The organism is Paenibacillus sp. S29 (assembly GCF_049319765.1).
GTDB classification, from domain to species: Bacteria; Bacillota; Bacilli; order Paenibacillales; family Paenibacillaceae; genus Paenibacillus; species Paenibacillus polymyxa_B.
This window is the reverse complement of record NZ_JBMOUI010000022.1, coordinates 1-53314: the sequence shown is the minus strand read 5'-3', so window position 1 is coordinate 53314 and position 53314 is coordinate 1. Positions and strand designations below refer to the sequence as shown.

The 53314-nt window shown below is 42.5% G+C and carries 79 protein-coding genes and 2 pseudogenes; 73 read left to right on the top strand and 8 right to left on the bottom strand.

Annotated features, from left to right (window positions below; translation table 11 throughout):
• The first annotated feature begins 19 nt into the window (after positions 1–19).
• The 26 genes from ACL9RM_RS24770 to ACL9RM_RS24645 all read left to right on the top strand — a co-directional run bounded on the left by ACL9RM_RS24770 (position 20) and on the right by ACL9RM_RS24645 (position 11653).
• A complete protein-coding gene (locus ACL9RM_RS24770; RefSeq protein ID WP_250268578.1) occupies positions 20–832 on the top strand; it encodes a RecT family recombinase in 813 nt (270 codons plus the stop codon).
• Positions 813–1625: a PD-(D/E)XK nuclease-like domain-containing protein gene (locus tag ACL9RM_RS24765; RefSeq protein WP_250268577.1), complete on the top strand. Its 813-nt coding sequence runs from the start codon at positions 813–815 to the stop codon at positions 1623–1625. The genes ACL9RM_RS24770 and ACL9RM_RS24765 overlap by 20 nt, the downstream gene beginning before the upstream one ends.
• A 16-nt stretch (positions 1626–1641) precedes the next feature.
• Positions 1642–2067, top strand: a complete 426-nt coding sequence (ssb, locus tag ACL9RM_RS24760) for a single-stranded DNA-binding protein (protein WP_250268576.1) — start codon at positions 1642–1644, stop codon at positions 2065–2067.
• Positions 2068–2085: 18 nt separating this feature from the next.
• Entirely contained in the window at positions 2086–2424 is a 339-nt protein-coding gene (locus ACL9RM_RS24755; protein WP_250268575.1) for a hypothetical protein, read from the top strand.
• Positions 2414–2947, top strand: coding sequence for a hypothetical protein (locus ACL9RM_RS24750; protein ID WP_250268574.1), 534 nt, complete (start codon positions 2414–2416; stop codon positions 2945–2947). Before ACL9RM_RS24755 ends, ACL9RM_RS24750 begins: the two co-directional genes overlap by 11 nt.
• A gap of 8 nt (positions 2948–2955) precedes the next feature.
• Positions 2956–3927, top strand: coding sequence for a DUF4373 domain-containing protein (locus ACL9RM_RS24745; RefSeq protein ID WP_250268573.1), 972 nt, complete (start codon positions 2956–2958; stop codon positions 3925–3927).
• Positions 3928–4233: 306 nt separating this feature from the next.
• Entirely contained in the window at positions 4234–4710 is a 477-nt protein-coding gene (locus tag ACL9RM_RS24740) for an ATP-binding protein (RefSeq protein ID WP_414126593.1), read from the top strand.
• A 27-nt stretch (positions 4711–4737) separates the two neighbouring features.
• Positions 4738–5139 (top strand): BC1872 family protein, encoded by a 402-nt coding sequence (locus tag ACL9RM_RS24735; RefSeq protein ID WP_414126592.1) that lies wholly within the window; start codon positions 4738–4740, stop codon positions 5137–5139.
• A complete protein-coding gene (locus ACL9RM_RS24730) occupies positions 5136–5294 on the top strand; it encodes a hypothetical protein (protein ID WP_250268570.1) in 159 nt (52 codons plus the stop codon). Before ACL9RM_RS24735 ends, ACL9RM_RS24730 begins: the two co-directional genes overlap by 4 nt.
• Positions 5295–5327: 33 nt before the next feature.
• Entirely contained in the window at positions 5328–5450 is a 123-nt protein-coding gene (locus tag ACL9RM_RS24725; RefSeq protein ID WP_323873165.1) for a hypothetical protein, read from the top strand.
• A 107-nt stretch (positions 5451–5557) separates the two neighbouring features.
• The gene (locus ACL9RM_RS24720) at positions 5558–5812 is read left to right on the top strand and encodes a hypothetical protein (protein WP_023987503.1); all 255 of its coding nucleotides are present in this window, start codon (positions 5558–5560) and stop codon (positions 5810–5812) included.
• A gap of 41 nt (positions 5813–5853) precedes the next feature.
• Entirely contained in the window at positions 5854–6231 is a 378-nt protein-coding gene (locus ACL9RM_RS24715; RefSeq protein WP_250268569.1) for a RusA family crossover junction endodeoxyribonuclease, read from the top strand.
• A gap of 36 nt (positions 6232–6267) precedes the next feature.
• Positions 6268–6483: a hypothetical protein gene (locus ACL9RM_RS24710; protein WP_250268568.1), complete on the top strand. Its 216-nt coding sequence runs from the start codon at positions 6268–6270 to the stop codon at positions 6481–6483.
• Positions 6484–6543: 60 nt separating this feature from the next.
• Positions 6544–7113, top strand: a complete 570-nt coding sequence (locus ACL9RM_RS24705) for a hypothetical protein (protein ID WP_250268567.1) — start codon at positions 6544–6546, stop codon at positions 7111–7113.
• 191 nt (positions 7114–7304) lie between these two features.
• Complete coding sequence (locus ACL9RM_RS24700) at positions 7305–7439, top strand: hypothetical protein (protein WP_323873164.1); 135 nt, start codon at positions 7305–7307, stop codon at positions 7437–7439.
• A 42-nt stretch (positions 7440–7481) separates the two neighbouring features.
• Positions 7482–7865, top strand: coding sequence for a TFIIB-type zinc ribbon-containing protein (locus tag ACL9RM_RS24695; protein WP_250268566.1), 384 nt, complete (start codon positions 7482–7484; stop codon positions 7863–7865).
• Between the two features lie 59 nt (positions 7866–7924).
• Complete coding sequence (locus ACL9RM_RS24690; RefSeq protein WP_250268565.1) at positions 7925–8110, top strand: hypothetical protein; 186 nt, start codon at positions 7925–7927, stop codon at positions 8108–8110.
• Positions 8103–8465 (top strand): hypothetical protein, encoded by a 363-nt coding sequence (locus ACL9RM_RS24685; RefSeq protein WP_250268564.1) that lies wholly within the window; start codon positions 8103–8105, stop codon positions 8463–8465. The genes ACL9RM_RS24690 and ACL9RM_RS24685 overlap by 8 nt, the downstream gene beginning before the upstream one ends.
• 47 nt (positions 8466–8512) lie before the next feature.
• On the top strand, positions 8513–8800 hold the full coding sequence (locus ACL9RM_RS24680) for a hypothetical protein (RefSeq protein WP_250268563.1): 288 nt from the start codon (positions 8513–8515) through the stop codon (positions 8798–8800).
• Positions 8801–8847: 47 nt separating this feature from the next.
• Positions 8848–9384, top strand: a complete 537-nt coding sequence (locus tag ACL9RM_RS24675) for a hypothetical protein (RefSeq protein WP_250268562.1) — start codon at positions 8848–8850, stop codon at positions 9382–9384.
• Complete coding sequence (locus tag ACL9RM_RS24670; protein WP_414126590.1) at positions 9381–9770, top strand: hypothetical protein; 390 nt, start codon at positions 9381–9383, stop codon at positions 9768–9770. The genes ACL9RM_RS24675 and ACL9RM_RS24670 overlap by 4 nt, the downstream gene beginning before the upstream one ends.
• Positions 9771–9849: 79 nt before the next feature.
• Positions 9850–9984 carry a hypothetical protein gene (locus ACL9RM_RS24665; protein ID WP_323873163.1) on the top strand — a complete coding sequence of 45 codons (135 nt, stop codon included), beginning with the start codon at positions 9850–9852 and terminating at the stop codon, positions 9982–9984.
• Complete coding sequence (locus ACL9RM_RS24660) at positions 9974–10186, top strand: hypothetical protein (RefSeq protein WP_250268560.1); 213 nt, start codon at positions 9974–9976, stop codon at positions 10184–10186. Before ACL9RM_RS24665 ends, ACL9RM_RS24660 begins: the two co-directional genes overlap by 11 nt.
• A 111-nt stretch (positions 10187–10297) precedes the next feature.
• Entirely contained in the window at positions 10298–10582 is a 285-nt protein-coding gene (locus ACL9RM_RS24655; RefSeq protein WP_422759411.1) for a hypothetical protein, read from the top strand.
• A gap of 100 nt (positions 10583–10682) precedes the next feature.
• Positions 10683–10964 carry a hypothetical protein gene (locus ACL9RM_RS24650; protein WP_250268559.1) on the top strand — a complete coding sequence of 94 codons (282 nt, stop codon included), beginning with the start codon at positions 10683–10685 and terminating at the stop codon, positions 10962–10964.
• A 404-nt stretch (positions 10965–11368) separates the two neighbouring features.
• Entirely contained in the window at positions 11369–11653 is a 285-nt protein-coding gene (locus tag ACL9RM_RS24645; RefSeq protein ID WP_250268558.1) for a hypothetical protein, read from the top strand.
• A 78-nt stretch (positions 11654–11731) separates the two neighbouring features.
• Here ACL9RM_RS24645 and ACL9RM_RS24640 read toward each other — a convergent pair whose 3' ends face one another.
• Positions 11732–11884: a hypothetical protein gene (locus ACL9RM_RS24640; RefSeq protein ID WP_250268557.1), complete on the bottom strand. Its 153-nt coding sequence runs from the start codon at positions 11882–11884 to the stop codon at positions 11732–11734.
• A gap of 93 nt (positions 11885–11977) precedes the next feature.
• On the opposite strand from ACL9RM_RS24640, the gene ACL9RM_RS24635 reads away from it, so the two are divergent.
• Complete coding sequence (locus ACL9RM_RS24635; protein ID WP_250268556.1) at positions 11978–12271, top strand: hypothetical protein; 294 nt, start codon at positions 11978–11980, stop codon at positions 12269–12271.
• Positions 12272–12433: 162 nt separating this feature from the next.
• Positions 12434–13294 carry a S1 family peptidase gene (locus ACL9RM_RS24630; protein WP_250268555.1) on the top strand — a complete coding sequence of 287 codons (861 nt, stop codon included), beginning with the start codon at positions 12434–12436 and terminating at the stop codon, positions 13292–13294.
• Positions 13295–13411: 117 nt separating this feature from the next.
• Here ACL9RM_RS24630 and ACL9RM_RS24625 read toward each other — a convergent pair whose 3' ends face one another.
• Complete coding sequence (locus ACL9RM_RS24625) at positions 13412–13945, bottom strand: hypothetical protein (protein WP_250268554.1); 534 nt, start codon at positions 13943–13945, stop codon at positions 13412–13414.
• A 113-nt stretch (positions 13946–14058) separates the two neighbouring features.
• Here ACL9RM_RS24625 and terS point away from each other — a divergent pair, with 113 nt between their 5' ends.
• The 37 genes and pseudogenes from terS to ACL9RM_RS24440 all read left to right on the top strand — a co-directional run bounded on the left by terS (position 14059) and on the right by ACL9RM_RS24440 (position 43597).
• Complete coding sequence (terS, locus tag ACL9RM_RS24620; protein ID WP_250268553.1) at positions 14059–14808, top strand: phage terminase small subunit; 750 nt, start codon at positions 14059–14061, stop codon at positions 14806–14808.
• Positions 14805–16040, top strand: coding sequence for a PBSX family phage terminase large subunit (locus ACL9RM_RS24615; protein ID WP_250268552.1), 1236 nt, complete (start codon positions 14805–14807; stop codon positions 16038–16040). Before terS ends, ACL9RM_RS24615 begins: the two co-directional genes overlap by 4 nt.
• A gap of 15 nt (positions 16041–16055) precedes the next feature.
• Positions 16056–17520, top strand: a pseudogene (locus ACL9RM_RS24610) (phage portal protein).
• Positions 17517–19214: a minor capsid protein gene (locus tag ACL9RM_RS24605; RefSeq protein WP_250268550.1), complete on the top strand. Its 1698-nt coding sequence runs from the start codon at positions 17517–17519 to the stop codon at positions 19212–19214. The pseudogene ACL9RM_RS24610 and the gene ACL9RM_RS24605 overlap by 4 nt, the downstream one beginning before the upstream one ends.
• Positions 19168–19317, top strand: coding sequence for a hypothetical protein (locus ACL9RM_RS24600; protein WP_250268549.1), 150 nt, complete (start codon positions 19168–19170; stop codon positions 19315–19317). The genes ACL9RM_RS24605 and ACL9RM_RS24600 overlap by 47 nt, the downstream gene beginning before the upstream one ends.
• A gap of 156 nt (positions 19318–19473) precedes the next feature.
• Positions 19474–20109 (top strand): phage scaffolding protein, encoded by a 636-nt coding sequence (locus ACL9RM_RS24595; protein WP_250268548.1) that lies wholly within the window; start codon positions 19474–19476, stop codon positions 20107–20109.
• Positions 20110–20124: 15 nt separating this feature from the next.
• Positions 20125–20496 (top strand): hypothetical protein, encoded by a 372-nt coding sequence (locus tag ACL9RM_RS24590; RefSeq protein ID WP_250268547.1) that lies wholly within the window; start codon positions 20125–20127, stop codon positions 20494–20496.
• Between the two features lie 18 nt (positions 20497–20514).
• Positions 20515–21558 carry a major capsid protein gene (locus tag ACL9RM_RS24585; RefSeq protein ID WP_250268546.1) on the top strand — a complete coding sequence of 348 codons (1044 nt, stop codon included), beginning with the start codon at positions 20515–20517 and terminating at the stop codon, positions 21556–21558.
• Positions 21559–21595: 37 nt separating this feature from the next.
• The gene (locus tag ACL9RM_RS24580) at positions 21596–21919 is read left to right on the top strand and encodes a Rho termination factor N-terminal domain-containing protein (protein ID WP_422759409.1); all 324 of its coding nucleotides are present in this window, start codon (positions 21596–21598) and stop codon (positions 21917–21919) included.
• The gene (locus ACL9RM_RS24575) at positions 21879–22253 is read left to right on the top strand and encodes a phage head-tail connector protein (protein ID WP_250268544.1); all 375 of its coding nucleotides are present in this window, start codon (positions 21879–21881) and stop codon (positions 22251–22253) included. Before ACL9RM_RS24580 ends, ACL9RM_RS24575 begins: the two co-directional genes overlap by 41 nt.
• Position 22254: 1 nt before the next feature.
• On the top strand, positions 22255–22626 hold the full coding sequence (locus ACL9RM_RS24570; protein ID WP_250268543.1) for an ABC transporter ATP-binding protein: 372 nt from the start codon (positions 22255–22257) through the stop codon (positions 22624–22626).
• Positions 22623–23021, top strand: coding sequence for an HK97 gp10 family phage protein (locus tag ACL9RM_RS24565; protein WP_250268542.1), 399 nt, complete (start codon positions 22623–22625; stop codon positions 23019–23021). The genes ACL9RM_RS24570 and ACL9RM_RS24565 overlap by 4 nt, the downstream gene beginning before the upstream one ends.
• A gap of 4 nt (positions 23022–23025) precedes the next feature.
• Complete coding sequence (locus tag ACL9RM_RS24560) at positions 23026–23451, top strand: phage tail terminator family protein (protein ID WP_250268541.1); 426 nt, start codon at positions 23026–23028, stop codon at positions 23449–23451.
• Entirely contained in the window at positions 23444–23686 is a 243-nt protein-coding gene (locus ACL9RM_RS24555; protein ID WP_250268540.1) for a hypothetical protein, read from the top strand. Before ACL9RM_RS24560 ends, ACL9RM_RS24555 begins: the two co-directional genes overlap by 8 nt.
• The gene (locus tag ACL9RM_RS24550) at positions 23686–25008 is read left to right on the top strand and encodes a phage tail sheath subtilisin-like domain-containing protein (protein ID WP_323873162.1); all 1323 of its coding nucleotides are present in this window, start codon (positions 23686–23688) and stop codon (positions 25006–25008) included. The genes ACL9RM_RS24555 and ACL9RM_RS24550 overlap by 1 nt, the downstream gene beginning before the upstream one ends.
• A 1-nt stretch (position 25009) precedes the next feature.
• Positions 25010–25477 (top strand): phage tail tube protein, encoded by a 468-nt coding sequence (locus ACL9RM_RS24545; protein ID WP_414126589.1) that lies wholly within the window; start codon positions 25010–25012, stop codon positions 25475–25477.
• Positions 25478–25503: 26 nt separating this feature from the next.
• Positions 25504–25926 carry a phage tail assembly chaperone gene (locus ACL9RM_RS24540; RefSeq protein WP_250268538.1) on the top strand — a complete coding sequence of 141 codons (423 nt, stop codon included), beginning with the start codon at positions 25504–25506 and terminating at the stop codon, positions 25924–25926.
• 237 nt (positions 25927–26163) lie between these two features.
• Positions 26164–26517 carry a hypothetical protein gene (locus ACL9RM_RS24535; protein ID WP_250268537.1) on the top strand — a complete coding sequence of 118 codons (354 nt, stop codon included), beginning with the start codon at positions 26164–26166 and terminating at the stop codon, positions 26515–26517.
• Positions 26518–26573: 56 nt separating this feature from the next.
• Positions 26574–29054 (top strand): hypothetical protein, encoded by a 2481-nt coding sequence (locus ACL9RM_RS24530; RefSeq protein ID WP_422759408.1) that lies wholly within the window; start codon positions 26574–26576, stop codon positions 29052–29054.
• On the top strand, positions 29054–29764 hold the full coding sequence (locus ACL9RM_RS24525; RefSeq protein WP_250268535.1) for a LysM peptidoglycan-binding domain-containing protein: 711 nt from the start codon (positions 29054–29056) through the stop codon (positions 29762–29764). Before ACL9RM_RS24530 ends, ACL9RM_RS24525 begins: the two co-directional genes overlap by 1 nt.
• Positions 29765–29768: 4 nt before the next feature.
• Positions 29769–30767, top strand: coding sequence for an XkdQ/YqbQ family protein (locus ACL9RM_RS24520; RefSeq protein WP_250268534.1), 999 nt, complete (start codon positions 29769–29771; stop codon positions 30765–30767).
• Positions 30767–31117: a DUF2577 domain-containing protein gene (locus tag ACL9RM_RS24515; protein WP_250268533.1), complete on the top strand. Its 351-nt coding sequence runs from the start codon at positions 30767–30769 to the stop codon at positions 31115–31117. Before ACL9RM_RS24520 ends, ACL9RM_RS24515 begins: the two co-directional genes overlap by 1 nt.
• The gene (locus ACL9RM_RS24510; protein ID WP_250268532.1) at positions 31114–31521 is read left to right on the top strand and encodes a DUF2634 domain-containing protein; all 408 of its coding nucleotides are present in this window, start codon (positions 31114–31116) and stop codon (positions 31519–31521) included. The genes ACL9RM_RS24515 and ACL9RM_RS24510 overlap by 4 nt, the downstream gene beginning before the upstream one ends.
• A complete protein-coding gene (locus ACL9RM_RS24505; protein WP_250268531.1) occupies positions 31493–32581 on the top strand; it encodes a baseplate J/gp47 family protein in 1089 nt (362 codons plus the stop codon). The genes ACL9RM_RS24510 and ACL9RM_RS24505 overlap by 29 nt, the downstream gene beginning before the upstream one ends.
• The gene (locus ACL9RM_RS24500) at positions 32574–33122 is read left to right on the top strand and encodes a YmfQ family protein (RefSeq protein ID WP_323873161.1); all 549 of its coding nucleotides are present in this window, start codon (positions 32574–32576) and stop codon (positions 33120–33122) included. The genes ACL9RM_RS24505 and ACL9RM_RS24500 overlap by 8 nt, the downstream gene beginning before the upstream one ends.
• Complete coding sequence (locus ACL9RM_RS24495; RefSeq protein ID WP_250268529.1) at positions 33115–35115, top strand: hypothetical protein; 2001 nt, start codon at positions 33115–33117, stop codon at positions 35113–35115. Before ACL9RM_RS24500 ends, ACL9RM_RS24495 begins: the two co-directional genes overlap by 8 nt.
• A 77-nt stretch (positions 35116–35192) precedes the next feature.
• Positions 35193–36338, top strand: a complete 1146-nt coding sequence (locus ACL9RM_RS24490; protein WP_250268528.1) for a hypothetical protein — start codon at positions 35193–35195, stop codon at positions 36336–36338.
• 20 nt (positions 36339–36358) lie between these two features.
• Positions 36359–37345: an acetylxylan esterase gene (locus tag ACL9RM_RS24485; RefSeq protein WP_250268527.1), complete on the top strand. Its 987-nt coding sequence runs from the start codon at positions 36359–36361 to the stop codon at positions 37343–37345.
• An 86-nt stretch (positions 37346–37431) separates the two neighbouring features.
• Entirely contained in the window at positions 37432–37833 is a 402-nt protein-coding gene (locus ACL9RM_RS24480; RefSeq protein ID WP_153794689.1) for a hypothetical protein, read from the top strand.
• A gap of 3 nt (positions 37834–37836) precedes the next feature.
• Positions 37837–38757, top strand: coding sequence for a peptidoglycan recognition protein family protein (locus tag ACL9RM_RS24475; protein ID WP_250268526.1), 921 nt, complete (start codon positions 37837–37839; stop codon positions 38755–38757).
• A gap of 14 nt (positions 38758–38771) precedes the next feature.
• The gene (locus tag ACL9RM_RS24470; protein WP_250268525.1) at positions 38772–39326 is read left to right on the top strand and encodes a phage holin, LLH family; all 555 of its coding nucleotides are present in this window, start codon (positions 38772–38774) and stop codon (positions 39324–39326) included.
• A gap of 132 nt (positions 39327–39458) precedes the next feature.
• Positions 39459–40238 carry a hypothetical protein gene (locus tag ACL9RM_RS24465; protein ID WP_250268524.1) on the top strand — a complete coding sequence of 260 codons (780 nt, stop codon included), beginning with the start codon at positions 39459–39461 and terminating at the stop codon, positions 40236–40238.
• A gap of 2 nt (positions 40239–40240) precedes the next feature.
• Positions 40241–40936, top strand: a complete 696-nt coding sequence (locus ACL9RM_RS24460) for a hypothetical protein (protein WP_250268523.1) — start codon at positions 40241–40243, stop codon at positions 40934–40936.
• A 166-nt stretch (positions 40937–41102) separates the two neighbouring features.
• Positions 41103–41441 (top strand): hypothetical protein, encoded by a 339-nt coding sequence (locus ACL9RM_RS24455; protein WP_250268522.1) that lies wholly within the window; start codon positions 41103–41105, stop codon positions 41439–41441.
• Between the two features lie 438 nt (positions 41442–41879).
• A complete protein-coding gene (locus tag ACL9RM_RS24450; RefSeq protein WP_250268521.1) occupies positions 41880–42431 on the top strand; it encodes a hypothetical protein in 552 nt (183 codons plus the stop codon).
• Between the two features lie 163 nt (positions 42432–42594).
• A complete protein-coding gene (locus tag ACL9RM_RS24445; RefSeq protein WP_250268932.1) occupies positions 42595–42828 on the top strand; it encodes a hypothetical protein in 234 nt (77 codons plus the stop codon).
• Positions 42829–43078: 250 nt separating this feature from the next.
• Positions 43079–43597, top strand: a complete 519-nt coding sequence (locus tag ACL9RM_RS24440) for a hypothetical protein (protein ID WP_250268520.1) — start codon at positions 43079–43081, stop codon at positions 43595–43597.
• A 371-nt stretch (positions 43598–43968) separates the two neighbouring features.
• On the opposite strand, the gene ACL9RM_RS24435 is transcribed toward ACL9RM_RS24440, so the two are convergent.
• Positions 43969–44493 carry a hypothetical protein gene (locus tag ACL9RM_RS24435; RefSeq protein WP_250268519.1) on the bottom strand — a complete coding sequence of 175 codons (525 nt, stop codon included), beginning with the start codon at positions 44491–44493 and terminating at the stop codon, positions 43969–43971.
• A 161-nt stretch (positions 44494–44654) separates the two neighbouring features.
• Here ACL9RM_RS24435 and ACL9RM_RS24430 point away from each other — a divergent pair.
• Positions 44655–44985: pseudogene (locus ACL9RM_RS24430) on the top strand (YolD-like family protein).
• 33 nt (positions 44986–45018) lie between these two features.
• On the opposite strand, the gene ACL9RM_RS24425 reads toward ACL9RM_RS24430, so the two are convergent.
• Positions 45019–45489, bottom strand: a complete 471-nt coding sequence (locus ACL9RM_RS24425) for a hypothetical protein (protein WP_250268518.1) — start codon at positions 45487–45489, stop codon at positions 45019–45021.
• Between the two features lie 223 nt (positions 45490–45712).
• Here ACL9RM_RS24425 and ACL9RM_RS24420 point away from each other — a divergent pair, with 223 nt between their 5' ends.
• The 3 genes from ACL9RM_RS24420 to tet all read left to right on the top strand — a co-directional run bounded on the left by ACL9RM_RS24420 (position 45713) and on the right by tet (position 48022).
• Complete coding sequence (locus tag ACL9RM_RS24420; RefSeq protein ID WP_250268517.1) at positions 45713–46072, top strand: helix-turn-helix domain-containing protein; 360 nt, start codon at positions 45713–45715, stop codon at positions 46070–46072.
• A 72-nt stretch (positions 46073–46144) separates the two neighbouring features.
• Positions 46145–46420: a hypothetical protein gene (locus ACL9RM_RS24415; protein WP_250268516.1), complete on the top strand. Its 276-nt coding sequence runs from the start codon at positions 46145–46147 to the stop codon at positions 46418–46420.
• Between the two features lie 225 nt (positions 46421–46645).
• On the top strand, positions 46646–48022 hold the full coding sequence (gene tet / locus ACL9RM_RS24410) for a Tet(L)/Tet(K)/Tet(45) family tetracycline efflux MFS transporter (RefSeq protein ID WP_250268515.1): 1377 nt from the start codon (positions 46646–46648) through the stop codon (positions 48020–48022).
• A 138-nt stretch (positions 48023–48160) separates the two neighbouring features.
• Here the strand turns inward: tet and ACL9RM_RS24405 are convergent, their stop codons facing one another.
• The 4 genes from ACL9RM_RS24405 to lexA all read right to left on the bottom strand — a co-directional run bounded on the left by ACL9RM_RS24405 (position 48161) and on the right by lexA (position 50729).
• Positions 48161–48700 (bottom strand): GNAT family N-acetyltransferase, encoded by a 540-nt coding sequence (locus ACL9RM_RS24405; RefSeq protein ID WP_069289681.1) that lies wholly within the window; start codon positions 48698–48700, stop codon positions 48161–48163.
• 421 nt (positions 48701–49121) lie between these two features.
• The gene (locus ACL9RM_RS24400; protein WP_165177052.1) at positions 49122–49262 is read right to left on the bottom strand and encodes a hypothetical protein; all 141 of its coding nucleotides are present in this window, start codon (positions 49260–49262) and stop codon (positions 49122–49124) included.
• A 41-nt stretch (positions 49263–49303) separates the two neighbouring features.
• Complete coding sequence (locus ACL9RM_RS24395; protein ID WP_016821950.1) at positions 49304–49468, bottom strand: hypothetical protein; 165 nt, start codon at positions 49466–49468, stop codon at positions 49304–49306.
• 634 nt (positions 49469–50102) lie between these two features.
• Positions 50103–50729, bottom strand: coding sequence for a transcriptional repressor LexA (gene lexA, locus ACL9RM_RS24390; RefSeq protein WP_013310545.1), 627 nt, complete (start codon positions 50727–50729; stop codon positions 50103–50105).
• Between the two features lie 188 nt (positions 50730–50917).
• On the opposite strand from lexA, the gene ACL9RM_RS24385 reads away from it, so the two are divergent.
• The 4 genes from ACL9RM_RS24385 (at position 50918) to ACL9RM_RS24370 (ending at position 53181) form a co-directional block, all read left to right on the top strand.
• On the top strand, positions 50918–51286 hold the full coding sequence (locus ACL9RM_RS24385; RefSeq protein ID WP_250268931.1) for a LysM peptidoglycan-binding domain-containing protein: 369 nt from the start codon (positions 50918–50920) through the stop codon (positions 51284–51286).
• A gap of 108 nt (positions 51287–51394) precedes the next feature.
• On the top strand, positions 51395–51601 hold the full coding sequence (locus ACL9RM_RS24380) for a DUF896 domain-containing protein (protein ID WP_013310543.1): 207 nt from the start codon (positions 51395–51397) through the stop codon (positions 51599–51601).
• Between the two features lie 120 nt (positions 51602–51721).
• On the top strand, positions 51722–52231 hold the full coding sequence (locus tag ACL9RM_RS24375) for a hypothetical protein (RefSeq protein WP_061831521.1): 510 nt from the start codon (positions 51722–51724) through the stop codon (positions 52229–52231).
• A 155-nt stretch (positions 52232–52386) separates the two neighbouring features.
• Positions 52387–53181, top strand: a complete 795-nt coding sequence (locus tag ACL9RM_RS24370; RefSeq protein ID WP_250268930.1) for an HAD family hydrolase — start codon at positions 52387–52389, stop codon at positions 53179–53181.
• Positions 53182–53314: the final 133 nt, after the last annotated feature.

The window sequence follows — 53314 nt, the reverse complement described above, 5'->3', positions numbered from 1 at the left end:
ATTTTAGGAGGCTGTAAAGATGTCAGACAAATTATTAGTCATTCACGACAACCTAAACAAAATGTTGGATGAAAAAAGCGAAGCAATGCCTACTAGCTTTAACAAGACAAGGTTTTTGCAAAACTGCATGGCTGTTTTACAAGATACCAAAGATATCGAACAATGTGACGCTAAAAGTGTAGCTAGAACGATGCTCAAGGGTGCGTTCTTGGGATTAGATTTCTTCAACAAGGAATGCTATGCGATCCCTTATAACGAGAATTTAGGTACTAAAGACAAGCCTAGATGGATTAAAAGTCTACAATTCCAAACGGATTATAAAGGCGAAAAGAAGCTTGCTAAGAAATACAGCACACGCAAAGTCAAGGATATTTACGCAAAGTTGGTGCGTGAAGGTGATGCTTTCAGCGAGGAAATCGAAGGCGGACAACCAACGATTAATTTTAAACCACTGCCATTTAACGATGGAGTTATTAGAGGTGCGTTTGCTGTTGCGCTCTTTGAAGATGGTGGAATGATTTATGAAACCATGTCATTAAAAGAAATCGAGAAAACAAGGGACGATTACTCTAAACAGTCAACTGGTAAGGCTTGGACAAAAAGCCCCGGGGAAATGTACAAAAAGACTGTTTTACGCAGGCTATGCAAGAATATCGAACTTGATTTTGACACCATCGAACAGGCGCAGGCTTTTGAGGATTCAAGCGATTTTGATATGAACAAGGAACCAAAGCCGCAGCAACAAAGTCCATTGAATCCTAACGCAACTATTATTGATGCGGAGTATGAGGAAATCAAAGAGGTACCAGCCGATGGACCTGAACAAGAGTAATTATTTCAGCCCAGAAGCGGACCGGCATTATATGTCTGTCAGCCAGTTCAAAAGCTTTCTACCAGCTTATGGAGGGTGTGAGGCGGCAGCTATGGCTAAGATCAGTGGGGAGTATGTACCCACGCCATTAATAGCCTTTATGGAAGGACATTATGTGCATGCTTGGAATGAGGGGGCTCTTGAACAATTCAAAGAGGATAACCCTCAAATGTATAGCAGCCAAGGTAAGACCAAAGGTGAATTGAAATCTAATTTCCGTCATTGCGACAAGCTGATTGAAGTTCTTCAGAACGATCCGCTAGTCATGAAGGCTTTGGCTGGACGGAAAGAAGTTATTATGACTGCTGAGATGTTTGGGATTCCATGGAAGGTGATGCTGGACAGCTATCAGCCTGTTACGGGGATATTCGCCGACTTAAAAGTGCTGGCAGATATCGACGGCAAGTGGTGGAACAAGGACGCAGGGGTATATGAGAACTTCCTACAACATTACGGATATACCATTCAAATGTCTGTATACGCTGAGGTTGAAAAGCGTTTTACAGGCCGGAAAGATTGGCTACTACCGCATATGGTGGTCGTGACCAAGCAGAATCCGCCGGACCATGAAATCATCTACTTTGACTATGACATTATCGAGCAGAGTCTTTCTATAGTGAAAAACAACATTGAGCGCGTGAAGGAAGTCAAGTCAGGTCAGACTGAGCCTGTTCGATGTGAGCGGTGCGAATACTGCCGTAAGACCAAGAAAATCGACCGGATTAAGCATTTTTCAGAATTGAACCTATATTAAGAAAAGAGGAACCACATTGTTAAACCGAGTGATTTTGATCGGCCGTTTGACTAAAGAACCTGAATTGCGATATACGCCGAGCGGGGTAGCGACATGCTCCTTCACTCTTGCTGTAGACCGTCCATTTACGAGTCAAGGCGGCGAAAGAGAAGCGGATTTCTTGCCGATCGTAACTTGGCGGCAGCTTGCCGAGACGTGCGCTAATTATCTGAAAAAAGGGCGCCTAACCGCTGTAGAAGGTCGGGTTCAAGTAAGGAACTATGAAAACAACGAGGGAAAACGTGTTTACGTCACTGAAATTGTGGCTGATAACGTCCGGTTCCTTGAATCAAGCAAGAATGATAGTGGAGACAGACAGCAGCCTTCAACCAGAAACAACAATGATCCTTTTTCTGACGATGGCAAACCGATTTATATAGCAGACGAAGATCTTCCTTTTTAGAGATTGGAGGCATGCAGCATGATACAGTACGGATTTCATCCAGCGCCTAAACCAGCCAAGAGCAAACGTGTGAAGCTCACTCAGCGTCAAAAGGGAGATATCAGCCAACAGGTAGATAAGCAGCTTAAAGCGCGGTCACATGGCCTCTGTGAGCTTTGTGACAACGCACTGGCTACTGAACGGGCTCACTTGATCGGACGTAAGCACATTAACCATAAAACGAGAGTAACGGACTTATTACATTTATGTACGGCATGCCACGACTGGCTTGATGAAACTCCAGAGGGGATACGGGCGCGGAGAGCGATGGCGATGCTGGCTAAATCTAGCGAGAGGGGAAACGAAAATGAAGAATAACGGGATTAACATCAAAGGTCTGTGCAAGCAGATCAAGGACGATAAAAAGAAAATTATCTGGTCACTGAAAGACGGTGTCCATTCAATTACGAATCGAAACTGGATGATCAGTTTTGAAGAAGTTCCTAGAGAAGTGCGATTGGTTTTATTGTCGATATTCGGAGGATTTCCAGAGGAGGGATACCTCCTACAAAAGACTCCATTTAGCGATGAACCACAAAGGAGTGTCGCGGTAGAACCAATATCATTGAACAGAGAAATGGCGAAGCAGGCTATTAGAACGGATTTTCTTCATACAAGTAGTGGACTTGACAATCTGCGAGTTTTCAAAGCTGGTGAGGGTTTTGTCTATATCAAAGAGCGGTTTTTGCAAGCGATTGACCCCAACTTCGGTTTCACAAACATGAACTCATTTGGCGAAATGGCCCCTATGGTTTTCGAAGATTTGAATTATATTGTGCTCCCTGTTCGGATTGGTAAAGAAAAGGATTTATTGACCCTCAAGGAACTAACTAACGAGTAGGTGGTGAAATGAAAGAGGCATATTACTTCTCTCATGACAGTAACGCCCGTCACGATCCTAAGATTACCGCCATGCGCGGTGTCTATGGATCGGAAGGGTACGGGTGGTACTGGATTCTAGTAGAAATGATGAGGGAATCAGACGGATACAAATTGGATATGCGTTCGAAATACGCTTACTATGCGTTCGCATCACAAATGCAATGCGATTCTGATACGGCGCATAAATTCATACAAGATTGCATCACTGAATTTGACCTTTTTGCAGCAGATGAAACGCACTTTTGGAGTGCATCATTGCTTCGAAGGATGGAGAAAAAAGAAGAAAAATCTGAAAAAGCCAGAAAAGCAGCCGAGGCACGATGGGGCAAAAAAACCGCGTCAGATAAGGGTTCTTCGGAAGATGTCGGAAATGATGAATGCGATTTGGATGCGAACGCATATGCGGACGAATCAAAAAACGATGCCTTAAAGGAAAGTAAAGGAAAGGAAAGTAAAAGAAATAAAAATGATTTAAAAGATATGTTCTCTAATGAATTTGAAACATTCTGGAATGAGTACCCTCGAAAGATTGGTAAAAAGGAATGCTATAAAAAATGGTTGCAGGTTATCAAGAAAGAATCTCCTGAACTCATAATCCAATGTGCTATTAACTACAGACTGCAATGTGATCGTCTTAAAACAGAAACTCAGTTTATCAAGCATCCTAAAAGCTTTTTAAACGAGGATAGATACAAAGATTACCTGGAAGGAGGTTTAGCAGTTGGACATCAACAATCTCAACCTTTCAACGGAGGACAAGCAGCTTCTTCAAAACGTGATGCAAACGGTCAAGCACAAGCCAGCCAGGACAGTTGGTCGTTCACCGATAGGAGAAGCAATCAACAAGATCGGCAAGAAGGAGAACGGCGAGGATTACCGGGAGATTCCCACGGATCCACGGGCACCGGTTCGAAGTACGACATGTTTGTTCGCAGATGATGAATACGAGGGCGTGTACTGCTGCATCAAGTGTCGACAGCAGATTAAAAGAACCTATTTCCCGCCTAAGAAACAATGGGGCCTTAATCGAGCGTGTAAATGCGTACAGGAAGAAAGTGAAAAGGCACAGCTAGAAAGTGACCGAAGGCACCGCAGAGGGCAAATGGAACGTGTATTTGCGAGAAGCATCATGAACGAGGAACTTAAACGAGCGTCCTTTGAAAGTTTCCAGCCACGTACAGGCACAGAACAGGTGCATAGAGCGGCATTAGACTTTATAGATACTACGAGACCAGAGAGACCGGATTGTTGTTCTACGGGGACCCTGGGAACGGAAAAAGCCATTTGATGGCGGCTATACACCATGAGTTGAATCGGCAAGGGTATGTCTGCTTGTTTTTGGACGTGCCGCAGCTCATGAAGCTAGCAAAAACAGCTACTAGATTTGACTCAAAAGTAACACTGACAGATGTAATCAATGGTGCTGTATCGTGCGATTTGTTGACGCTGGATGAATTAGGAGCTGGGGATTTGCTGGCGGATGAATATAAGGACGTACTGTTTCCTATTCTTAACGGCAGACAAGGGAAAAAGACTAATATTACATCCAATCTTGACTTAGACGAATTGGAGCAATGGCTATTTAAAGATAAGTGGGGGAACGTCATTGATAAGAAAGGCCGACTATTTGACCGCATTTTGAAAAGTATGGATATCTATCACAATAGCGGGTCGTCAAAACGACGTGAAGACGCTATGAAACGCATACAGCAAGACTCATAGTCCAATAAGAAGGGAAGAAGATACCCTATGACCAGGGATGAAGTAATAGCTAAATGGAATAGTATGCAACTGAGGGAACGAGATGCTTGGGTGGCCGAGAAAGTTATGGGGCTTGAATTGAGTGATAACATGCTTGCAGCATACCCAAAATACAGACTTCCAGATTACCCTGACTACTTTAGGGATGTACCTAACTACTCCACTGACATTGCTGCAGCATGGGAAGTAATAGACAAATTGAGCAAGACGCATTTTACAGAGGTAGCTATGACTCAATTGGACGACGGTTCATGGGGATGGATGGCTAGGTTTATTTTGGCAGAAGGTGAACCTTATTGGGTGAAAGGGTATAGGATGACGGCTACAACTGTACAAGAAGCCATCTGTTTAGCAGCTCTAATAGCTCAAGGAGAGGGGATAGAGGAATGAAAAAGGAGATAGAAAAAATCATTGAAGACCTGAAGCAGGAACGGGAAGAGTACGGCGAACGAATCGTATCCTTATCCCATGCCTATGACAGTGCGCTAGAAAAGCTTTGTAATTTGGTTGGACAAGAGTTTGTAGCTTACGAGGATAGCTATTAATACAGCCCCTAAAGGGCAAGGAGAGGATACCCCATGAATCCAATAGACCCCTATGACCTAATGGACAAAGACTGGGACGAATTCATACGTAAAGGATTAGCAGAGTTAGAGTGGGAGAAAGCACAGGAGGATGAGGACGAACGTGAGACCGTTTGAAAGCATGACCAATTCTGAACTGGTCATTGCAGCTTATGACTAAACTAAAGATTATGACTATCGAATACTTGCACATGAAGAAATCTACCAGAGGGCAGGTGTAACGGATGGCACGAGAAGAATACAACAAGCTGAAAAACAAGCGTAGGAGCATTTATCTGGCGTGTGAAGAAATGGACTTTACATGGGATCAGCACCAAGTACAACAATTTGACGAAATGTGGTCATCGGGAATTAGTTTGCAGCAAATCGGGGAAGAACTTGGGCGTGATCCAGACGAAGTAATGATGTTAGCAGTAGACCGTATAAAAAAACGCTGCATAGGTAAGCGCCCGGGTGGGGCATTGGGGGCGATGGCATGATTACTTTCGTGATAAACGAACCTCCTATGGGAGCTGTCCGGATGACACAACGAAGCAAATGGACAAGCAAGAGCGCTCAAAGGTATCTGTCTTACAAACAAATGATCGGACTTGTAGCACGGAAACAGTTCTCAGAGCCGCTAGAAGGGCCCGTAGCGGTCGAAATAGGATTCAGATACCCGTTTCCTAAGTCGTGGACAAAAAAACGCTTGAGAGAGGCGCTAGAGTCCCAAGAACTGCCAACAATCAAACCTGATATTGATAACTGTGTAAAAGGTATATTCGATGCCTTAAATAAGATAGCTTGGAAGGACGATTCTCAGGTAGTCGCGCTGGTAACGCGCAAGTATTATTCTGACCATCCAGAGATTGAGGTAAAGGTGTGGCAGATCGGTGAGGAAACGCAAGAAATAATATAAATAATTCATATAACAACGAACAAAGGAGTATTAAAGATGGATAACAAGACTCTTAAATATATCCCTGGCTATTACCCATATCGAATCGACGAAGACGGAAAAGTATTTGCTTCGCACCCACGGACAGGCTTCCCGGTGCTGGTGAAGGAGAGCAATCACATGGTGAACGTTCATTATGGAGGGCAGAAAAAGAGAGTAAAGGTCGCTGAATTATACCGTAGAGCATTTAACAAGCTGCTTCCAGAGGATTAAATCTATAGCCCCATAGGGGATAAGAAGGAGGCTTAGCCCTCCATAAGGGGGAGAGACACAATGATACGCATACACAGCTTTAGCGGTGGTGTAGGCAGCATGACGGCAGCCGCTAGGGATGCGGAGGCAAATGGTATTGATGGCATGATCCTGCTGTTTACGGACACGCTGATCGAAGACCGGGACCTTTATAGATTTATGATCGAGTCAGCGGCTTTCATATACGATTTGCCGAAACCAGTTGATCTTATTGATAAATGTGACAGCATTCCAGATGTGGGCGATGTACCAATTGATCATCGACGGGAATATCTGTTGGACTTGGCTGGAGAGGCCATGAAACGGATTCCTGCGCTTCACTGGATACAGGATGGACGAGATCCGTGGAAGGTATTTTATGATCGAAAGTGGATTGGTAACAGCCGGGTGGCACAATGCAGCGAGGAGTTAAAGCAGAAGCTTTCGCGGAACTGGGTCAAGGCCCGGTACGAGCCGCATGAGGCACTAATCTACGTGGGAATTGATTGGACAGAGTCACATCGTGTGCCAGCCATAGAGCGCGGTTGGAGTCCATACCGAGTCATAGCGCCCATGAAGAGCAGCCCTACTTGTACAAAACAGATATGTTGAATGACCTTAAACTTTACGGGATCAAGGCTCCGCGACTATATGAGATGGGATTCGCACACAACAACTGCGGTGGCTTCTGCGTTCGGGGTGGACAAAGTCATTTTATAAATCTTCTAAAAAATAATAGGCCGCTGTATTTATATCACGAGTCAAAAGAGTTGGAGATGCAAGCTTATTTAGGCCGGACGGACGTGACTATCCTAACCAGGACAGTAAAAGGTGTAGAGCACACTCTAACCTTACGAGAGCTGCGAGAAGAGTGGGAAGCAGGCTTAGGATTGCAAATTGATCTGCTGGATATAGGTGGCTGCGGCTGCTATGTCTAACACTATTCTAGGGGCATCCCCTATACCAAAGGAGAGATATACATGTGGCAAATAAGAAAATACGATATGAAGCATTTTTGGGACGAAAACTATAAATTGATGGAGCTTATAAAGGAGGTTCCCGAAGAACCCGAGACAGACTGTATTCTTGAGATTGATGGAAAAAATTATCGTTGGTGTGCTGTCAGTCATAAAGAAAGGGTTTATGGAGTGAAGGAAATCACCTTGAATCAAGATCCGGAAGAAGAAGCATATGGAGATTTCAAATGTCCTTATTGTGGGTCTGTTGACGATGATGCTTGGGAACGTCCAGACGATGGAACTGTTGAGTGTGGTTCTTGCGGATCGAAGATTGAATATGAGAGAAATGTGGAGGTCACATATACAGTTACACCTGTGAAGATGGCAAAGATCGTAAGGCTTTAACGTGTGGGAGAGGCATAACAGCCTCTTACCCTATACCCCTATATAAGGAGCGATAAGCGATGAGTATTCGTCCAAAAAGAGATGATCGTGTAACAGTGTATGGAAAATCTGGTGTAGTCGTTGACATTGAGAAGATTTACACGAAAATGTACTACTCCATCAAGCTGGATCATAACGGAAAAACCCAAAAATTCCGGGGAGAGGAATTGAAATACGAAAAGGTGGGAGGCGGTAAAAGTGATTGAACGGACAGGTGTGGATTTAGGCCTAACCACTCTATTAAATCGAGCAAAGCAGGAAATAGCCAGTCTCCAGCAGCAGGCGGACGAAAATGGCATGGTTACCGCTCTACTGGAAGCTGACCTATTGGCCACCAAAAAGGAGCTGGCTGAGAGGGACCGGACATTAGCCCGGATATCTGCTGACCTAGATACATCAGTTTCAAGTCAATTAAACATGACAGACAAAGCATACAGATATCAAAAGGCGCTGGAAGAAGCCAAAACAGCCATACAGAAGGACTTAGCACTTGCTAACGGTAAGGATGAACAGGCGTTATTATCGGCGTTTAATCATATCAACAAGGCATTAGGGGAGTAACCACCAATACAATACGCTCCTGGTTGAGCGTTGGAAGGATGATAGATATGGGTGATATTTTAGACAATCTGGCTTTTCAGCCAGGTGACAAAGTAAAGCTTACCGATTGGCATGAATTTTCGTGGTATTGGGATGGGATAGATATGGACGAACATCATACAGTAACGTTGGCGCCTGGAACGATACTTGAAATTTATTCATCTGGACAAACCGGACTCACTCCACCGTTTTACACTTTTGAAATGTCACATCCACAGCATGGAGATATATCCATTGATTTTGATGCAACAGAGGCTATGGAGATTTTTGAGTTGCACGAAAAAGCCGAGGATTAAACCAATACAGGGTGTAGGACCTACACCCACTAAGGGAGGATATATAGATGTTCGAATATTTGAAGAAGAATCCATCTCCATTGTGGGAGCTTGAACAAAAGGAAAGATTTGAACAGGAACTTAAAGAAGACAAATGGGACATGAGCAATCCACGTAATAATCACTTGCTCATGTTGGCGCAAGAGAAAGCAGAAGTGGAAAGGATGCGCAAGGAAATAGAGGTAAGTCGTACCCCAAGACCGCTAGACGAATGGCATGAGGATTATGGAGCTGTACTATGGTGGGAATTCCCGATTGTGGAACCTCCATATTGCGGTACTCCGTTGGATGCAGACTGGCCCGATTACCATGCGCATTGGACACCAATAACCATACCCGTGACGACAGATAAACCACGTTATTTTCAGTGTCACAAATGTTTTAAATATAGTACTGCTGCAGAGTGGAATGAAAAGACAGAAAATACTTTAAGACGCATCATAATTCACATAGAAGCTAAGTGTCTAGGCTTGGAATATATTTGTCCAAAATGTGGGGCTGAGCAAGAGGGTGACGATATTACCGAATGGGAGGAACAACAATGACAGATAAATCACGATATTTCCAATGTGTTGAATGTTTTAAATATTTCACTGCTGCTGAGTGGGATGAAGAGACAGAAAACACTTTAGGACGCGACATAGTTCCCATAGAGTTAAAGGAAACGGGCTTGGAGTATGTTTGTCCGGAATGTGGAACTGGGCAAGATGGGGACGACATTACCGAATGGGAAGGAACAACAATGGCAGCCAGAAAAGAAAAAAGTCGAGCGGATGATTCAGAAAAACGACTATATTTTTTGGAAATCGAAAATGAAATATTGAAAAACAATATAAAGGTACTCGTCGAAACTCAAAAGGAATCTGAATCCCTTATACAACAAAAGGACCGGGAGATATACATCTCAAGAAATCAATTGAGGCACTACTGATGCATAGGGGGATGGATCAGGTTCACGATGAACCAGACCTAACGCATGTGCAGCCTGAACACGCGTCAGGAGACACCCCATGATAAGAGCCTATACCACTATATTAGCAGCTGTACTGTTGTTTATAGGTGTAGTGCAAGTAGATAGGTATATGTTGATTGATCATATCGAGCCGAACACATTGAGCGAAGGAAGGATTTTGGATGTCAGATAACAACGGCATGGTAACTGCTAAGAGTTTTTGGGTTTGGACCAAGAAAGCAGAGATAAAGAACCCTGCTCATTCGCGTGAAGGAGATCCGATCCATGAAAGATATCTCTATGAGGCTCCTAAGTTTATGTTGGATGATGGATTAATACAGGACTCGGCAGATTCGCCGCGTGAAGGGCAGACAAGTATATTCGATTTTATGTAAAAAAGTACAATGGGAGGGCTATGGATGGAGGCGATGCAGATGGAATTATTCCCGACAGCAAACAGGTCAGACATGCAGGCAACCCGGAGCCTTTTGAATCGGTACACCAGGATGCGTAAAACCGTTGATAGCCTGTCCGCCAGGAATGCAATAGGTGAGAAAGAACGGCTGGTTATGGAGGAATACAGACGGAAGACAGAGGCTGTAGAAATGGCTGTGAGCCTTATAATGGATGACAATGTTCGACGAGTAATGGAGTTTCGGTTCATACGTGGGAATACTCGTTGGGGCACCGTAAGCCGTTTCAGCAGCATAACAGACCGATCAGTTGACAGGCGAATTGTGCGAGGGGTAGAATCCGTTGCAGAGACTTTGAAATTGATTGGAGTTATATAGGCGTTAATTATATCAAGAATGATGTCATTTCAGTGAATCTGATGTTATCAACAGCAATCCTTGTACTACAATCCATTAGGATAAGTTAGGAGAGATAATCATGGTTAATGAGACGAAGTATTGTAAGGTTGAAGTGGAAGAGGAACTTGATCTTGATACGTACAGACCAGTAATCCAACGTATTTTGATTAAGGAGACAAATGAAGAGGAAATAAGATTTGCATACTATAACATTGATAAGGACGGTAAACAGAAATTTCAAAAAAGTCCTCTAGATCTTAAAGAAGAAGACATGATTAGCTTAATAGAAAAAGGAGCTAAGAAGGGTATCTTTAGCCAAGAAGGATTACTAAGATTGAAGCAGATTTTCTCGACTATATAATATCAAGGATTAGAATTTATGCGTCTGTAATACGTCTGTAGCGAGTCCGCACTGTGTCTGTGGTTAGGGATTAAAGTGGGAACATAGGGTTAATACCCGGGTGTTCCTGCTAACCCGACCATTGCAGGACTCGTCCATACTGAATCAGCGTTGAAGCCAATTGCGGAACAGAGCGCAAAGGTGGAGCTGTAGCACAAGTAGCATGTAGATGTTGCGGTGGTATGGAAGCGGGGAAGGAATAGGTTAGAATCCTTTCCAGGCGCTCCGCCCGGGCGCGGTAGAAATACGGGCAACAAATAAAATAATCACTCATGACCTTCATGGTAGAAAGTATTGAGTGAAAAGAAGACGAAAAGCGACGGGAAACCGCCGTTTTTTTGCGTTTAAAAAAGGGAGGAAACAACATGCCAGCAGAAGCAAGCGCAGTACGAAATGGTGGATTCGGTTATTTGGACAAAAACGGTATCTTCCATATCGAATCTACAGAGGCAGCAGCTAAAAAGGAAAGTAAGACAGGTAAAGTGGTTAGCTATAGCGGACCTACTACTTATGGTTATCCTGCTGTACCACGTAATGACGGAGAGTATGACCAATTAGCTATTACGTTACATGCAGACGGTTCATTGACCGAACATGACGGTATTGCTATTCCGGCTCATATTGCCAAGGTAGTTCGAGAACTACAGTAGCATTATCCCCGGAGTTGATCCGGGGGTTTACAGCACCTGAAGGAATGCATGCGGTTCGAGTCCGCAAGGTGCTATTAATTAGTGACCATATGTTTGATCAAACCATTGTGCGAAGTTGTTCACCTTTGCTGGCGTTTCTTTTAAAGCATTGAAGACGGAAACACCAAGAGAAGCAGCTAGTATCACTCCCATAATTAGACCTATAGTTATATATTTTGTTTTTTTGGTCACTCAATACACCTCCTTTTGTACTAATACTTTCGGCGCGAAAAAAGGAATATCCTTCCTTAGTGTCGAATTGTTGTGTCGAAAGGAGGTAGAGCAATGGCAGATTGGAAAAAAGAAATCTCGGATTCATTCGCTGCAATTGATGCTCGAAGAATTGAAATACACAAACCGCTGTATTCTCTTTTGGAAGAGTTAAAAAGAGAAAATAGCATTCGCGAAGCATCCTTCGATCTCATAAGTGAGCATCCGCTGGCTTGGAATGTAATCATCAATGGTAAGGCAGTTCAGATTGTAGAATCAGAAGTAACATTTTTTCAAAACCCGCAAGATGAATCGTCTAAAGATGTAACCGAAGCATTGAAGGAATTGCTTGTTAAAAAGTTTACTTGATTCACCTAAGCGCCCTAACCGGTGCTTTTTTTGTTGTGACACAACAGGTAAATAGGCGGTTCGATTTCGCTGTGTGTCTTACAAGAGAAGAAAAATAAATAGTTCATCTAACCCTGCTCTTTCGTGCTATATTTTATATAAAAAATATAAAGGGTGGTATGTATGTCCTCTTCCTCTGGATTATCAATTTCAGAACAATTAATGTATAGCACTGTTAGGATAGAAAGCATAGATATTCTTGGAAACACCAGTACAGGAACAGGTTTTTATTATCGCATGTTGGATAATGGGCAAACCTATGTTGTTGTAATAGTGACTAATAAACATGTTGTTAGAGGCGGCGTAAAAGGAAAATTCAACATAAATGTATCTTCTGAGAAGGGGAAGTTCTCTGGTATCGAGCAAGAAACCTTCATTTTCGATAATTTTGAAAGTATGTGGATTCCACATCCTGATCCTGACGTGGATTTGTGTATAATGCCGTTTGTTCCAATTGTTAATGAGGCGGCAACAAGGGGAGTCGAATTAGCTTATATCACACTTGATGAAAAATTGATTTATTCAGATGCGCAATTAAATGAACTGACTGCTATCGAGGATATCGTCATGATAGGTTATCCAAATGGGCTCTGGGATAGAGTTAATAATCATCCTATAATCAGAAGAGGTATAACTGCTACACATCCTGGGTTTGATTACAATGGAAAAGAAGAGTTTTTAATAGACGCTGCGTGTTTCCCGGGTTCAAGTGGTTCTCCAGTCTTATTATTAAACCAAGGTAATTATGTTAATAAATCTGGTGCAATGATCATTGGTAAGAGCAGAATAGCTTTGTTGGGAGTGTTGTATGCCGGGCCACAACATACAACAACTGGGGAGGTCAGAGTTGTCGATGTACCAACTAGACAGCAAGCGATTTCGTTGTCGACCATACCTAATAATTTAGGGATTATAATAAAAGCGAAGAAGTTAATTGATTTTGAACCAATACTGACAAAATTATTAGAAAAACACAGAAACTAAACATAACAAAAAACAACGCTAGCGAAGGGGCGTTGTTTTTTGTGCACTGAAAAGCTGAAATAAAGCTGAGAGGTGACAGCTAAGTAGGATACACGGGGCTATTTGTTACGGGAAGTGTTAACTAGATTCCTTTTTCTTCTTAGCCAATACATCATCAATAATCAATAGGTGATCAGTAAGTGGGTTGAGGATGAATGTTTCACAAGTATAGAAAATAAAAATAATAAAGCAGATGACTAATGCGAGAGCTACAAGCATATCTGCCGAAAATAAAAGATCAAGGTTATCGCTGCCTTTTTTAAAGTAAAGCGAAGATATTGCTATACCGACTGAAACTATAGGTAAAACACCTGAAGTAAAGTATTTTGTCAACTGACTTTTGAAACTAAACCTTTGTTGCCTGATGGAAATCTCTAATTTTAAATTCTCTAATGATTGGGGGTCATAATTATTATAGTACTCAACAAAAGTATTTGTTTTTTTCTCTAACTGATAACTAAATTCGTCGTGTACTGAGGACTTATATCTTTTCAGTGGTTTTAGAAGATGCCTTTTCACCCATAGATATTGTAGGAACTCAGAAACACATATTGTTACAAACATAACAATGAAAATAACAGCCAAGAAGATTAACAGGATAAGATCAATCATATTTCCAACTCCTATGTATAATGTGCGTTACATTAGAAATTATCGGCTTATTTTCAAATTAATTTATACCAAAACCAACTCAAATAACCTGTCGGGGGTGGTGAAATGTAGTCATGGATTGGTCAGCAATCAGAGAAGAGTATGAAACAACGGATATTTCCTTAACCGACCTAGCTGATAAACATGGTATCAAGTATCCGACCATCAAGAGTCGAAAACAGCGGCAAGGTTGGGACAAAGATGCATCCGAATCCATAAAAGATGCGTCCAACGTTAAAGATGCATCCCAAAAAAGACGCGGCCCGCCCAAGGGTAGCAGAAACGCAGCGGGGCATGGTGCTCCCAAAGGTAACAAGAATGCAGTGGGCAATAAAGGTGGCCCAGGTGGTCCTTATGGGAACGACAAAGCTGTGACGCATGGGTTCTTTCGAAAATACTTCCCGCCCCGCACGATTGAGATCATGGAGCACATAGCAGAACGCGAACCCATTGATCTAATATGGGACAGCATCATGATTCATTACACAGCGATTATAGCCGCCCAGCCGATTATGTACGTTGAGGATAAGGAAGATGTAACAAAGGTATTAACCGAATCTGCTGATAATGCTTTTGGCGGATCTGAGAAATGGGAATACCAGCACGCTTGGGATAAACATGCTGCTTTCATGAATGCACAGAGCCGCGCTATGACCACGCTACAAGGGCTCATTAAACGGTATGAGGAAATGTGCAGGCTTGGTTATGCCGATGAAGAACAGCAGCTACGCATCAAGAAACTTAAGGGTGAAGTTGAGAAGATCAGCGGAGAAGAAAAGAAGCAACCTATACACATCACAGTTGATTATGGTGATGGGTCATGACCGCCGTAACCGTATCGTTCAATCCGAATTTCAAGGAAATGAACTTCACTCGAAAGCGTTACAGAGTATTCAAAGGTTCTGCTGGTTCTGGCAAGTCTGTAAACGTGGCTCAAGACTTCGTTATCAAACTGTCAGATTCGCGATATAAGGGTGCTAACCTTCTTTGTATCCGTAAGGTCAATGACACTAACCGGAACAGCACATACGCAGAGTTACAGGCCGCGATCAATCGCATCTATGGCGACCAAGTGGATGATTATTGGGATATGCCGCAATCGAGGTTGAGTATTAAACATAAGGTTACTGGCAATGAAGTCATTTTCCGTGGTGTTAACGATGCCAGGGACCGGGAAAAGCTAAAATCAATCAACTTTGCTCATGGTAAGCTGACTTGGATATGGGTTGAGGAAGCCACGGAGCTCCAAGAATCAGACATTGATATACTCGATGACCGGTTACGGGGTATATTGGATAACCCGAATCTGTACTATCAGATGACGTTCACATTTAACCCGGTTTCCGCCACTCACTGGATCAAGGGAAAATACTTTGACACTGAGCACGAGGATATCATAACGAACCATAGCACGTACCTGATGAACCGTTTCATTGACGATGCTTACCACCGTCGTATGATGCTCCGTAAAGAACGGGACCCAGACGGATATAAGATTTATGGTCTTGGTGAATGGGGCGAATTAGGGGGGACAATCTTGTCTAACTATACAGTGCATGATTTTGATACATCGTTCGCCATGTTCGATAGTATGACATTCGGGCAGGACTTTGGTTTCAATCATGCGAACGCGATTCTCACTGTCGGATTCAAAGATGGTGAGATTTTTATTTGCAACGAAATATACGTACATGAGAAAGATACGGGCGAAATCATAGCCTTAGCTGACGGGAAGTTGGATAAGCGGATACCAATGTATTGCGATTCTGCCGAGCCTGACCGCATCAAGACTTGGCGTAATGCAGGGTACAAGGCTAGCGCCGTAGTCAAGGAACCGGGTAGCGTAAACGCTCAAATTGACTGGCTCAAGAAACATAAGATACACATCCATCCATGCTGCTCGAACACGATTAAGGAAATGCAACAGTGGAAATGGAAACATGATCCTAAGACAAACACATATACGGATGAACCGGTCAACTTTTTTGACGATGCAATGGCTGCTCTTCGTTATGCCGTAGAGGGAATGCGTAAAGGCCCTACGTTTGAGTTTTAGAGGAAGGAGGACACTATGACATTAGCAGAAGAAATAATGTACAACCTCGATAAGAATGCTCCTATGACCAACCGTGAGATAGCGCAGCAAGAGGTAAATGACTTCAAACTCACACAACGTTATCAATGGATGCTAACGGGGGAAGCTTACTACCGTAACCAAACAGAGATACTTAAACACAAACGATATATCATCGGAGAGGGTGGCGCCCAAGTCGAAGCCAAGAACCTGGCTAACAATAAGTTGGTTCACGGATTCGTTCGGAAGTTAGTTGACCAAAAGACCGGGTATTTATTATCTAAGCCTATCAGCATACAAACAGATGGCCCGGACGAATATAAAAAACAATTAGATAGTTTCTTTGGCAAACCATTCTTGCGTCAACTCAAGAATCTTGGGAAAAACGCTATTAATAAAGGTATCGGCTGGCTGCAAGTCTACTATTCCCAAAAAGGTGAGTTGAGCTTTAAGGTGATTCCGTCAGAACAGTGTGTACCGCTGTGGAAAGATGGTGCCCATACGGAGCTAGACAAAATGATCCGATTCTATCCGATGGAAGTCTATGAGGCCAAGACGAAAAAGACTATTCATATTGTAGAGCTATGGGATACTGACGGTGTGATGAAGTGGGTACAGGATACTACAATTAGCCCCGATCTTATGCTTTACGAGGAATTAAAAGAGCATTTCACGGCGCAAACGAAGAACGGGCAGGAGAAATTGAACTGGGAGCGCGTACCGTTCGTCCCATTTAAGTATAATGACGAAGAAATGCCGCTGGTTGAGATTCTAAAAACACTATTACGACAAGCGTATGAGTGAGAACGCCAATAACCTCGAAGATCTACCAAACAGTATCTACGTTATTAAAAATTATGACGGCACAGATGTGGGAGAAATGCGCCGGAATATGTCTCAGTTACGTGTGATAAAGGTAAGGGATCCGGGCGGTGTAGATACGCTCAGTCTTGACATTGATACAGAAGCGTTTGTTAATCACGTAACTATGCTACGAAAGGCGATATATGAGTTTGGCCGTGGTATGGATACTCAATCGGAAGACTTTAAAGGGGACAAATCAGGACAAGCCATAAAGTTCGCCTATAATGACCTTGATATGGATGCAAACACCATAGAGACGGAGTTTCAAGCTTCTATGGAACAGCTTTTGTGGTTTGTAGACCAGCATCTTGCCAACACGACAGGCAATGACTATTCAAAATATGAAGTTGATTTCATATTTAATCGAGATGTCCTCATTAACGAAACAGAAGCGATAACAAATGCTAAGAACAGCGTGGGGATTGAATCTATGGAAACGATTGTCGCCAATCACCCTTGGACAACTAACACACAGGAAGAAATGGAAAGAAAAAAAGAGGAAGAGTCAGAGCCAGTCAGAGAAGGTTTAGACCAGCCTTACGGTGGCACGGGCGGTAATCCGCCTGAGACAGTGCCAAAACAGGATGAACAATCATGAAGTCCGAGGAATACTGGTCTAAGCGCATGGACGCCCTGAATGAGGCACAGCTAAGCAAGGGTGATGCTTACGTCAAGAAGATGGAACTGGAGTATGCCAAGGCTAACGCATCCATACAAAAGGATATTGACGTGTTCTACCAGCGGTTTGCGAAAAACAACGAGATCAGCCTAGCGGAAGCGCGGCAAGTACTCAAAGCTGGGGAGCTCAAAGAGTTTAAATGGACTGTTGAGGATTATATCAAGGCAGGCCGTGAAAACGCAGTTGACCAACGCTGGATGAAAGAGTTAGAGAATGCATCCATAAGAGTGCGTATGACTCGCTTAGAGGCTCTACAGATGCAGATGCGCCAACATGTCGAAGTTCTAACCGGAAAGCGTCAGGCAGGCGCTAAAGAGCTAATGGGCGACATATACAAGGATGGGTACTATCATTCTGTATTCGAGCTCCATAAAGGCACAGGGCTGGGCGCCACCTTCTCCAAGCTCGACAAGCGGCAGATTGAAGCGGTCATAAGTAAGCCGTGGGCGGCAGACGGTTCGAACTTCTCTGCGCGGATCTGGAAAGACCGCGACAAGTTGGTGCATGAGCTTCAAACCGTGCTGACTCAAGGGATGATACGCGGCGATACACCGGACAAAATGATTAATGCGCTATCTGACCGCATGGGAGTATCCCGATCAGCTGCAGCACGCATCATTCAAACGGAATCGGCCTACTTTGCAGGACAGTCCCGTATGGATGCCTATAAGGAACTGGGCATAGAACAGTACAAGTTTACGGCTACCCTGGATAAACGTACATCAAGTATCTGCAGGCACATGGATGGAGAGGTATTTGCTGTGTCTGAGGCTGAGGTGGGAGTTACTTACCCGCCGCTGCATGCTTATTGTCGTTCTACTACAATTCCTTATTACGAGGACAATATTCAAGAACGCATTTCACGGGATGAGGAAGGCAAGAACCAGGCAGTGCCAGGTGACATGACTTATTCCGAATGGGAAAAGGAATATGTTAAGCCGAACACGCCTAGTGAACCTGCAGAAAGCAATACATCTGAGCCAGAGGTTGAAGAGCCTGGGGGAAGTTTTAACAGGAAGTACAATCCAAAAGCTTCTTACCATGTTGATCTACCTAATGTGTCTGAACCGGTATTAGAAAAGTTAGCTGAGGTTAACCGTAGTCTTGCCCGGGAAGGTCACAAGGCAGGCAAAGAAATCATGGTTATTATGGACCAGACAGCAGGTAAGAAAATCGGCAGAGCTGATGGTGTCATAAATAAGGTTACATTCACGCCTGAGATACACGATTCGCTTATCAAAGCACCGCCAAATAGTGTCATCCTGACTCACAACCACCCGAGAGGGACAAGGGTAAACGTTAAGGATATACGCAACATGGCGATTTATCCCGCTATATCTAGCCTGCTTGCAGTCGGGCATGATGGCGGAGTAAGTGGAGTATCATCTAATGGCAAATCATCCGATCTGCTTGTATTTAATAATGTGCTGGAGTCCACTGCTATGACCGCTCTTGAGCAGTTACAAAGCAGCGAGAACTATGCTACAATGTCAGAAACAGCCAAGAATGAGTATATGGATTACCTATGGCTACAGTTAATAATCAAAGAATTGGGGTGGACGTATCATGAAGACTTCCAAGCAGCCAAAGCGGACTATCGGTTTAATCGATGATACACCGCTGAAGCTAGACTTTACTAAAACGCCTGAAGAAATAGCTGCTGACATGCTAAGGCAAGTCAAAGAGCCGTTTGAAAAACAAAATGGTAAGGATTAAAGCCTGATTGCACATTTAGATGCAGCAGGCTTTTTATTTTGCCCTGCCATACGGCTATAAACTGGGTATTGCCCTCTTTAAAGGTTCGGGGCTGACTGAACGTATCCTATGCGTGGTGGGTTACACGTCATAAAAACTAAAATAGGGGTGCTATTAATGGATTTGAAAGAATTGCTTGGAGAAGATTTGTATAACCAAGTTGTTGAAAAGGCTGGTGATAAGAAGCTGGCAGTCGTTAATGATGGCAACTGGTTCCCAAAAGATAAATTCGATGAAGTGAACAATACCAAGAAACGACTCGAAACGGATCTGAAGGACCGGGATAAACAGTTGGCTGATTTACAGAAAGCGGCGGGGGATGTTCCGGCATTACAGGAGCAGATTACTAAGCTTCAAGAGGACAATAAAGCAGCTACAGACAAGTACAATGCAGACATGCAGGAGTTACGCCTTAATACGGCGCTTAAGATGGCTTTGAACGGTCAGGCCCACGATCCTGATATCGTAACTAGTCTGCTGGACAAATCACAAATCGAGATTGCAGAGGATGGAAGCATTAAAGCCGGACTCGACAATCAACTCACTGGCCTACGCGAAAGCAAGGGCTTTTTATTTGTGCCAAATGAGGACCCGAAACCAGGATTCCAACCGAAAGGTGCTACACCAGCAGATGGAGCAGGCGGAAAGCAAGACCTGGGTAAGGGTGAGCCCAATTACGGGAAGATTGCTGCACAGAATAAGTCGGCGGATAACGAAGGCCTATCTAAAGCCCGTGAATCCTATTTCCAATAACAGGAGGATGAGAAAATGAGTAAATTTGTAACCACTAAATACGGCAATAAGAAGGTAATCACCAAATTCCCTGATCATTACGTGAACCTAGCTATTACAGTGGACGATACGGGAATCACAGCTAATGCAGACGGTAAAAAAATTGTCCCTGCCGGAACGATTATCGGTAACGGCATTCTGAATGACATTACGAAGCTAGGCAAAAAGGCAGTCACAACAACTGGAGTTTCTAATGCGGAAGGCGTGCTTTTTGAAGACGTTGATGTTACCTATGGCCCTGCTTCAGGAGCGTTGATGATTCACGGCTTCGTGGATCTGACAAAAATTCCTACAGCGCCAGCGCCAGAAGAAATTACTGCACTTAAACAAATCACATTTTTGAAATAAGAGAGGATAGGTGAAGACATGCCAACAATTTATGATCTTGTAACAGCACCGAATATCGCTACGTACTATCAGGAGACAGCATCTAATGCAATCCCTTATTTGGGGGCTACGTTATTTCCACCGAAGAAACAGCAAGGTTTGGATTTAAGCTGGATTAAAGGAGCCGGCGGGTTGCCAGTATCATTACAGCCGTCCGAATTCGATGCTAAGGCGACGCTACGCGAGCGTATTGGGTTTGAAAAAGTGGATACAGAAATGCCGTTTTTCCGTGAGGGCATGAAGATTAATGAGAAAGAGCGTCAGGAGTTACTTAAACTTTTGTCGTCTCCTAACGCGGCCTACTATGAAACACTGATCGAGAAAATTTACAACGATAGAAAAACGCTGATTGATGGTGCAGTCGTAGTACCTGAACGAATGATTATGCAGTTGCTTTCCTTGGGTAGAATCGACATTGTGGCTAATCGTCTGCAATACAAATACGATTACAAAATGTCTGACGAACATAAAACTACTCTTACAGCAGATGCTAAGTGGAGTAGCCCTACTGCAACAATAGTGCAGGATATTCAAACGTGGATGGACTTGGTCGAAGACGATACAGGCGTTCGACCAGAGAATGCTATTTGTACGCGGAAAACGTGGAATTATATTCTGAAAAACGTTGGTATCCGCCTGGACATGAACCCTGCTGGTGGTCAGAACATTATTATGACGGATGCTATGATGCGGCAATACCTTGTCGGTAAGTTGGGACTGACAGTAGCTGTTTATAACAAGAAATTCGCATTGCAAGACGGTACTACGGGCCTGTTTTACCCAGATGATTACCTTACCCTTATCCCAGCTAATACACTGGGCAACACATGGTATGGTACTACACCTGAGGAAGCCGATTTGATGAGTGGTGGTACAGATGCCCAAGTACAAATCGTTAATACAGGTGTGGCGGTGACAACGTACAAAGAGCCACATCCAGTAAACGTCAATACTATCGTGTCTGAAATTGTATTGCCTTCGTTTGAACAAATGAACAACATCTTTATCGCCAAGGTTAACTAAGGAGAGGCAAGCGTCTCTCCTATTTATTTTGGAAGGAGTGGATAGAGTGAAAGTGACTCTTACAAATAGTGCAAAGTATGGCGGCGAATTTTATATCAAGGGACAGGAAATTGAGGTAGATCCCAAACATGTGCTGGGCCTGATCGCTGATAGAGTTATCAGTTCTGATACAGAAGTTCCAGAAGTACCTGGGGAAACGGATATTAACAAGATGAATTTGGCGCAGCTGAAGGATTACGCTGAACAGAACTCGATTGATCTTGCTGGCGCAACCAAAAAGGAAGACGTGCTCGCAGCCATTCTGAAAGCGGGTGAAGGAAATGGAACCGAACCGCAGGGAAGCGCTGCTGACCAAGTTTAAAATCCTACTTGGCATCCCAGTTACTGATACAAGTAAGGATGTACAACTTGGATTTTCCTTGGATTTCACCATTGACGGCATTAAGAACTACTGCAACATATCCGACATACCGGAGCAATTGGAAAACACGATGCTCCTGATCGCTAAGGACTATTACCTCAACCAGTTTGTAGCTCCGGCTGCGGCTGGTGAAGGTGAGAAGAATGTCCAGAGCATCAAGCGTGGTGACGTGCAGTTTACTTTCTTTGCGGATGCTAAAGTGGGTGTGGAAGGCACGGCCTTTATCAAGGCGTATGGCGCGCAGCTTAACGCTTTCCGCAGATTGAGGTGGTAGCATGCAACTGGGCAATCCAGCAACAGAACGCAGGCTGCTTGAAATGACCTACACAGGCGTTTGTCGGGTAGAGGGACAGATAACCTACAAAGACCCGGTAACAGGCACAGAGAGACCGCGCAAAGGCGTTATATTAGACAACCAGCCGTGCGCCTTGTCTCAAGCGTCTTTGCCAAGCGCGGCCCAAACGGACACGAACAATGATGTCGCATATGATGGGAAACTATTCATTGCGCCTGATATTGTCATCCCGTCCGGCAGCCGCATTTACGTGGCGCAGGATGGAATGAGCTACGAGTTCCAGCAGTCAGGTGAGCCGTTCATATACCCGACGCACCAAGAAGTAAAAATGAAGCGGGTTGGTAAGGCATGAGCTTTGCTGAGTTTGATTTTTCGGAATTCGAGCAGTTGAGTAAAAGCCTCCGAAAGATGCAAGCCGATTACCCGCACTTTGTGGAGAACTGCATAAGAGAGCTTGCCAGCAGGCTTTTAGCTAAGACGGTGGCACGTACTCCTGTAGATACGGGGATGCTACGGCGTAACTGGCAGCTTGGTCCCGTAGAACGCGTAGGAGGCGGCTACAGCATTGAACTATTTAACCCTATCGAATATGCGCCTTACGTGGAATACGGGCACCGTACCCGGCTACACACGGGCTGGGTAGAAGGTAGATTCATGCTCACCATCTCTGAACGGGAGTTGGAACGTGAACTACCTGCACTCATGGATCGTAAGCTTAAACGCTTCATAGAGGACCATTTGAGGTGATGCAATGGAAGATGTTAAAAACGGAATATTGAAGTACCTGAGCACCTTTCAAACGGGTGTCCCGGTGTACGACGAAAGAATTGAGCAGGGTTTTCATGAACCGTGCTTTTTTGTGTTGATTATTGATGGTGCACAGAACCGGGAATTTAATCGCCGGTACATGCGGACTGATAGTTTCGACATTCACTATTTCCCGAATTCAAAGAACCCGGAAAAGCGCCGTGAATGTGAAGCAGTAGCAGATCGGCTCTATGAAGAAATGGAATACATCCAGTGGGAAGGCAGCCTGTACAGGGCGATTGGCTTAAAGCACCAAATCGTTGATGATGTGCTGCATTTCTTCCTAGATGTGAATGTCCATCTCATGCGTCCGAAGCAATCAGAAACAAAAATGAGGACTTTAAAACAGGAGGCTGGTATACGTGGCTGATAACCAAGAAACAGAAACCGGGGCTACGCCTGTTGTGGCACCTACGAAGAAAGAGACGGCAGCGTCGTCAGCTTCGGTAGAACCCCGTTTTGCCAAAGAGCAATTCCAAGATTCACAGCAGTTTACACAGATCGAAAAAGATACACTAAGCGTCCTACTAGAGGATGAGCAGGATTACACCATTAGTGAAGCTAGACGGGTTCTCGCTGAATGGTTGAAGAAGGAGGTTAAATAATGGCTGGTACATGGGTTACACAGAACAAGGATCTACCTGGCGTATATACCAACGTTGTTTCTGAGCCTAAACCACTAGGCACGTTAAGTGATCGTGGTACCGTCACCCTGCCGTTGACATTAAGCTGGGGGCCAGCAAAACAAATCATTACCATTGATGCTGGTGATGATATCGCAAAAGCGTTGGGATACGACATTACAGACACAAGCCTCCTGCTGGTTAAGGAGGCTCTTAAGCGTGCCAAAACGTTGCTGGTGTACCGCCTGAACGAAGGGACAAAGGCTACAGCCACAAGCGGCAATCTTGTCGCTACAGCGAAGTATGGCGGTGTGAGAGGAAACGATATTTCTATTGTGATTCAGGCAGATATTGACACGCCATCTAGCTTCAACGTTCGAACTTTGGTTGAGGGCCGGGAAATGGATCTGCAGAAAGTGACTAATATTGACGGTCTGGTAGCTAATGAATGGGTGAGTTTCAAGGCTTCTGCTACTGATAAAACACTGGCAGCCACAGCCGGGGCACCGCTGACTGGCGGGGCAAACGGTACGACAACCAACGCAGACCATTCAGATTATATGGCGACTATTGAGACACAAGATTTCAACACCGTAGGAGTGCCGTATGATGACGCAACGCTGAAGCCATTGTATACCACTTACGTTAACCGCCTGCGTAATGACGAGGGCAAAAATGTACAGGTGGTTCTACCAAACTACAGCGCGGCTGACAGCGAAGGAGTAATAAACGTCACGAACGGCGTTATTCTTTCGGATGGCACAGTGATTGACAAGGTTAAGGCAGTTGCTTGGGTCGCAGCCGCGACAGCAGCGGCCAACGTTAACGAATCCCTCACTTACGCTGACTACGATGACGCAGTAGATGTAGACGTTAGATTTACAAACCGTGAAGCAATTGCAGGTGTGCAAAGCGGCCAATTCTTCTTTATCTATAAAGGCGGCAAAGCCAAGGTACAGCAGGATATCAATACATTCCGAAGCTTTACACCTGAAAAGAATAAAGATTTCCGGAAGAATCGCTTACTTCGTACATTGGATGGTATCAATACTGATTTACAGAGAGTTTATGAAGACTCCTACATCGGTAAGGTGGATAACAATGCTGATGGCCGCAATCTCTTTAAGAAAGAAGCTATCTCGATTTTCGAACTTAACCAAAGCATCAACGCAATCGAGGATTTTAATAGCCAAACGGACGTAACGGTAGTAGCAGGCACTGACAAGGATGCGATTTACGCCGAATACTTTGTTAAGCCTGTGGATAGCATCGAAAAAATCTATCAGAAAGTGCGGGTGAGATAATATGGCATACTTAAAAGCCGGAGATACGATCTCCGGTCAAGAGGGACGAGCTTTTGCCACGATTAACGGCAACGTAGAAGAAATGTTTTACGTTAAAACCCTCGAGGCAACAGCTGAGAAGGAAAAGACAGATGTAAAAACACTCGGTAGGCGCGGTACCCAGCACAAGGCCAACGGCTGGAGCGGTTCGGGAAGCATGACGATCTACTATACAACAACGAGATTCCGACAGTTGATGTTGGATTACATCAAGACAGGTAAGGATACTTACTTTGACATCATGATTGTGAACGAAGACCCTTCATCTTCGATCGGAAAACAAACTGTAGTTCTGAAAAGCGTGAACATAGATAGTGTGATTATGGCAAAAGTCGATACCGACTCCGAAGTTCTGGACGAGGATATCGACTTTACTTTTGATGACGTGGATGTACCTGATAGCTTCAACGCCCCTACATTGGGAGCCTAATTTAAACTAAAAAGGAGATTAATATAATGAGCGACTTGACTTTGTTTTACGCGGAAAACGTGGAAGCTGAACTAACAGAAGAGGTGGCTATTTCTCCACGCTTTAAGGATAAAGAAAAAAAACCTGTAAAGTGGATTATTCGTAGTATTCCAGAGACTGAGAATTCCGTCTTGCGTAAGGAATCGACGAAGAAAGTAAAAGGGAAGAACGGCGTCTATTCCAATGAATTTGATTCAGAGGCATACTTGTCCAAAATGGTAGTGGCGGCAGTTGTTTATCCTAATTTGAAAGATGCAGCATTACAAAAATCGCATGGTGTATTGGGCGCTGAGTCACTCGTCAAGAAGATGTTACTGTCCGGTGAATATTCCACTTTGGTGGATAAAGTACAATCTCTGAGTGGTTATGATCGCGACACCAACGAACTGGTAGATGAAGTAAAAAACTAATTAAGGAGGACGACGGTGATGCTAACTACGCCTACTACGCCCTCCACGAACTCCATATACTGCCGCATGAACTGATGGCAATGAGTCAGCGGGAACGTGCTGCAATCTACGCCATGATCTCTTACCGTATCAACAAAGAGAAGGCAGCACAAAAGAAAGCTAAGAAAAAGTAATAGACGTTCCCTGAATGACTTGGTAGAATGATGGTAAAATCTACCCATTCAGGGAGGGTCATCTGTGAAGAAAGTCCTGACTTTATTTTTGTTGGTTATTTCATTAACGATTGTTTCTGCTTGTTCTTCTGCTAAGGAAGAGGCGGCTACTCCTACGCTTGATAATTATATAAAAGCACTTACGGATGCAGGGGCTAAAGATCAAGGCGAGAACGCATATGCTTTAGTTAATGCCTCTAACGGGAGACTTCTAGCACTAGGTACTACTCCAATACAAATTATCGAGTTTGATTCGGAAGAAGATGCTCAAAAAGCTAAAGAAGAACAAACAAAACTCGAAAAATGGTCAATGCGCGGAAAGGTACTATACAGCACCAAAAGCGACGAAGCCAAAAAGATACTAGATGAACTGAAATAAATTGGTTGAGAAGGCGCCTATGAAGGCGTCTTTTTTTATGCCAGAAAGGAGGAATGATGGCAACAGTATCGGCAAGTCTCCAGCTATTCGATAATTTCTCGCAACGGCTGAATACGGTAAATCAAGCAGTAGAGAATGCAACACGTCATATGGAACGCTTGCAAGTAATTGCACGAAATAACATACGAATCAGCGCAGATGGTAGTAACGCTATTCTACAATTAAACGCTGTACAACGCGCTCTGCAAGCCATTAATGATAGGATATTGATCCATATTGACGCTGCGAATGCTATAAGAGAGCTTGAAGTCGTTAAGAACCACATTAGGCAAATGGGTTCAGGGTCAGTGGTCAATATCATCGTCAATTCGACAGACATATTGCGGGAAATAACACTTATACGTGACCGTATAAGAATGCTGTTTACCCGGTCTGTTGTAGATATAACACTGAATGCTGGGGATGTGATTAGTCAGGCGAGGCGTATACGACAACAAATCGAAAGCCAATTGCGCCATATACACGCCCGTATACAGGTCGAATTACCAATAGCCCTGCAAGCAATGTTCGGAAATCTACAGATGCTTGTGCTAAGGCTGATTAGAGTTGTGCGGCAATTACGGACAACCAGCGGTGCAAATGCCGCTGAACTTCAAAATGCATTGCAACGGATAGCGGATTTGGAAAGAAAAATAGCCCAATTGCAAGAGCAGATAAACGGAAGCCTGAGAAGAGGCGAAGGAGCTTCATCTGGTTTGTTGGCTAACCTGAAAGGTATGGCTGCGGCATACTTGTCGCTTCAAGGACTGAAGGAATTGTTTAGCGCTACTGTGGGTGGTGCGATGGATCAGCAGAAGATGCAGGATATGTTTGTTGCTCGTACAGGTCAGGAAGACGTGGGTAAGGCTATGTTTGACCGATTCAAGAAAAATGCACTGGCGGCTGGTCAGGATGTAAATGAATCCCTTCAGGCCAGTTTATCGTTTTTCTCAGCTACGCAAAACGTCGACAAACTGGATAAACTGAATAATCTCGCCCAGCGATTGAACGCTTTCGATAGTGCAGGCAATGGTATGGAAGGGGCCGCCTTCGCACTTAAGGAGGCATTAAGCGGCGATATTGTATCTTTGGCCGAACGATTCAATATGGGTAAATCCGATATTAGAGCATCCGGCATAGTGGATTTCGCTAAAAAAGGTGATATCGACGGTTTCATCAAAGGTTTTGACAAGCTGTTGGAATCTCAAAAGATGGGGCAAAAAGCGTTTGATACTATGTTGGCTAGTCCTGCTAAACAGTTGGAAATCATGAAAAACAATGTGAGATCCATGTTTGCGGATGCTGGCGGAGCTGCTACCAAGTCACTTCTTCCAATGATACAAATGTTAAACAACGCCTTTAAGCAAGGCAAATTTGACGCATTTTTTGCTAACCTGAGCAAAGGTTTGGATTGGGTAGTACAGAATGCAATTAAAGCTTTTAATGCTATATCTCAGGTATATGGATTCGTATCAAGCAATTGGCAGAACATAGCTCCTATTGTTAAAGGAGTAGCGACAGCGTTTATCGCTTGGAACATTGCAATGAAAGCTGTAGCAGTTACCCAAGGGATTATAGCTTTTGCCACAGGAAGTAGTACAGCCGTGATCTTTGCCCAAACGTTAGCTACTCGTGGGCTCTCTGCGGCCTGGGCAACTCTGAATACGGTTATGAAAGCAAATGTGTTTATTGCCATCTTAACAGTGTTGGTCGCTATAGTGACGTGGATGTATGAAGTTTATACAACTAACGATATGGTAGCGGCGGCAATGTTGCTAAAGTGGAATGAAGTATTGAACTTCTTTGATCAAGTCCCAATCTTTTTTGCAAAAGTTGGTGTGGGTATTGCTCAAGCGTTTATGGATGCTAAAGCTAGTGTTATGCAAACAATGCAAGACATGGCCAATGGTGTTATAGACAAAGTTAACGATATGATTGAGGCTCTAAATAAAACGAGTTTGGTAGAAATTGATTATGTCAGTCAAACTCGGTTTGCAGATGATTCAAAGATAGCTGCTGATAAATTTCGAAACGATTCTGCAGCTAAGATTGCAGCAATGGAAGCCAAGGCAGCAACTAAAGCGAAAAAACGCCAAGACGACACTATGGACTATATCCGTAAACGTGATATGGATCGACGGAAACAAAACGCCGCTGCTAATCCTAAGGCAGATAAGCCTTTTGACTTCACCAAATGGAATGCAGCAGCTGACGCAGCTAAAAAAGCTAATGCTGGCGATGACAAAAAGAAAAACGTTGGTAAGGTAGATAAAGTTGGCAAGATTGAGGACAAGGTAGATATCTCATCAGAGGATTTGAAGGTTATGAGGGATATAGCAGAGATGAAGTCAATCCAAAACTTCGTTACCCTTACGCCTACCGTACAGGTTAAGACTGGCGATATAAACAACGGTGCTGATGTGGATACGATCATCAAAAAGATTGGTGATCATCTGGAAGAACAGTTCGTCTCTACAGCACAGGGGGTATACACCTAATGGAAGAACACGGTATATTCCTGAGTTACAACAATCAGGAGGAAGCTTTTCGTATTCCAGTTAATCCGCCAGAACTGAGTATCAAGGAGGCTGGAGACGGGTCAATGTACAAGATCGTGGGTGGCGATGAAATAAACGCTATACAGTCACGGAAGCTCACGGAAATATCATTCTCCAGCTTCTTTCCTGGTCAGGCATACCCTTTTGTGAACACGGATGAATTGCTTCCAATTCCTGAATATATCGCACTAATCACTAAGTGGATGGACACCAAGCGGCCCATCCGCTTTATTTATTCTGCGATCAGTTTTGAACCTGGAGCACAGAAGAGTCCACAAGAAATAGCTATCAATATGCCAGTGACCATTGAGGAATTCGAGTGGAAGCCAGTAGCGGGTACCTCGGATATTGAATACACCATCACATTTAAGAAATACGTTTTTTACAATGCGGTGCAGGCCAAGGTGAAGCAAACCACAACCAAGACAGGCGCAAAAAAGACGACCACCACCAAGGTGAAGGCCAAACGGCCCAACGAGAAGGTTAAGCCCAAAACGGTCAAGGTCAAGGCCGGGGATACGCTTTGGATTATCGCTAAGAAGAACCTGGGTGACGGGTCCCGTTACAAGGAGATCCAAACGCTCAACAAAATCACGAATGCACAGGCCAAACGGCTAAAGGTTGGGCAAGTGCTAAGACTGCCGGGGTGATGGCATGGATATATTTATCGACAACCGCGATGGTAACGTGTGGCAGGTGTCCGGCGAGGCGATGGCCGGAAAGGAAAACGCCGCCGGGCTGGTGTCTGAGCTTACTTGGAAGACCGAACGCACTGGGAGCCCAGGCAGCGTAGATATCACGCTTGTTAGAGATGGCATCTACCAGAACAAAAAGTTCAAGGTCCAGAATGGGGATATCGTCCGGATTACCAAAGGCAAGTACAAGATATTTTACGGCTATGTCTTCTCGGTAGAACAGTCGGAGAAATCCGACATGAAAATCACGGCATATGACCAAATTCGCTATCTCAATGCCAACGATACCTATGTGTTCAAAAACATAACGGCCGGGGCGGTTATCAAGCGCATTGCGGAGGACTTCAAACTTAAGACCGGGATGATTGCTGATACAGGATATAAGATCCCGGCCATGGTCGAGGACAATCAAAAGCTATTAGATATCATTTACAAGGCCATTGACCAGACGCTAATGTCTACCGGGACAATCTATGTATTCTACGACGACTTTGGCGCTCTGGCCCTTAAACGGGCCGCTGACATGCTTGTATCTGTATCTGTAGGTGATGGCAGTCTAATGACTGGATACGCGCTTAAAAAGTCGATAGACAGCGAGACGTACAACTATGTAAAGCTGGTGCAGGATAACAAAGAGAGCGGTAAACGAGACGCTTACGTCTACCAGGACAGTAACAATATCAAAAAGTGGGGAAAGCTCCAGCTGTACGACAAGGTAGACGAAAAAATGAACGCAGCACAGATTAAGCAAAAGGCGCAAAACTTGCTCACCTTACACAATAGGGAAAGCAAAAGTTTGAGTATAGATGCTATGGGGGATTTGAGTATACGGGCAGGGTGTTATGTGCCTGTGTTTATTGATGATTTGAAGGTGAGTCAAGTGTATTTGGTTGATTCATGCACACATAAATTTTCAGGGCTTGAGCACACGATGAGCCTGGAACTGAAGGTGATCTAATGATAAAGCAACTGCAGAAAATAGCGTTAGGCAGCATGGAAGCATCCAAACCAAGCGAGAGCATGGTAGGGCAGGTGACGGGAGTAGATCCGCTTGAAATTACCGTTGATCAACGACTGGTGCTGGATGCGGATTTGTTGCTTGTCACAGAACGCGTGAAACGGTATGTGGTTAGCCTTACACACAGCCATGTATACAAAGACGAGACTCCAACAGAGACGGCTACCAAGACCACTCAGACGGCGTTACCCGATGTGTTGGTGATTCGTGAAGGGTTGAAAATTGGGGATGCAGTTATCTTGCAACGAATGAAAGGCGGTCAGCAGTTCGCCGTAATGGATAAGTTATGATACCAGAGGGCGGCAGCATTGTAGACGAAGAGATTGAGGAAGAAGAAATGCCTACCAAGACATATGCTTTGGACTTTGTGAATGGACGCGCACGCGGCATTGTGGACGGTCTGGAGGCTATGCGGCAAGTGGTGTATAAGATACTCCAGACACTACGCTACGAAAACCTAATATACTCCGATGATTATGGAGCTGAGATAGACCGGTTGCAAGGGCAGAGCCGGTTATTTGTGCAGACAGAGCTTAAGCGATTAGTACGCGAAGCTTTACTGGCGGATGACCGAATTACAGATGTGCGAGATTTCCAGTTTACCTTCAGTGGCAGTGATGTCCTGGCTGAGTATGAGGTAGTAACGACACAAGGGAATTTTGTTAATGAAACGGGGGTGGGCGGCATTGTATGAGGGTCAAACTGAAGAAGTTATTTTAGAACGTCTGCTGACCCGTATACCAGACACTATGGATAAACGGGAGGGTAGCGTTATTTATGATGCCCTGGCACCGGCTGCAAATGAACTGGCCCAAATGTATGTCGAACTGGATACTAATATAAGTCTGGTTTTTCCGAACGCGGACAATGAGGAATATTTGGACTCGGCCGTGGCATGGTCCGGTATAACTCGTAAGGCAGCGACTAAAGCACAATGGAGAGGCAAGTTTTACAACAACCAGGGCGCGTTGATGGATGTGCCTATTGGCAGCCGCTACAGCATCGAGGATCTAAACTATGTCGTGCTCAGTAGACTGGGCGTTGGACAGTTTGTGGTGGAATGTGAAACAGCTGGTGTCATAGGCAATCAATTTTCGGGGTCGCTCTTGCCTATTGATTTTGTTGATGGGTTGGTCCGAGCGGAACTGGTCGATCTATTGGTATCAGGTGAGGACACAGAAACGGGAGAGGCTCTATATGATCGGTATCAAGACAGAATATCCAAGCCTATTACAAGCGCAAATAAGAACCAGTACGTCAACTGGGCGCGTGAAGTAACTGGAGTTGGAGACGCTAAAGCTTTTGCTCTGTGGAATGGACCTGGCACCGTAAAAGTAGTCGTGTTAGATAATAACAAACGCGCGCCTTCAGCAGCTGTAGTGCAGGCCGTGCAAAACTATATCGATCCTACTCAAGACGGTCACGGGGAAGGCGCTGCACCTATCGGCCCAGTTGTCACAGTTGTCGGAGCGACTGAGGTTGCTATTAATGTAAAGGTTCGCGTTGAACTAGCAAGAGATGCGACTGTAGCTGATGTAACAGAACAATTAAAAGTCAGCATTGCCAAATACCTAGAAGGTTTGGCTTTTTCGGATACAGATTTTTTAGTACGGATAACTAGAATAGCAAACCTCATTTTGGATGTTCCGCAAGTAATTGATTACTTCGATCTAACTATTAATGGTTTAACCAGCAACGTGCAAGTTCCGCTTGATTCGGTTGCGGTGCTCGGGACGGTGGATGTGCATGTCTAAGAAACTAATGTCATACTTACCGGATTACTATGAGGAAATCCAAGAATTCGTTGAGATAATGCAGACGGAAGATATCGAGTTCGACAAGCTGAATGCCGCATTAGTGGATACATTCCGACAGTTTCACCCGGAGACGGCAACTTGGGGAATTGCTTATTGGGAACGCGATTTGAAAATAACTCCGCTCCCATCTAAGCCAATCGAGCAGCGCCGTAGCGTGGTTATCTCTAAAATGCGCGGCAGCGGCAAGGTGTCTGCAAGCATGATAAAAAATGTTGCTGACAGCTATGATCGCGGCAAGGTGGATGTAATTGTATATCCGGCTGAATATCGGTTTGACATTAAATTTATCGGTACTTTAGGCGTGCCACCGAACTTACAGGACCTAAAGGACGCAATAGAGGAAATAAAGCCAGCGCATTTAGAGGTGAGATATCAGTTTCGATATTTGGTTATCCGCGAAATACACCATGTAATGACGATCAATGCAATAAACAGTACTCCATTAAATAATTTTGCGGGAGGTGTGCCGATTGGCTAGTAATACACCTAATTTGAACTTATATATGAAGGACCCTGTGACAGAGGGGAATGATTTTTTTGACATTAAGACGATGATGAACGACAACTGGCGTGCTATAGACACCTTTGCAGGTTCAACAAAAGGAAACTTGGAGAAGGCGACTAAATTTGTGGTCACGTCTGATATGTTTGGAGCCACCGGAAACAACACAGATCAAACACAGGCCATTCAAAATGCGCTCAATTATCTAGAAAGTGTCGGCGGCGGTAAACTTGTCCTAGGTGCAGGCATATTCCTGTTGAGTCTCGCTAAAAGCACACATACCAAAGCTTGTATCCTCATTCCTGAGGGAGTAACGATAGAAGGATCTGGCATGGGCGTGACTATCCTTAAACGGCTGGAAAGCGAACGTATACAAGACGGAGTTTTGTTAGTCAATAAAGATTATGACACAAAGGGCGGATACACTGCGGCGGGTAACATTACGCTACGAAATTTCACGATTACTGATGGCGCTGTTACTGCAAGTCCCAGAACATACGGGGATCTAATCGCACTGGGGCATGCGAATAACGTGTTAATTGAGCGGGTTGGATCTTTAAATCATGATCAGCATTTTGTGGATGTTTGCGGATCGCGAAATATCACCATTCGGGATTGCATGTGTAATAACTTGCAAGATACCTATGGGAGTGCCACTATCCAGATTGACCGGGCGAAAGGGCTTGGCATTTGGGGTCTGTTGCTGGATGATACAAATCCAAGCAATGTGACTATAGAGAATAACAATATCACATCTCTATCTGAGCTCGTGTTGCAACTTGGACATGATCAATCAACTGTAGTGGATTTAAGCATAGTAGACAATGTAATTGTTTGTGCGAGCACAACTAAAGGGCAGATAGCAATCGGGAATGACGAAGATACCTCGATATCAACTGCAGATATTGAAGACAATAAAATAGAACTCAACAATATAAACAGTGCAGGGATCTACCTGGTTGGCGATCCAACAAACAAGTTTGAAAACATATCTATCTCCAGCAATATCGTAACGGGGAAGATGCGTGCAGCAATTTTTGTTGGTAGCTCTACAATGCCAAGTACATTTGCTAATTTCAAAAATGTATTGGTATCAGAAAATACCGTTGATATGGACATTAGAGATTCAACTAGCACTCATTACATTTCGGGAATCCGAGTGAGTAACGGCATTAGTGCAGCGCTTTGTAATAATACTGTACGCTTCGCCTGCCAAGGAGGTGGTTATGCAGACGCTAAGATTATAAGGGCAGATAGTTTTAAAGACATCTTAATTAGTGCGAACCAAATTATCATGGCCGACTCAAATTCGCGTACGGATGCTCAACTGTACGGTATCCAACTTGAAATGGATTCGGCAATTGCGAATAGCCTTTATTGCAAAGCAAAGATAATCTCAAATATGGTTCTTGGCACAGGTTATCGTTGGGGGATATCAGAGCGCGGAGGAGTTAATGTTTCAAACTTTCTACAAGCGGTGGTTTCACAAAATAATGTGTACGATGACGCACCGATGCAAGGACACTACCATGAGTCCACGCCATCGTTAGACGGAACCAATAACCTGCAGTTTGTAAACTTTGAATCTTTAGGTTTTGCTGCAACCGGTCCTGTATTGACAATTCAATCCGCAAAGACGTATACGTTTGTTTCGCCAATCAGAAAAAGCGGAATTACCCAGACGGCATACACAACAAGTGGAACAATGTTTTTTAACCCGGTTTCCGCCACGGCATTTGGTACGGATGCAGAGGAGATTGAAACGGCCTATTGGGTGGAAGGATCGACCACGAAATTTGTAGGAACAGTAGTGAGCAAGTCTGTGACAGGAAATGATGCGAATGGTCGAGTGATTAACACTTTAACCATCAACACGGGTAATGCTGGCTGTAACATGGCAATTAATCCAACGGATCATACAGGTTCAATCAGATCCAGTGGCTATTTGATGCTGCGTGTCGGAGTGTAAATACATTATAGGAATTGACTTTACTTCCCATAAAAATGTAAGGTGTTAACATAAACGTTACTAGGGAAGGTTGTTAGATGATGCGTATGAAATTATCTATGTTTTTCCTTATGGTTGTTTGTATTTTCACTCTGGGAATTTTCTTTGCATCAGCAAGTGATTTTAGCATAAGTAATGTTTCTGGCACCAAGCATGACATTTTGCACAAAGGTCGCAATTTTGTAGTTAAAGCTGCTACGTTTGGCGCGATCGGTAACGGGACAGATCAGACTCGGGCTATACAGTCAGCTTTGAACTACCTAGAAAGGGTTGGAGGCGGAAAACTTGTCCTTGGCAAAGGTACGTTTCTATTAAGTCTTGCAAAAAGCATACACGATAAGGCTTGTATTATAATTCCGGCTGGGGTAACGATAGAAGGATCTGGCATGGGTGTGACTATCCTTAAACGGATCAGTAGTGAACGGAAGCAAAACGGAATACTTCTCGTCAATAAGGGTTACGACACAAAAGGTGAATACAAAGCAGCGGGTAATATCACCTTGCGTGATTTCACGATTACTGACGGTGATGTAACCTCAAAACCGAGAACTTACGGAGACTTGATTGCGTTAGGACATACGGATAATGTACTCGTTGAGCGTGTACAATCGTTAAATCACGATCAACATTTCGTAGACATTTGTGGATCACGCAATGTCACCATAAGAGATAGTATCAGTAACAATCTGCAAAACACCTACGGGACGGCTACGATTCAAATTGATCGAGCCAAAAACCTAGGAATATGGGGCTTGCTATTGGATGGAACTAATCCAAAGAATGTCACTATAGAAAATAACAAAATCACTTCAATGTCCGAACTTGTGTTACAACTTGGGCACGATCAATCTACTGCTGAAAGTTTAAATGTAGTAAGTAACATGATTACTGGCGCGAACGCGAATAAAGGTCAGATGGCAATCGGGAAGGACGAAGATACCTCAATATCAACTGCGAATATTAAAGACAACCAAATAAAGCTCAATAATGAAAACAGTATCGGGATTAATCTGGCAACCGACACAGCCAATAGACTCGATAACATTTCAATATCTGGTAATGTTATAACGGGCAAGATGAGAACAGCTACGTTTATAGATAGTGCTGTTGCGTCGACGGATTTTAAGGACATTTTGTATTCGCTTCTCATTGACTTGTCTTCTGGAATGAAGGTACTCTATTAATAACTATTAATAAATACCTTTTGGAAGGCGTTGAGTCAATGTTTCGAAGAAAAATAGGATTGTTACTGGTGGCCTTCTTAATTATGATTACGTCGTCAGCTTATGCGAGTAATTCAGATAAGTCCGCTGCATTCAAAAGCAGTCTAATTTCCACCTACGGTATCCATCTAAATAAGCGACAACTACCAAATGCTCCTGAGATTATTTATGGAGAGAAGAAGCAGGTTCAAGGATTAGACGTCGTCGATCTAACTTTTTCTAGCTTTGATGGGCAGAAGATACCCGGAGAAGTTATTTATCCTAAAGGATTTAAAACAACCAATAAATACCCTACAGTGATGGTGTTTTCTGGACATGGGGAAATGGAAGAGTTAATTTCCAAGCCCGAATCCTATCAGCACGCAGGAGCTGTTGAGCTTGCTAAAAGCGGATATTTAGTGTTCGCTATGGAAAACAGAGGAATGGGCAAATTAGCAAGTATGGGCGATCACCTAGTCCTAGACGCAGTATCGCGTTTGCACGGCGGTTCGTGGTATGGAGATATAACTACGGATGCTTTATATCTCAGCGCAGCAGTAAACAACGTCACTTACGTGGACCAGAAGAAAATCGGAACCGCTGGCGTATCTACTGGCGGAGCGCTGAGTATGTTGGTTGCTGCATTAGATGACCGGGTAAATGCTGCGTATGTACAGGGTTACCTTGGCACCTACGCAAAAACATTCACAGACGGTACACATGATATCTGTAACAATATAAGCGGGATTCTTAACATTGGAGAGATGTGGGATGTTGGTAATCTAATTGCTCCGCGCAGCGCGTTGTATGTTAACGGAGAGATGGACCACTTCCATATCGCGGATGCTCAGGTCTCTTACGCTAAAATAAAAGATCACTATACGCAGTTAGGTGCAGGAGGGAACGTATCTCTACTCTCACCGCGCGGAGTAACACATGAATTTTCCGCTCAACTTGCAGCTGATTTTTTTAATAAGAATTTTAAATAGTTTTTAACGACACGTCTTAAACGGCGTGTTTTTTTATGCCCTCAGAGTGGTTGAGGGCTTATTTTATAGAGAGATGGGGGAAGGGAATGCTGGAAGGAGACGTGATGGCGATTGAACAATTGCACACAAAAACAGAAGAGTTAACAGTTCAACTACAGAATTTGAGTGGTGAATTCGCTCGGTTATCTGCTCAGACCTTATCGGATGAGGCGCGTTTTAAACTGATCGAGCAGACGACAGGGCGGCATGATGATGAGATTCGCCAGTTGAAGGATTCAACACGTATGATGCAACTCCAGTTTGATCAAGTGATGACTAAGATCGACACGCTGGAAATGAAACTGTTTAGCTGGCTCCAGCAAACGCAGCAGGATAGCGTTAAGGAACGAACGACGAATAATAAACAGTGGTTTAATTTCCTGACCTTTGTATTGGGCGGGACCATAATCGCTATCGTTACAGCGGTATTTGTAAAAGGGGGATTGTGATACTTGTTTAATCAAACCAAATACACGATAGAACGGCGCTACATAAACAAGCGCCATAACGTAAGACCGGGTACTCGCCTAACAAGCGGGAATCCGGTCTTTTTAGTTGCTCATGACACGGGTAATCCCGGGGCATCTGCGGATAACCATTTCACCTATTTCAATGGGCTGGTAGACCGATCTTCTTCAGCGCAGACATTCATAGACGATAAAAAGATACTGGAGATTATTCCGACAGGCACCGGACCCGATCCAGCAGAAAAGGCATGGCACGTTTTGTATAACATTAAGCTTGATAACGAACTGTATGGCGACGATGCAAACGATATAGCCCTAGGGGTTGAACTATGCTTCGGCGGCAAGATCGACACGCTGGAGGCTTACAAACGCTTTGTATGGTATCTGGCTTACTGTTGCAACAAATGGACCATAAATCCACGTACACATATTCCATCGCACAAGCAGTTGGACCCAACCCGTAAGAGAGACGTAGACCAAGCGCTTGCGACTATTGGCAAGACGCTAAAGGAATTGGTTTATGACGTGGAAACAGAGCTTAAAGGCGCTTCTGTGGCTCCTGCTGCGCTGGACTTTACGCCGTTACCTGTGTATATCGCTCAGTCGCTTATAGATAACTATGTATCTCCAGCTTGGTTCGCAAGCCAGAAGGCAGCAGACCAGGAAGGCAAGACGCATTTTCATAACCTAGCCAACAACCTTCGGGCGGCGGCCGGGCTTAATGAAAAGAATCTGCCGCTTGCTGGATCTGTGAAGCTGTTTAAATCCAATGCGCAAGAAATTATTTTCCGCTGGCTCCAACCAGCTTGGTTTAAAGCGAAACAAGCGGCTGACAAGGAACAAATGCAACATTTCAACAATCTGGCTAATTATCTGCGCGCTGCCGCAGGTTTGCCCAAACAATAATAGGGGGATTTATCATGCAAAATGTAATCGAAACAATTCAACCAGCTATTAGTACCATTGTTACAGCCATTGTAGGCGTACTGGTGACCTTTGCGTTAGCGGGGATTAATACACTTAAGAATAAGGCTAACGCTTGGATAGACGCACGTACGACAGCGGCACAACGAGATGTAATTCATAAGGTAGCTGGTGAAGCTTTCGCGCTTGCTCAGACTACGTTTAAAGATGTAGGTGGTGTACGTAAGATGCAAGAAGCATTACAATATGCATCTTTGCGATTGACGGAACAGGGTATTGTGGTATCGCCTACGGAGTTGCAAGCGGCGATTGAGAAGGCATACCTTGAATACAAAGCCAAGACAAAGACAGTGCTGACTACCGAAGCTCAGCCAAGTGAAGAGGCGACACAGGCCGCAGCTAAGGAAGCTGTATCATCGTTGGCAGCACAAGTTACAGCAATCCTTTCTCAAGCTACTGGAGCAGATACCACGGCAAGTGCTGCACCTGAAGATCTACAAGATGCGGCTCCAACGCCACAGGCGAATGTATCGGGAGTAGCAGTAGAATAAATGAGAAATGCAAATACCCTGTTGGTGTATGCTAGCAGGGTTATTTTTGTTTGAGCAATCATTCATTGTTTTTTCAGATTATTACCAATATAATGAAAACAACAAGAATTACTAAGAAAGGAGCTTTTTTGTATGAAGAAATGGTACTATAGTCGCAAATTCCTGTTTTCTTTTGCCGCGCTCCTGACTTCAGTGATTGCCGTTTCTGTATATAACAATCTGAATCATATTTTATCCAATTTTTTGGACTTTCTCAAATATGGTTTTGGTATCCTAGGCATTTTAACAACATTATATAATTACTATCATAAGTTTCACTTATTCATATCTAGACTCAAAATAATTTTTCTGAATAGCAATGCTACTTGGAATGTGAGTTCAGTTTTTGATGGAAACTTTGATGAATCAATACTTATTAAAATTAAGAAAAAAATCGAGGATATTGATGAAAAAGCTGAGTTTGTAATGGTTGATAATAATACAATTCAGGCCTTTTCTAAAGGACTGAATGTGTTCTTTGATTATGCAACTATTTATGATGCGGATGAAGATGAGTATAGAGGGCATTTAGTTTTAAGGATTAGAGATTATAACGCATCTTACAGTTTGGCAATGGAAACATTGGATGAAAAAATAATTCCATTAATGACATTGATTACACAAGAAACGAAACCCGAAGATTCAAAATATATTTTTAAGATTGATTTTGGTAAGAGTAACCCGTTCATGGGACTGGTTGTAAAAAACATTGATAAGACTTCTATTGTTGACTTTTCTTTTATGTACAATGAAAGTAAGGGAATCAGCAAGCGGAACGTTAAGGTTGGCAAAAAAGGGATTGAATGCACAACCACCACTCTATCTGATTTTCAAACTGCTTCGGGAAATTTCTTATCATTAGTGGGGGATTAAAGATGCGAGCTTATCACTTTTTAGATGTCGAGAAGCTTGATTTGTTTGGTGAATCTAATGAGGTGATGACTCCGCAGCAATTGTCTATGGATAGTCACCAAGACTCAGAACCTTCATCAAAAATCAAGTTAATAACTACACAGTACTATAGGGGGTTCCAAAAACTTATAATCATTCATGAAGATGTGAAGAGAAAAAGTGGGAGAGCCTACGGTGAAGATGCTTTTTTTGATAGATTTATTGAGAATAAGAGTATCAATGGATATTATAATCCTGAATTAAAAATTTTGATTCTCGAAGGTAATAAAAGCGCAGTCAATGGATCTATAAGACGCTTTAAAAGACATTTCCCAGAAAGTTTTTCTGTCAATAGATCGTTAGTTGATTTCGCTTATGTTGTTAAACATTCAACCAATGTCTGGGGGAGTTGGTTTGGAGGATTGAATACAGGCACTTTGAAAAGTGCCGCCCTTTTCGGCGATCACGTTAATTTAAGTGAAGATTATGATCGTATGAAGGCGGCAGGTAAGCTTTCATCACTAAATTGCGCTTTGAGTTTTGAAAAAGTGAGTTACGATTTCACAATAACAGCTAATAAAACCGTTGTTTTAATGCAGAATAGAACACCAGAGGAAGATATAGACTTGTTACTTGCACTTAAACCTATCCTTTATAAAGAAGAAGTACTTACATCTTAGTTCAATACATAAGTTACACATGCCAAAGCATCGGTGACACCCTACTGACTAAGCTGGTGGGGTGTTTTTTATTTATGAAGTCTTAAATTTATTTTCCAGAAAATTCTTGACAAATTCATCTGTGGTAAATTATAGTAATCCTATATCTGAGAAAAGGGGACTTATTATGAAGAAAATGTTTATTTCATTATTTTTAGGAGTGCTTATAACAACTGGTTTATCTGTATCAAGCTTCTCTTCTTTTACATCAGTTGCTGATGCAAAAGAGCTTAAGTATACAGTTACCCTTCGTCCAAATGAGACTTATCAATTAGGATATGGTTCAGGTTATTGGTACTATGTTCTGGGTGAAAAAAAGGATTTTACAGTATCCTCAAGAGGACTCATTGAAATATCTTCGAACCCAACTAATATTACGTATGATGGGGCAATTGCTGGTGAGATATCGGTTGTTGATAGATTTGGTGATGCAGTGGAAGTAGTAACGCTTAAAATTAAATACTAATATTGTATCTAATAACACTTGTTTTCGATTACAAACAAAGTAGCATGCGAGAACGCATCGTTATGCAATCCGAAAGCATCGGTGATACCCTGCTGGCTAAAGCCGGTGGGGTGTTTTTTACGTTAAGGGGGAATAGTTTCTAAAATCTGAACTTTCTTCGCTTTACTTGCTGGAATATTTGAGTGAATCAGCCAAGGCGGAGAGGGAATACCGATCTCCAATTCAGTGGACACGCCTACATAATGACCAAAGGCTTAACCTTCAACATCGTACAATCTAGGCGGAACAAATTCTCGCCGAAGGAATTCTTCCAATATTAATGATTATTACAACGTGACTTGTTTTTGATTTTATAGGCAAACTAAAATAACATCCTGTTAGTCAGGATTGATTCAACCATAACTTAAAGGAAATGGATGGTGTATTATTATGTTCAAAATGCCAAAGGCTCCTGATATTAAAATGCCTGAGATCAAAGTTCCAGAAATCAAAATGCCAGAAATCAAAATGCCAGAAATCAAAGTTCCTGAAGTGCGCATTGGAAGATCTACAGGATATCGAAGCAATAAAGATGAGCGAAAAGCGCAAGTAGAAGCTGGGCCTCCTCCATGGACCTTGGCTTGGGCAGATGATATTAGTGAAACAGATGCAGCGTTAGGGCTTGTAGCTGCTGGAGTATCTGTTGCATCCGCAAATCCCGGCCCTTTCTTAGCTTGGATAGAGGAACTACTTAGAAGTACACTCGAAACATTAAGAGCAAGTGCAGCAGAAAAATTTCCAGCAGAAATACAAAATGATATGAAGGCGTTTGCGGCAGATGCAATCCGGCTTGCTATTTCGGGAAAAAATCCGAACGAAGCAGCTAAGGCTTATGACACCATTGACTTTAAAGCAGGGGCAATAAAATATGAAGGCAAAAATGTAGCATTAGGTCATGTAATTTCGAGAACCTGGGGGATGAAACCTTATGTTGGTTTCAGGTTGCGTTAAGACAAGTTCAATACAAAATATACAGTATATAGTTTGAACATTAGGGCTTCCGTTAATTTATATATATACTTTACAGAATGTTAAACCCCGGAATACTCCGGGGTTATTTTTATTGAAGGATTACTCAAACTATTCACCGAATACCTATCTTGATGTGATCAGCATGAATCATACATATAAAGTGTTAAAGTCGGATATCGGACTATTTGCAGCTGCATTAAACCAGGTAAGAGTATACGTTGTTCAGTCATTGGGAGAAGACGTGGTATCGGTTGTAGACTATGGCGGAACTATAGAAAAGTTTTCGCCTGATTCGGTCAAGATTGCCGGAGCTTATTACATACGGAATCAATTTGAATTTAGAGTAGATGTGAAAAAGGACTCCGCTGAAATGTAACCAGTATGGAGTCCTTTGTTGTTTATTATTTTATTCCAAACTTAAAGGTATATAGTCTTGTCTTAACGGTTGCTGAATGGTCCTCTATTAATATAGTGGTTGTTGTTATCATAAAACGAGGGCTTATTATATGTATAATTTTATCAAAAATTGAAAAGTTACTTGTTCTTTTGTCTGAAATCCCATTACATACTATATTTATGATACGATTCGTGTGTTACATAAATTCAATAAATTGGAGGCATTTATTATGAAAAAATTATTATTATTATCTGTTGCCGTTACGTCTATTCTAGCTGTTACCATGGTGACCCCAGCTTTTGCTTCTGAAGTTAGTCATGCTGTAGTTCCAACCTCAACAGACGCAACATACAACATAGAATCTGTAACTCCATTTGCTGAGCCGGTAACAAAAGATGTCTACAGAGAAGCAGAATCAAAAGCATCGCTTCAATCAATTTACTATTACACATTAAATGGTGTGAACAGCTATACTATATCAGATGAGGCATTCGATATTTCCGGAGGAAATGTAAATATTACATTAGTTCAATATTTAGAAGATAGTCGTTACAATCCTGTTGTTAGCTACCAATTAGTGGGGTGGGGAAATAATAGTCATGAGCAAATAATTTCAGTTCCAGGGACATTTACTAATCTGAATACAACAAGAACTTTTTACAATGTTAAGCCAGGAACATATAAGTTAAGAATCGGTAATGTGGGAGAACTAAGTCCTTTATGGGGAAATGGATATCTTACTTATTGATTTTTAAGTATATGAAAAATTTCTTTAACTATGAAATACCTCCTGGAACATATCAGAGGCGATTGAAAAATTCCCTTTGTTGCAAAAGGTAAAGTTACTCATGAAAAATGAGGAGTCTGTACCTTTTTTCTGCCAACAGCATAGAACCCTGAGATAAAGACAGGAAGGCGTACAGAGGATATTAAAGCCGGGTTACTAGCTCTTAAGAGGGATAACTATATTGCATGGGATAACAAGAACGATACGCACCACATTATGATTATAGAGGGCTGGGATCGTGATCAAAAGATAGTCACGCCCCCGGGTGCTGCAAATAGGTATTTCACAGAATATTAAAACCCCGGATTGCTCCGGGGTTATTTTTATTTAAGTCATTTTTTGTGTAACTCTGGAAAATCATCGCCGCCCATTAAGATATAAATTTTCTGAGCTGTAGCAAGATTATCTTTTTCTACTGCTTCAGCAAGTTTCGAAGCATTATCTTTTTCGCTAGGTGCTACCTTTTCAGAATATTTGTTTAAAACCTTAATAGCTGATTCATGACGCTCAAATGATAGAGTCCCTTTTACGGTCAATTCAATATATGAAGAAGTTTCATTGAGTAAAATTTGTTTATAACTAGCTTGCCATTCTTCCTGTGTAGGTTCTGTTTTCTCAGCTTTTTCTTCGGTTGTTGATACTGCTTCTTTCTTAGGGACTGGGACAGATACAGCGGTTTCAACCTTTTCCGTTGGTGAAGGTGCCTGTACAGTTTTTGCTTCAGAAACTTGCTTTGAATCTACTTCAGCTACAGTCTGTGTTCCTTCTCTATCTTTTAGACCGCCACTTATTCCCCCAATAACTGCAAACGCCATGATAGCCCAAAACCACCATTTCTTATATACTGGTTTATTCAATATTACTTCCCCCTATTTAACCAACATTTTCATAAAAATAGTATATATGACCTAGGAATATTTTTCTAGTACAAAAGTTTTATAGATGGCAAATAAAACACCTTGTTAGGAACAAATGTTCGTAATATAATCGTTACATAATACATCAGGAGGCTACATACATGTCTAAAAAATTAGAAGGTAACGGATTTTGGGAAAGCAGCCGGATAATCATCCCTGAACACAAAGAAGCTTATTTGCGTTTAATGAAAGACCGTCAGCGGCGCGGTAAACCGGAATTGGATGATCAGGAAGTGCAACTAATCGAGCAGGCGCTAATAGACTCTTACAACACACGTACAGCCGTCACAGTGACCGTATTTAGCCCGTTTGACGATGAGGTTATGACTGGTGGTTACGTCGATTAACACCGCTAGACGCGAAGTAAAACTGTTTCGTGGTGAGGATGATTTTAGTTGGATTAAGCTGGAGGATATTGTTTCAACTGGTTAAAGCGAAAGCCCTGAATTTCTTCAGGGCGATTAATCATTTCAGACCATATTGCGCTTTGTTTGTGAGTTTGCCACCTTGAAACATCAAATTTGCATTTGCTCCAAGGGAACCTTCTCCTTCGTACTGATAAATGATTGTGTGAAATGGTGTACCTTCCGTTTCTCCTTCAGAGAGCACCTCTCCATAACCGCCAATAATGTCAGTCGCCTGATCATATGATATGCCCATTTTCAGACGGTTGAACTCGCTTAAGTTAATCGTTGAAGGGTTTTCGACAATCTCCTTTTTTGGAGGCTCAAGTTGGCCGTTTTGTTGAGTAGCATCTAGCGGGGATGACACTAATGTCAAGGCATTGCTTACAACAAGTGCAATACATATAACAAGCGATCCGATAGATGATAGAAACATCCATTTTGCTTTCCCTGTTTTTTTAAATAAATGCACTATAGATAAGACAATTAAAAGAAGAAAGAGGAGGAAACACAATATTGATAATAAAACCATAAATAACCTCCAGATAGATGACTATATTCACGACCCAGTCTATCAGACCTTGGGATATTTTTCTATAATCACAAAATAAAAAAGGCGGTATGTAGAATGCATATTAATCAATTTCCTCAGGAGACACAGGATTATATCCATGAACTTTGCGCAAAGGCGATTTTGAGGGCAATGCGTAATGGTACATTTATTGAGAATATATCTTCTAAAAAGGAGGGACAGAATGAGGAGTAAACAGGACTTTCTTGAAAAATTACTGAAGGACATTAATCAATACATAGATGAAGAAGTTGAAGTACGTTACAGCGAAAGGATATTAAGCGATAGCGAATACGATATATCGACTGTAGGTAAAGAAAGGAAGACATTAAAAACGCTTCCAGACGTACTTACATCTAATGATATTGCTAAATATATGAGCATCTCCAGACGTACTGTATATGAGTTATTAAAAATAAATGAGGACTACGGTGGTATTCCTAATTTTTCAGTGGGTAACAGCAGAAGAGTCATGAAAAGCGACTTTTTAGATTGGATTGAAAAACGTAAACAAGAACAAAGAAATAGTTATAGTAAAGAATAGATTATACAGCCGCTTTTTGTGCCGTACTAAGAATATTTTGTTCAAACAAAATATTGATCTGGAGGGATACATGTGGAAGCAGGAAAGAAAAAGATTGAAATTGAGAAAGTCAAACTCAAACGCCATGATATACTGGAAAAAATCAAACATCCTGAAGAGTGTTGGAGATTTAAGTCTGAGGATGTTATACAGGAATACGGAGAATTGGATCTTCTATATGTTTTAGATGAGTTATCAATTGATGGCTGGGAACTTTTATGTTATGCAGAAGGTCAATACATTTTAAGAACTGTCGAGTATGTAGAAGATGAAATCAAATATCATCATTTTGAATTTGATGAAGATTAAGAACTGAAGTTAGAGCAAAAAGGCCCTGGAATTCTCCAGGACCAAGTGCAAGAAAGGACATGTAGCTTTTGACCATATTTTGACCATATTTGAACCAGAACAGACCCTAAGATATCTGAATAAAAATTTATTTCTTCCTATTATACTGCGGAAAACCGAATGTATCCGAACGTTATATTTTTGACCCTATAAACTACGTTAACCCTCATTTCTGGAGGGTCAAAATTGAAACCCCCTTATTCACAGTCTGTTTTACACCATAACCAAATTTTAATGTGGCTTTGTGTTCTTTCGTTTTTTAGTGTGTTAAATGAAATGGTTCTTAATATCTCTTTACCTGATATTGCTGATGAATTCAATAAAACACCAGCCGTTACAAATTGGGTAAATACTGCCTTTATGCTAAGTTTTTCTATAGGAACCGCTGTATACGGAAAGCTATCTGATCAGTTAGGTATTAAAAGGTTGCTCCTGTTTGGAATCATAGTGAATTGCATAGGATCATTAATTGGATTTATGGGACATACTTTTTTTCCAACACTTATCTTGGGGCGATTTATACAAGGGATTGGTGCAGCTGCATTTCCTTCACTTGTGATGGTCGTAGTTGCTCGCTATATCCGAAAAGAAAACAGGGGCAAGGCATATGGCCTCATCGGGTCTATCGTAGCAATCGGTGAAGGGATAGGACCGGCTATTGGTGGGATGATTGCTCATTATATTCATTGGTCTCATTTACTGCTTCTTCCTGTTCTAACGTTTGTCACTGTTCCCTTCCTGATAAAATTATTGAAAAAGGAAGTCATATCAAAGGGTTCACTTGACATTGCAGGAATCGTGCTTATATCTCTAGGCATTGTAATGTTTATGTTGTATACAACGTCTTACAGAATTTCTTTTCTGGTGATAAGTATTCTTTTTTTCTTGATCTTTTTAAAACATATCAGACAAGTAACCAATCCTTTTGTTGATCCTTCATTGGGGAAAAATACTGCATTTATGATAGGAATCTTTTGTGGCGGACTTATGTTTGGTACCGTAGCTGGATTTGTTTCTATGGTCCCTTATATGATGAAAGACGTTCATCACTTAAGTACCGCAATGATTGGCAGTGGAATTATTTTTCCTGGAACGATGAGTGTTATTTTCTTTGGTTTCCTTGGAGGAGCACTTGTTGATAAGAAAGGTTCCTTACATGTGCTAGCAGTCGGCGTTGCATTTCTTGCCGTCAGCTTTTTGATAGCTGCTTTCTTTATTGAAATGACACCTTGGCTGATGTCTATTATTCTAGTCTTTGTTTTCGGTGGTCTTTCTTTTATTAAAACAGTAATATCCACTATTGTTTCAAGTAGTTTAAGACAAGAAGAAGCTGGCGCAGGAATGAGCTTGCTTAATTTTATAAGCTTTTTATCAGAAGGAACAGGGATTTCAGTTGTAGGAGGCTTATTATCAATACGTTTTATTCATCAAAAATTTATACCAATCATTAATTTTCCATCTGCTTATTTATATAGCAATATGTTATTGATTTTTACAGTGGTCATTATAATTAGCGGGATTTTAACTGTTATTGTATATAGACGTTCAGTTTCAGATTCCTGATAAGAGCAGAAAAGGTTTACATGCTGAAAATGATCGCATCCTCACGTTTGAAGTAAGTGGATACTCTAAATAATTCAAAAGCTCTGCTAGCCTTAATTGGTTGGCAGAGCTTTGTTTGCTGATCAGTTTGATTTTAGGCTAATTTGAATGCTTAAACTTATAATACCAAAAAATTGCTTTTTCATGGGCTGTGGAAAAGTTAGAATATAGCATAGTATCAACTCCGCCGATTACAAAGTTATTTTTAGCATAGAATCGACAAGCTAAAACATTCACATCCTGTGTTTCAAGCATAAGACCAACAAGGTTATTCTGCTTAGCCCACTCGGTTGCTTTACTCAATAAGGCTGCTCCGATTCCCTTGTGTCTCCAGTCTTTAGCGACGGCAATATCCTCAATTAGAGCATAGCCATTCCAATTAGTACAAAGTTTAATTTGCCCAACACAGTCGTTCTCATCATAATATAAAAAAATAGATTTTCCTTGTTCATCAATATAACTGATGTCAACGTCATCATCCTCATACTGTTTAAAATATGGTTCGGGGAAACTTTCTTCTATATATGTCCAATTATCGTTCTCGTATTTAGGTATTATCCTTCCTGACACAATAAAGCCGTTATTCTCATTTGACTTCTTAAAATCTCCCATATTCGAAAGTGACATTTTAATTATCATGGCTTGTCTCCTCCTGGTTTAATTTCTCTACGCACACTATTCTAAAAGAGAGCCACCATTTCCTGTCTGTTAGATTTATAAAAAGAGCAAAATTGTAGCGACTGTTCAACTATGTCTGATATTCTACGATCTCGTCCGCTTGCTTCAACGATTCATAGCAGTAGTTAGGTGTACCGTTTAACACAAAAAAAGCAGGAAGAATCCTTCCTGCTCAGAGTGTCGAGAAAGTCCAGAGGACTTTTCGACACTTCTATTTTTATATGGGGAGACGCATCTTTTAAAACAAAAATCGATTTAAAACGATCTGAGGACCCTAGTTTTTAGACCACTAAGACAGTTTTAAACCCCCTGCAAAAAAACAGGGGGTTTCTCGACAGCCTGAGCAGGAAGAATCCTTCCTGCTTTTGCTTGAAAACGATTATTAACGTCTGCGTTGTCTATCATTCACGCTAAACAGATTAACAGCCAGTGCGTTACCTCTTGCACGCGCAACGGCTCTTTGATTCGAACGGATGTTTGATCTTCTTCTTCTCAAATCACGTCTGCAATGTCTTCTGCTCATATGATCACCTCCCTTCAAGGAAATGAAGGTACGGATGAATCTTAGTGGTGTTTATGCTTACGCTTGGAAATTTTGATATTCAAGGCATTGGTTGCTAGTGCATTTCCGCTTCCTGTTTTAGCAGCTGCGGCTTGAAAGACTTTAACGACCAGATATCTGTTTTTTCCGATGCGATGCTTATACGTTTTAACTCTATTTCTGATCATCTGCATATCTCCTTTGCTTAGGTCTGCTATATACTATGTCAATTGTGATAGTAATGTATCAGCATAAATCTATTAAAAGCAAAAAGAAGCTGGTACCTATATTACTAATGGTTAACAAAAAACTCATGCGAACCTGTCTTCGCCATTTCAACTTTACGTTGCAGGAGAATGTTACAGGCAGGTCGGCATGAGTCTAATAGTGTAGATAAATAATATGCAGTTTAGTATGAAAATTATTTACTATTAAGAGTGTTAAGTTTTTTCTCGTAGTACGCCTCTTGAGCAAGAATATGATTCAGTTGTTCAGAGAGCAGTTTATATTCTTGGCTGTTTTCTGGGTAATTGTTTCTTTCGGAAATTACAGCTTCGAGTTGCTTTTCTAAATACCTGAAATGGATAAGTATTTGTATGTACTGAATACGATCGTAGGTTGTTATGTGTGATCTCAAGATCAGTGGGTGATTATTTGAGATGAGGAGGCTGATTTTATAGTAGAAACTATAGGAATAGATTGCTGAAATGAAAAAATAGTTGTGAGATACATAGTAAACACAATAACAATACAAAACCGGCTTACCCTAAGCAGCCGGTTTTGTATTAGTGGTTAGAATAACGGGGAAGAAAGAACGAGAAATCAGTGGAAGTCCCGGAAGAGTCCTACAACCTTGCCCAAAATGCTGACGTGTGTCAGGCGAAGCGGTTCAAAGGCTGGATTTTCAGGTTGAAGCCGGATATGATCTTTTTCTTTGTAGAAGGTTTTAACTGTAGCTTCGTCTTCATCTGTCATAGCTACAACAATATCGCCATTATCAGCGGTCTGCTGCTGACGTACGATTACATAGTCTCCGTTAGCAATCCCAGCCTCAATCATGCTTTCGCCTACAACAGATAACATGAATATTTTATCCTCACCAACAAAGTGTTGGGGAAGAGGAAAGTAATCTTCAATATTTTCTGTCGCCGTAATAGGAAGGCCAGCAGTTACTTTGCCGACGACGGGGACACGACTAATGGAGTAATTAATCAAGTTGCTGTTATCCGATTCGTCTTGACCGAGTAACTCAATAGCCCGTGGTTTTGTAGGATCGCGTCGAATGAGTCCTTTTTTCTCTAAACGATCCAAATGACCGTGAACCGTAGAACTGGAGGCCAATCCGACAGCCTCGCCTATTTCGCGTACAGAAGGGGGGTATCCCTTTAGACGCACTTCATTGCGGATAAATTCAAGAATGGCCTGCTGGCGGCTCGAAATCTTAGACATACCGTATCAACCCCATTTAGTAACGTTTGGGAAAATTATAGCATAGAACCTCCGTTCGTACAAACATAAGTTCTAAATAATCCCTAAAAATAATCGCGAACTTTTGTTCTCTTTTCTATTGAACAAAACAAATGTTCGTGTTATATTGTGAAAACATAAGAACAAACGTTTGGAGGTCGCAGCCAATGATGAAATATAGCACTTATCAAAGTATTTTTCCGATGAATTCAGAAAATTTGCAGGAGACCCGAAAAGAGGGTAGAGCGCATTTTATGCAAATTATTACTAATACTCTTTTACTTAAGCTTCTTATTTTAGTGATTGTTGCTTGGATTGCAGGGGCAGGTGTACTTACGGTTTTCGCGGCACCCTCAGCTTCCAAGGGAGAAGTGACTAAACTGACCGTACAACCTGGAGATACGTTGTGGGAGATTGCCGCAAATCATAAACCGGAACGAATGGATACACGGGTATATATAGAAGGAATTGTGCGGATTAACGGTTTAGAGGATCGGGGAGTACAGGTAGGTCAGGTACTCAAGCTTCCTAACTTCTGACCTATAGACTATTAGAGCTTGTCAGGGAGCGTAATGCGGGAGCCTTGACAAGCTCTTTTCTACATGTCAAAGTGTATTATATCTTTGCTTTTATGGAGGGGACACAATTTGGATATAGACAGCTTGGTACAGCGCATCAATGAATTAGCGCGCAAAGCAAAATCCGAGGGTTTGACGGAAGAGGAAGCCACAGAGCGCGCCAATCTTCGGGAAATTTATTTAGGTAACATTCGCCGTAATTTTCGGCAGCAGCTTGAAACAATTGAATTTGTGGACGATGATACATCGAAGGGAAATGACGGGCTGAAGCATTAATGTTGTTAAAGCGCCCAAGCCTGCAATTTGCCTTTTGTTTTAGGTACCGTTCTCGGTATCTATATAGATCAGCTTTGAGGCAATTGTTTTATTGTAATATATCTGGGAAGGAATTGAGAGATGGCCCGATCATTTGAAAGAAAAGTACGCAAAAACACAGCGCATTTAAATAAATCGCGCAAAAAGCAAGGCATTCAAACCATTAACGGCGCAGGTTCTGCAATGGATATTTTCCGTGGTCGTAACATTACTGTGCCAATTATGCTGGCTGGTCTTTCTGTATTGTACATGCTTATGAGTTACTTTTTGACTAAGACTGGCATGCGAGGGATGGATTGGCTTGTATTCGGCCTATACTTGATGCTGGCTGTTATCTTTTTCATCCGTCGTCCTTATTTGAAAGTGGGAAAGGATACTCTCTATATGCTGAAAGGTGGTAGAGAACGTCCAATGACGGCTGGGGACATGAAAGCCATCAAGATTGAAAAGGGTTACGTAACCGTTGAAAGAAAAGGTAAGGGCGGTAATTTCATTTTCACAAAATCATTAGGTCGCTATGACACGGATGCCATTGCAGAGCGACTTGAGAAGTTTGCGCTATCCAATCAGATACAGGTGGACAAGAAATAACTGATTTAGCCTGTAGCTCTTTAACAAAGGCCGTATGATGTTATTTCATATAACATGCTGCGGCCGCTTGCTTAATATGGGCACACATAACGATTCAAATATTTAACCGAGCAAATAGGTGTACATATACTGTGGAAAGAGAGTGGATAATTCAGATGACGATTCAGGCGGTAATGTTTGATCTTGATGATACCCTTTTATGGGATGAACGTAGTGTAGAAGAGGCATTTGATGCAGCGTGCCAAACAGGCTCCCGTGAAGCAGGCGTTGATCCGAAAACTCTGGAGGAAGCGGTACGTAAGGAAGCACGCGCTTTGTATGAATCCTATGAAACCTTTAGTTTTACTCAAATGATCGGCATTAACCCGTTTGAAGGATTGTGGGCGAATTTTACAGCAGGTGAGCAACCTGAATTCCGCCAATTGGAACAGTTGGCCCCTGTTTATCGAAAGGAATCATGGCGTAGAGGACTCCAGCAACTAGGGATAGATAATGAGAAGTTGGCGGAAAAGCTGGCTACCCAATTTGCTTCGGAAAGACGCGCGCGTCCACATGTATATGAAGAAACGTTTGAGATTCTAGAACAATTGAAGGGACATTACAAACTGTTATTGCTGACAAATGGCTCCCCTGATCTACAACAGGAGAAAATGGATGGAGTTCCTCAATTAGCTCCTTTTTTTGATCATGTTGTCATTTCAGGTTCTTTTGGTCGAGGCAAGCCTGATCCGGCTATATTTCAGCATGCTTTGGGGCTTCTTGGTATTGAGCCTGAGCATGCTTTAATGGTAGGAGATAAGCTGACGACTGATATTCAAGGAGCGTTGGCAGCAGGTGTACACTCGGTCTGGGTGAACCGAAACGCTAAAACCAATACCACAGAGATCAAGCCGAAGTTCGAAATCAAGCATCTGTCTGAATTGGACGGAATTATTCAAACGTTAAAGTAAGAAATCCATAGTCTTTAGAAACGAGTATTAAAAAAACTCCCTTCGCTCGATTGTTACAGTGAAGTGCACCCCTTAGAATAGACATTGGAATAAACCCCTGGTTTATCCGATGAATTTCTAGGGGGTGCATTTT

Excerpts from the sequence above, each read along its gene's own strand:
- ACL9RM_RS24715 (WP_250268569.1), top strand. The coding sequence starts at position 5,854 with ATGACACAACGAAGCAAATGGACAAGCAAGAGCGCTCAAAGGTATCTG.
- ACL9RM_RS24730 (WP_250268570.1), top strand. The coding sequence starts at position 5,136 with ATGAAAAAGGAGATAGAAAAAATCATTGAAGACCTGAAGCAGGAACGG.
- ACL9RM_RS24490 (WP_250268528.1), top strand. The coding sequence starts at position 35,193 with ATGATGCGTATGAAATTATCTATGTTTTTCCTTATGGTTGTTTGTATT.
- ACL9RM_RS24600 (WP_250268549.1), top strand. The coding sequence starts at position 19,168 with ATGAAGACTTCCAAGCAGCCAAAGCGGACTATCGGTTTAATCGATGAT.
- ACL9RM_RS24705 (WP_250268567.1), top strand. The coding sequence starts at position 6,544 with ATGATACGCATACACAGCTTTAGCGGTGGTGTAGGCAGCATGACGGCA.
- ACL9RM_RS24605 (WP_250268550.1), top strand. The coding sequence starts at position 17,517 with ATGAAGTCCGAGGAATACTGGTCTAAGCGCATGGACGCCCTGAATGAG.
- ACL9RM_RS24595 (WP_250268548.1), top strand. The coding sequence starts at position 19,474 with ATGGATTTGAAAGAATTGCTTGGAGAAGATTTGTATAACCAAGTTGTT.
- ACL9RM_RS24560 (WP_250268541.1), top strand. The coding sequence starts at position 23,026 with ATGGAAGATGTTAAAAACGGAATATTGAAGTACCTGAGCACCTTTCAA.
- ACL9RM_RS24630 (WP_250268555.1), top strand. The coding sequence starts at position 12,434 with ATGTCCTCTTCCTCTGGATTATCAATTTCAGAACAATTAATGTATAGC.
- ACL9RM_RS24570 (WP_250268543.1), top strand. The coding sequence starts at position 22,255 with ATGCAACTGGGCAATCCAGCAACAGAACGCAGGCTGCTTGAAATGACC.
- ACL9RM_RS24585 (WP_250268546.1), top strand. The coding sequence starts at position 20,515 with ATGCCAACAATTTATGATCTTGTAACAGCACCGAATATCGCTACGTAC.
- ACL9RM_RS24540 (WP_250268538.1), top strand. The coding sequence starts at position 25,504 with ATGAGCGACTTGACTTTGTTTTACGCGGAAAACGTGGAAGCTGAACTA.
- ACL9RM_RS24755 (WP_250268575.1), top strand. The coding sequence starts at position 2,086 with ATGATACAGTACGGATTTCATCCAGCGCCTAAACCAGCCAAGAGCAAA.
- ACL9RM_RS24420 (WP_250268517.1), top strand. The coding sequence starts at position 45,713 with ATGAGGAGTAAACAGGACTTTCTTGAAAAATTACTGAAGGACATTAAT.
- ACL9RM_RS24675 (WP_250268562.1), top strand. The coding sequence starts at position 8,848 with ATGTTCGAATATTTGAAGAAGAATCCATCTCCATTGTGGGAGCTTGAA.
- ACL9RM_RS24515 (WP_250268533.1), top strand. The coding sequence starts at position 30,767 with ATGATAAAGCAACTGCAGAAAATAGCGTTAGGCAGCATGGAAGCATCC.
- ACL9RM_RS24480 (WP_153794689.1), top strand. The coding sequence starts at position 37,432 with ATGCTGGAAGGAGACGTGATGGCGATTGAACAATTGCACACAAAAACA.
- ACL9RM_RS24680 (WP_250268563.1), top strand. The coding sequence starts at position 8,513 with ATGGGTGATATTTTAGACAATCTGGCTTTTCAGCCAGGTGACAAAGTA.
- ACL9RM_RS24505 (WP_250268531.1), top strand. The coding sequence starts at position 31,493 with ATGAAACGGGGGTGGGCGGCATTGTATGAGGGTCAAACTGAAGAAGTT.
- ACL9RM_RS24400 (WP_165177052.1), bottom strand. The coding sequence starts at position 49,262 with ATGAGCAGAAGACATTGCAGACGTGATTTGAGAAGAAGAAGATCAAAC.
- ACL9RM_RS24690 (WP_250268565.1), top strand. The coding sequence starts at position 7,925 with ATGAGTATTCGTCCAAAAAGAGATGATCGTGTAACAGTGTATGGAAAA.
- ACL9RM_RS24745 (WP_250268573.1), top strand. The coding sequence starts at position 2,956 with ATGAAAGAGGCATATTACTTCTCTCATGACAGTAACGCCCGTCACGAT.
- ACL9RM_RS24770 (WP_250268578.1), top strand. The coding sequence starts at position 20 with ATGTCAGACAAATTATTAGTCATTCACGACAACCTAAACAAAATGTTG.
- ACL9RM_RS24645 (WP_250268558.1), top strand. The coding sequence starts at position 11,369 with ATGCCAGCAGAAGCAAGCGCAGTACGAAATGGTGGATTCGGTTATTTG.
- ACL9RM_RS24765 (WP_250268577.1), top strand. The coding sequence starts at position 813 with ATGGACCTGAACAAGAGTAATTATTTCAGCCCAGAAGCGGACCGGCAT.
- ACL9RM_RS24670 (WP_414126590.1), top strand. The coding sequence starts at position 9,381 with ATGACAGATAAATCACGATATTTCCAATGTGTTGAATGTTTTAAATAT.
- ACL9RM_RS24450 (WP_250268521.1), top strand. The coding sequence starts at position 41,880 with ATGCCAAAGGCTCCTGATATTAAAATGCCTGAGATCAAAGTTCCAGAA.
- lexA (WP_013310545.1), bottom strand. The coding sequence starts at position 50,729 with ATGTCTAAGATTTCGAGCCGCCAGCAGGCCATTCTTGAATTTATCCGC.
- ACL9RM_RS24405 (WP_069289681.1), bottom strand. The coding sequence starts at position 48,700 with ATGATAATTAAAATGTCACTTTCGAATATGGGAGATTTTAAGAAGTCA.
- ACL9RM_RS24550 (WP_323873162.1), top strand. The coding sequence starts at position 23,686 with ATGGCTGGTACATGGGTTACACAGAACAAGGATCTACCTGGCGTATAT.
- ACL9RM_RS24370 (WP_250268930.1), top strand. The coding sequence starts at position 52,387 with ATGACGATTCAGGCGGTAATGTTTGATCTTGATGATACCCTTTTATGG.
- ACL9RM_RS24635 (WP_250268556.1), top strand. The coding sequence starts at position 11,978 with ATGGCAGATTGGAAAAAAGAAATCTCGGATTCATTCGCTGCAATTGAT.
- ACL9RM_RS24395 (WP_016821950.1), bottom strand. The coding sequence starts at position 49,468 with ATGATCAGAAATAGAGTTAAAACGTATAAGCATCGCATCGGAAAAAAC.
- ACL9RM_RS24445 (WP_250268932.1), top strand. The coding sequence starts at position 42,595 with ATGAATCATACATATAAAGTGTTAAAGTCGGATATCGGACTATTTGCA.
- ACL9RM_RS24665 (WP_323873163.1), top strand. The coding sequence starts at position 9,850 with ATGATAAGAGCCTATACCACTATATTAGCAGCTGTACTGTTGTTTATA.
- ACL9RM_RS24375 (WP_061831521.1), top strand. The coding sequence starts at position 51,722 with ATGGCCCGATCATTTGAAAGAAAAGTACGCAAAAACACAGCGCATTTA.
- ACL9RM_RS24590 (WP_250268547.1), top strand. The coding sequence starts at position 20,125 with ATGAGTAAATTTGTAACCACTAAATACGGCAATAAGAAGGTAATCACC.
- ACL9RM_RS24530 (WP_422759408.1), top strand. The coding sequence starts at position 26,574 with ATGGCAACAGTATCGGCAAGTCTCCAGCTATTCGATAATTTCTCGCAA.
- ACL9RM_RS24655 (WP_422759411.1), top strand. The coding sequence starts at position 10,298 with ATGCGTAAAACCGTTGATAGCCTGTCCGCCAGGAATGCAATAGGTGAG.
- ACL9RM_RS24510 (WP_250268532.1), top strand. The coding sequence starts at position 31,114 with ATGATACCAGAGGGCGGCAGCATTGTAGACGAAGAGATTGAGGAAGAA.
- ACL9RM_RS24750 (WP_250268574.1), top strand. The coding sequence starts at position 2,414 with ATGAAGAATAACGGGATTAACATCAAAGGTCTGTGCAAGCAGATCAAG.
- ACL9RM_RS24695 (WP_250268566.1), top strand. The coding sequence starts at position 7,482 with ATGTGGCAAATAAGAAAATACGATATGAAGCATTTTTGGGACGAAAAC.
- ACL9RM_RS24615 (WP_250268552.1), top strand. The coding sequence starts at position 14,805 with ATGACCGCCGTAACCGTATCGTTCAATCCGAATTTCAAGGAAATGAAC.
- ACL9RM_RS24565 (WP_250268542.1), top strand. The coding sequence starts at position 22,623 with ATGAGCTTTGCTGAGTTTGATTTTTCGGAATTCGAGCAGTTGAGTAAA.
- ACL9RM_RS24455 (WP_250268522.1), top strand. The coding sequence starts at position 41,103 with ATGAAGAAAATGTTTATTTCATTATTTTTAGGAGTGCTTATAACAACT.
- ACL9RM_RS24735 (WP_414126592.1), top strand. The coding sequence starts at position 4,738 with ATGACCAGGGATGAAGTAATAGCTAAATGGAATAGTATGCAACTGAGG.
- ACL9RM_RS24470 (WP_250268525.1), top strand. The coding sequence starts at position 38,772 with ATGCAAAATGTAATCGAAACAATTCAACCAGCTATTAGTACCATTGTT.
- terS (WP_250268553.1), top strand. The coding sequence starts at position 14,059 with ATGGATTGGTCAGCAATCAGAGAAGAGTATGAAACAACGGATATTTCC.
- ACL9RM_RS24650 (WP_250268559.1), top strand. The coding sequence starts at position 10,683 with ATGGTTAATGAGACGAAGTATTGTAAGGTTGAAGTGGAAGAGGAACTT.
- ACL9RM_RS24710 (WP_250268568.1), top strand. The coding sequence starts at position 6,268 with ATGGATAACAAGACTCTTAAATATATCCCTGGCTATTACCCATATCGA.
- ACL9RM_RS24425 (WP_250268518.1), bottom strand. The coding sequence starts at position 45,489 with ATGGTTTTATTATCAATATTGTGTTTCCTCCTCTTTCTTCTTTTAATT.
- ACL9RM_RS24520 (WP_250268534.1), top strand. The coding sequence starts at position 29,769 with ATGGATATATTTATCGACAACCGCGATGGTAACGTGTGGCAGGTGTCC.
- ACL9RM_RS24625 (WP_250268554.1), bottom strand. The coding sequence starts at position 13,945 with ATGATTGATCTTATCCTGTTAATCTTCTTGGCTGTTATTTTCATTGTT.
- ACL9RM_RS24440 (WP_250268520.1), top strand. The coding sequence starts at position 43,079 with ATGAAAAAATTATTATTATTATCTGTTGCCGTTACGTCTATTCTAGCT.
- ACL9RM_RS24725 (WP_323873165.1), top strand. The coding sequence starts at position 5,328 with ATGAATCCAATAGACCCCTATGACCTAATGGACAAAGACTGGGACGAA.
- ACL9RM_RS24575 (WP_250268544.1), top strand. The coding sequence starts at position 21,879 with ATGGAACCGAACCGCAGGGAAGCGCTGCTGACCAAGTTTAAAATCCTA.
- ACL9RM_RS24385 (WP_250268931.1), top strand. The coding sequence starts at position 50,918 with ATGAAATATAGCACTTATCAAAGTATTTTTCCGATGAATTCAGAAAAT.
- ACL9RM_RS24545 (WP_414126589.1), top strand. The coding sequence starts at position 25,010 with ATGGCATACTTAAAAGCCGGAGATACGATCTCCGGTCAAGAGGGACGA.
- ACL9RM_RS24660 (WP_250268560.1), top strand. The coding sequence starts at position 9,974 with ATGTCAGATAACAACGGCATGGTAACTGCTAAGAGTTTTTGGGTTTGG.
- ACL9RM_RS24460 (WP_250268523.1), top strand. The coding sequence starts at position 40,241 with ATGCGAGCTTATCACTTTTTAGATGTCGAGAAGCTTGATTTGTTTGGT.
- ACL9RM_RS24720 (WP_023987503.1), top strand. The coding sequence starts at position 5,558 with ATGGCACGAGAAGAATACAACAAGCTGAAAAACAAGCGTAGGAGCATT.
- ACL9RM_RS24465 (WP_250268524.1), top strand. The coding sequence starts at position 39,459 with ATGAAGAAATGGTACTATAGTCGCAAATTCCTGTTTTCTTTTGCCGCG.
- ACL9RM_RS24525 (WP_250268535.1), top strand. The coding sequence starts at position 29,054 with ATGGAAGAACACGGTATATTCCTGAGTTACAACAATCAGGAGGAAGCT.
- ACL9RM_RS24500 (WP_323873161.1), top strand. The coding sequence starts at position 32,574 with ATGTCTAAGAAACTAATGTCATACTTACCGGATTACTATGAGGAAATC.